Here is a 57493-nt window from a genome sequence, read left to right as displayed (position 1 = left end):
TTCTCCGCCTCCAGGCGGAGCTGCTCGGCGCGGTGCTCGATCTCCGCGAGGCGCTTCTCGGCCTTGGCCTGACGCGACGCCAGGTCGCGCTCGGACTGCTCGCGGCGCTTGGCCAGGTTCGTCTCGAAGTCGGCCGCGGCCTGGGCGGCCTTGGCGCGGGTGTCCTCGAAGAGCGCCTCGGCCTCCTCCCGCTTGGCCTGGGCGTCCTTGTCGGCCTCGGCGCGCGTCGCGGCGGCGTCTCCCTGCGCCTTCTCGACGATGCGCGAGCCGTCTTCCTCGGCCTTGGCCTTGCGCTCGGCGGCATACGCCTCGGCGTCGTTGCGCACCTGCTGCGCGGCGCCCTCGGCCAGCTCCCGGTGCTGCTCGGCGGCCCGCCGGGCCTCCTCGCGCAGGTCCTTCGCCTCTTCCTCGGCAAGGCGGAGGATCTTCTCGACCCGGGCCCCGAGGCCCGCGTACGACGGCTCGGCGTCGCTGATCTGGGCCTGGGCGTTCTGCGTTTCGAGGTGGAGCTCCTCGATCCGCTTCTCAAGGGAGGTGATACGGGCCAGGGCGCTGTCCCGGTCGGCGACGAGCTTCGCGATGCGGTCGTCAACCTGGCTGCGCTCGTAGCCGCGCCGCACGAGCTCGAAGCCGAAGGGGGAGGATTGTTCGCTGCTCATGAAGTTCCTGTCGATTCCAGACGGGTGAGTCGGTTGGTGATCTGGGGGGCCTGGGCGTTCAGCGCTTCGCGGTCGAGCTCCTAAGCCTTCGCTTCAGACGGGTCCATGCCCTCGGGAGCATCATCCTAGGGGGCGAACCAGCGTGTCTTCGAGCGGAACGCGTTTCTGTGTGGAGAATGTACGCTCCCTCCGCTCGGCGCGCTCATCCGGACCGTCAGCCGCCGGGTCGCTTCCCGCCCGACCGGGGCGCCCCGGCGCCCGCGGTGACCGTGCCGGTGCCCTTGCCACCCGGCTTGGGCGCCTCGAAGGACTCAAGTGCCTCCAACACGTCCTGCACCCGGGAGATCTCGGCGTTGATGTCCTCACGCCTGCGGGCAAGCTTGTCCAGCTCACGCTTGCCCTCCTCCACCATGCGCTGGGCCTCCCGCTCGGCTTCGGCGCGTGTCTGCTGCGCCTCGCGCAGCACCCCCGACCGCTGCTGCTCTGCGTCCTTCAGCAGCGCCTCCGCCTTCTTCACCGCGGCGATACGTACCTTACTCGCTTCGGCGTTGGCCTCCGCGACGGTCTTCTCGGCCACCGCCCTGGCCTCCGCGCGCTGCTCCTCGGCGGCCTTCATCAGCTTGTCGACGCGCTCGCCGGCCGCCCGCGCCTGCTCGGCGGACTCCCGGCGGGCCCGGTCGTGCAGCTCCTGGACCTCCGCGTCGATCCGCCCACGCAGCTCCTCGGCCCGCTCCCTTATGGCGGCGGCGTCCCGACGGGCCTCCTCCAGCAGGCGGTTGGCGTCCGCGCGGGAGGTCTCCACGAGCTCGCCGCCCGCTTCCCGCGCGTCGCTGATCACGCGGTTCGCCTCCTTGCGGGCGGCGGCCACCATGGTGTCCGCCTGCTCCTCGGAGGTGGCGGCGATCCGCAGCGCCTCCTCCTGCGCCTTCGCCAGCAACTCATCGGCCTGCGCCGCCGCTTCGCTCCGCTTGCGGGCGGCCTCCCGGCGGGCCCGGTCCGCGAGCGCGTCGGCCTCGGCCCGGGTCCGCTCGGACTCCTCGGCGGCGTCCGTGCGCAGCCGCTCGGCCTCGGCGATGGCCTCCTTGACGGTCCGCTCGGCCAGCGCGGAGGCGGCTTCCTTCTCCTCGGCGGACTCCCGGAGCACCCGGGCCGCCTCGCGCTCCGCCTCGGCGCGGTGGGTGGCGATCTCCGCCTCGGCCGTCTCGCGCAGCCCGGACACCGAGTCCCGCACCTGCTGGGCCTTGTGCTCGGCGGCGGCCACCAGGGTCTCCGCGCGGCGCTCCGCGTCGTCCATCCGGGCGCGGGCCGTCGCCAGCAGCTCGTCACTCTGCTCGCGGGCCTGCGACCGTTCGCGGTGCGCGGCCTCGCGCGCGTCCGCCATCAGCGCGTCCGCCTCGGAGCGCAGCCGGGCCGCCTCGTCGCGGGCCGCCATCAGCTCCTCGGCCGCCTCGGCCGCCGCCCGCTCGGCCGCCGCCGCCGCGTCGGCCCGCAGCCGGTCGCCCGCCTGCCGCGCCTCGTCGCGCAGCCGATCCGCCTCGGCGATGGCGTCGCCGCGCAGCCGCACGGCCAGCTCCTCGCCCTCGGCGCGGGACCGGGCGGCGTCGGTGGCCGCCTCGTCGCGCAACTGCTGGGCGGCCAGCTCCGCCTGCTCGGTCAGCGCCCGGATGCGCTCGGCGGCAGCCGCCCGCATCCGCTCGATCTCCGCGCCCGCGTCGGCCCGCAGCCGGTCGCCCTCGGCCCGGGCCAGGACCAGCGACTCCTCGGCCGCCGCGACCCGCTGCTCGGCCTCACCGCGCAGCCGCTCGATCTCCGCGGTCGCCGCGTCGCGCTCGGCCTTCGCGGCGTCCTTGGCCTCCGCGCGCATCCGCCGCGCGATCTCCTCGGCCTCCTGCGTGGTGCGCTCGGCCTGCCGTCCGGCCTCGGCGCGCTGCTGCTCCGCCTCCACGCGGGCCCTCTTCAGCGCTTGCTCGGCCTGGGTGCGCAGCGTGGTGGCGCGCTCGATCGCCTCGGTGCGCACCCGCTCGCTCTCGGCCGTCGCGGTCGAACGCAGCTCCTCCGCGTCGGCCTTGGCCTGGGCGAGCAACTCCTCGGCGCCGGCCGCGGCCTGCTCGATCTGCGACACGGCCTCGCGGCGGGCCTCCGCGCGCAGCCGCTCGCCCTCCTCGGCCGCCTCCGCGCGCAACTGCTCGGCCTCGCCGCGCAGTCGGCGCGCCTCCTCCTGGAGCTCGACCGTCTTGGCGCGGTACTCCTCGGTGTCGCTCTGCGCCGCGCCCCTGAGCTGCTCGGCCACGTCGTGCGCCTCGGCGCGCAGCCGGTCCGCTTCGGCCTCGGCCTCCGCGCGCAGCCGCTCGGCCTCCTCGGCGGCGGCCCGGGTGGTGGCCTGCGCCTCCTGGACGGCCTTGTTCAGCACCTCCTCGGCGGTGCGGGCCGCCTCGGCGAGCTGGGCCGCGTACTCCTCGGCCGACCTGGACCTGGCTTCCTCGGCCGCCTGGGCGAACACCTGGTCGGCGCGGGCCCTGGCATCGTCCAGCGCCTGCTGGGCCTCGGCCCGGCGGTTGTCCGCGTCGCGGGTGGCCTCGCTGACCATCCGCGCGACCTCGGCCTTGGCGGTCGCGGTGCGCTGCTCGTAGTCGGACTCGGCGCTGGACCGGCGCTTCTCCGCCTCGGCGGTGGCCTCGGCCAGCAGCCGCTCGGCCTCCTCGCGGGCGGCGCGCAGCGCGTTCTCCGCCTCGGTCGCCCGCTCCTCGGCCTTGCGGACCAGCGCGGTCGCCTCGCGGCGCCCGGTGTCGGCGTCCTGCGCGGTGGAGGTGCGCAGCCGCTCGGCGTGCTCGGTGGCCTCCTGGGCCTGCGCCGAGGCGGCGGCCAGCATCCGTTCGGCGTCGGCGCGGGCCCGGCGCAGCAGCTCCTCGGCCTCGGCACGGGCCGCCTCGGCCTCCGCGGCGAAGCGCGCCCTGGCCTCCTCGGTCAGCCGCAGCGCCTCGGCCCTGGCCTGCCCGACGGTCTGCTCGGCCTCCGCACGGGTCTCCTCCAGGAGCCGGCGGGCCTGCGACTCGCTGCGGGCGCGGAGCTGTTCCGCCCAGGCGACGTTCTCGTTGACGTGGGACTCGACGGTGGAACGGCGCTGGGCCAGCTCCTCGTCCAGACGCTGGCGCCGGCCGACCGCCTCGGCGTGCAGCTCGGCCTCCATCCGGGCCCGCTGCTCGGCGTGCTCCTGCAGGACGCGCTGGGTGCGCGCGCGGGCCTCGCGCAACTCGCGCTCGGCGTCCACGCGCATCTGATCGGCCTGGTGCTGGGCGGTGCGCAGGAGCTGCTCGACGTGGGCGGAGACGTCACCGTAGACAGGCCGCAGGGACAGCGCGCGGCGCACCTCGTGCAGCTTGGCGCGCAGCACCTCGACCTGGTAGCCGAGGTCGTCGGCGTGGTCGACCGCCTTGTCCCGCTCTTTCTTCAGCCGGTCCATCTCGGCTTCGAGCTGCGAGAGGTGGTCCTCAGCCTGGTAGGCGTCGTAGCCCCGCACTGCGCGGTCCCATCCGTCCCCTGGTCGTGGTGAAGCAGATCCGGTCATCCGGTCATCGGCCGAACGCGGGACGAGGGGGAGAAGCCCACAGCCCCGGCTGGGCCACTCTACCGGCCGGGGCAGCCCACGTCAGTGGCCGGAGGGGTTGGCCGAAGGTTCCTGTGCGGCGGAAGTGACGAGTTCGGTGAGCACTCCGTGACAGTCCTTCGGGTGCAGGAAGGTGATGCGCGAGTTCATCGAACCGCGGCGCGGCTCGTCGTACAGGACCCGGACTCCCTTGTCCCTGATGGAGTCCGCGTCGGCGTCCACGTCGGCGGTGCCGAACGCGATGTGGTGCACGCCCTCGCCGTTCTTCGCCAGCCACTTGCCCACGGCGGAGTCGTCGCGGGTCGGTTCGAGCAGCTGGAGGTACGAAGCACCGCCGTCGTCGGTACCGTTGATCCGGAGCATGGCCTCGCGGACTCCCTGCTCCTCGTTCACCTCGGAGTGGAAGACCTCGAACCCGTAGGTGGCCCGGTAGAACTCGACGGTGGCGTCAAGGTCGAAACAGGCGATCCCGATGTGATCGATTCGCGTCAACATCTCCCCAGTGCACCGTCTTCGTGGGCGGGTGCGCAACGTGCGCACTGTCACACGTACGCGCCGGTGACCCCCCGCGTCACGCTCTGTAGATTGACGTAAACCCTCGTTTACTCCCGATTCCTCCGAGGAGTCACCATGACAACTGCCAACGGCATCACCTCCGTGATCGTCGCGGGTGCCAGGACACCGATGGGCCGGCTGCTCGGCTCGCTCAAGACCTTCTCCGGCGCCGACCTGGGTGGCTTCGCCATCAAGGCCGCGCTGGAGCGGGCCGGGATCGCGGGCGAGCAGGTGCAGTACGTGATCATGGGGCAGGTGCTGCAGGCCGGGGCAGGGCAGATCCCGGCGCGGCAGGCGGCCGTCAAGGGCGGCATCCCGATGAACGTGCCGGCGCTGACCGTGAACAAGGTGTGTCTCTCCGGGCTCGACGCCATCGCGCTGGCGGACCAGCTCATTCGCGCCGGCGAGTTCGACGTGATCGTGGCCGGCGGTCAGGAGTCCATGACCAACGCTCCGCACCTGCTCCCCAAGTCGCGGGAGGGGTTCAAGTACGGCGCGATCGAGATGCTCGACTCCATGGCGTACGACGGTCTCACCGACGCCTTCGAGAACATCGCGATGGGCGCCTCGACGGAGAACTACAACACCCGTCTCGGCCTCACCCGTGCCGAGCAGGACGCGGTCGCGGCCCTGTCCCACCAGCGGGCCGCCGCCGCCCAGAAGAACGGTCTGTACGAGGCGGAGATCACGCCCGTCGAGATCCCGCAGCGCAAGGGCGACCCGGTGGTGTTCTCGCAGGACGAGGGCATCCGCGCGGAGACCACCGAGGAGTCGCTGGCCAAGCTGCGCCCGGCGTTCAGCAAGGACGGCACCATCACCGCCGGCTCCTCCTCGCAGATCTCCGACGGTGCCGCCGCCGTGGTCGTGATGTCCAAGGCCAAGGCCGAGGAGCTGGGCCTGGAGTGGCTCGCCGAGATCGGCCCGCACGGCAACGTGTCCGGTCCGGACAACTCACTGCACTCGCAGCCCGCCAACGCCATCCTGCGCGCCGCCGAGCGGGCCGGGCTCACCGTCGGTGACCTCGACCTGATCGAGATCAACGAGGCGTTCGCGGCCGTCGCCGTCCAGTCGATGAAGGACCTGGGCGTCGGCACCGAAAAGGTGAATGTCAACGGCGGCGCCATCGCGCTCGGCCACCCCATCGGCATGTCCGGCGCCCGACTGGTGCTGCACCTGGCGCTGGAGCTGAAGCGGCGCGGCGGCGGCGTCGGCGCGGCCGGCCTGTGCGGCGGCGGCGGCCAGGGTGACGCGCTGATCGTGCGCGTGCCCAAGGCGTAGCCGGGTAGCGAGGAGCAGTGGGCGTTCGACGAGGAAAGCGGCGGTGACGGAGACGGTGGCGGCGACGGGTGCGGTCGATGTGGCGGAGCTCGTGTCCCAGGCGAGGGAGGGACGGCCCAGAGCGGTGGCCCGGCTGATCTCCCTGGTGGAAGGGGCCTCGCCGCTGCTGCGCGAGGTGATGGCCGCGCTGGCGCCGCACACCGGCCACGCCTACGTCGTGGGGCTCACCGGGTCACCCGGGGTCGGCAAGTCGACCTCCACGTCGGCGCTGGTCAGCGCGTACCGCCGGGCGGGGAAACGGGTCGGGGTGCTCGCCGTCGACCCCTCTTCGCCGTTCTCCGGCGGCGCGCTGCTCGGCGACCGGGTGCGGATGGGCGAACACGCCTCCGACCCCGGCGTCTACATCCGCTCGATGGCGACTCGCGGCCACCTCGGCGGCCTCGCCTGGGCGGCACCGCAGGCGGTGCGGGTGCTGGACGCGGCCGGCTGCGACGTCGTCCTGGTCGAGACGGTCGGGGTCGGGCAGTCGGAGGTGGAGATCGCCTCCCAGGCGGACACCACCGTGGTGCTGCTCGCGCCCGGCATGGGCGACGGCATCCAGGCGGCCAAGGCCGGAATCCTGGAGGTCGGCGACGTCTTCGTGGTCAACAAGGCCGACCGGGACGGCGCGGACGCGACGGTCCGCGAGCTGAACCACATGCTGGGTCTGGGCGAGGCCCGTGCCCCCGGCGACTGGCGCCCGGCGATCGTGAAAACGGTCGCGGCGCGCGGCGAGGGCGTGGACGACGTGGTGGCGGCGCTGGAGAAGCACCGCGCGTGGCTGGAGGAGCACGGCGAGCTGGCCACCCGCCGCACCCGCCGGGCGGCCCACGAGGTCGAGACGATCGCCCTGACGGCCCTGCGGGAACGCATCGGTGACCTGCGCGGCGACCGCCGCCTGGACACCCTGGCCGCCCGGATCACCGCCGGCGAGCTGGACCCCTACACGGCGGCGGACGAACTGATCGCGGGCGTGCGGGAAACCGACTGACGCGCGCCGCCCGCACGACCCCTCGGGGCCGTGCGGGCAGCGCCCCGGCATCAGTCGTCGCTCTCGTTCTCGTTCTCGTTGGTGTCGTCGTCGTCAGTGTCACTGTCGTCACTGTCGTCGCTGCTGTCGCTGTCGCTGTCGTCCGTGTCGTCGGTCCCGGAGCCGTCCCGCTCCGTCTCCTGTTCGTGGGACGTGATCTCGCCCGAGGACGGGTCGATCGTCAGCTCGTGCTCCCGGCCGTCGTCGCCGCGCAGTTCGAGCTTCCAGCGGCCGTCGTCCAGGGATGCCTCGCTGAGGACCGCGGAGGTCTCGGCCTCCGCGAGGGCGACGGCCTCCGCCACGTCGATCCCGGCAGCCCCGGCCGCCGCGCGGTCGTCCGCGTCGTCGTCCCCGTCGTCATCGTCGTCGTCATCGGTGTCATCGGTGTCGACGCGGCTGCCCAGCACCTCCGTGCCGTCCTCGCCGACCCGGACCTTGTACCACTCGCCGTCGTCGCCGAGGATCTCCACCTCCCAGCCGTCGCCGCGTTCGATCTCCGTCACCACGCCCGGCGTGTCGGCCAGGGCGGTCGCCAGAGCCTCGTCCGCCGTGGAACCGGCCGATGTGTCCGCCGGCGCGGCGACCGCCTCGGTCTCGTTCCCGGTCCCGTTCCCCGTCTCGTTCTCCGTCGTGGCGCGGGCCGGTTCGTCGTCCGAGCCGAGTGCCGCGCTCGCCGCCGTTCCGCCGCCGACGACGGCGGTCACCGCGACGGCGGCGGCGATCATGACGTTGCGCTTCATGCTGTTTCTCCGGTGGTCGTCGGGTGCCAACGACACGACCTTCGCGGATCGATGCTGAAGCGGACCTGAAGCAACCTGAAGGCGTCTTCAGGAACGGTTTGCCAAGCTGGCCCCATGCGCTTGCTGATCGTGGAGGACGAGAGACGGCTCGCCCGGTCGCTGGCCCAGGGGCTGACGGCCGAGGGCTTCGCCGTGGACGTGGTGCACACCGGCACCGACGGGCTGCACCGGGCCTCCGAGGGCGCCTACGACCTCCTCATCCTCGACATCATGCTCCCCGGCCTGAACGGCTACCGGGTCTGCGCCGCCCTGCGCGCCGCCGGGGACGAGACCCCGATCCTGATGCTCACCGCCAAGGACGGCGAGTACGACGAGGCCGAGGGGCTCGACACCGGCGCCGACGACTACCTGACCAAGCCCTTCTCCTACGTCGTCCTCGTCGCCCGCGTCCGCGCGCTGCTGCGGCGGCGCGGCCGGGGAGCCGCGCCCGAGCTGCGGGTCGGGGACCTCGCCGTGGACCGGGCCGCCCGGCGGGTCAGCCGAGGAGGGTCCGAAGTGGCGCTCACGGCCAAGGAGTTCGCCGTGCTGGAGCACCTCGCGACCCGGGCCGGCGAGGTGGTCTCCAAGGCCGAGATCCTGGAGCACAGTTGGGACTTCGCCTACGAGGGCGACCCCAACATCGTGGAGGTCTACATCAGCGCGCTGCGCCGCAAGCTCGGCCCCGGCCTCATCGTGACCGTGCGCGGCGCCGGATACCGGCTGGTGGCCGCCCATGGCTAGCGTCCGCGCCCGCGCCGCGCTCGGCGCCACCGCCGTGGTCGCCGTGGCGCTGGTGGTGGCCGGGCTGGTGATGCTGGTGACGCTCCGCGCCAGCCTGGACGACCAGGTGGCACTTCAGGCTGAGGTGAAGGCCCGCGACGTGGCCGCCCAACTGGCCACCGAGACCGACTTCGCCGACCTCGACCTGGACGCCGCCCACCCGGTGCAGGTCGTGGACCGGGACGGCGTGGTGCGGGCGGTGAGCGAGGACCTGGAGGCGATCTCCGGCACCGGCACCTCCGAGGTCACCCCGCGCGGCCCCGCTCCCCGGCCGACCGACGGCGGCGGCGATGACGGTGATGACGACGGCGATGACGGCGGCGGTGACGGTGACGGTGACGGTGATGACGGTGATGACGACGGCGACGACGGGCCGACCCTGGCACCCGGCCAGATCGACGACGACATCCGCGTCCGCTCCGGCAGCGCCGTGGTGGACGGCCACGAGGCCGCATACCTCTTCGCCGAGGTGGAGGTGACCACGCGCCGCGGCGAGGAGGCCGTCGTGCACGCCGGGGCGCCCCTGGGCGTGGAGCAGGCCGCACTCGACAGCGTCCGCACCTCCATGTTCGTCGGCGTGCCGCTGCTGCTGGGCGTCGTCGCCCTCGTCACCTGGCTGGTGACCCGCCGGGCGCTCGGCCCCGTCGAGGGCATCCGCCGCGAGATGGCCGCGATCACCCGGTCGCAGGACCTCTCCCGCCGGGTGCCCGAGCCCGCCGCCCGGGACGAGGTCGGCCGACTGGCCAGGACCACCAACGAGACGCTCGCCGCCCTCGAAGCCTCCGTCGAACGGCAGCGCCGTTTCGTCGCCGACGCCTCCCACGAGCTGCGCAGCCCCATCGCCAGCCTGCGCACCCAGCTGGAGGTCGGGGCCGCCCACCCCGCGCTGCTCGACGTGCCCGGCGCCGTTCAGGACACCGTCCGGCTCCAGACCCTCGCCGCCGATCTGCTGCTGCTCGCCCGCCTCGACGCGGGGGAGCGCCCACAGGCCGGCGACGTGGACCTGGCCGCGTTCGTCGCGGAGGAACTGGCCCAGCGGACCGGTGACCGCCACCCCGTGCGGTCGGCGGTCGCCGGCGGGACGGCGGGCGGGCTGAACGTGACCGGCTCGCGTGGTCGGCTCGCCCGGGTGCTGGGCAACCTGCTGGACAACGCCCAGCGCCACGCCACCGGCGAGGTGCGCGTCTCGCTCCGGCGCGAGGGGGCGACGGCGGTGGTGGAGGTCGCGGACGACGGCGCGGGGGTGCCCGAGGGGGATCGCGAGCGGATCTTCGAGCGGTTCGTGCGGCTGGACGACGCCCGCGCCAGGGACGACGGCGGCGCCGGGCTCGGTCTGGCGATCGCCCGCGACGTGGCCGCGGGGCATGGCGGAACGCTCACCGTGCGCGAGGCCCCCGAGGGAGGCGCGCTGTTCGTGCTGCGGCTGCCGCTGGCCGTCAGGGACGGCCGCGCTTGATCCTCAGGTGATCCGCGACCGGCGCCAGCGACCGCCGCAGCCCCGCCAGGTCCTCGGCCGACAGCAGGTCGACGAAGTGGCGGCGCACCGACTCGACGTGGTGCGGCGCGACCTCGCGCATCGTGGTCCAGCCGTGCTCGGTCAGGACGGCGAACAACCCCCGCTTGTCGGAGTCGCAGTTCTCCCGCCGCACCAGGTCGGCCCGCTCCATGCGGGTGATCTGGTGCGAGAGTCTGCTCTTGGACTGGAGGGTGGCCGCCGCCAGATCGCTCATCCGCATCCGGTGGTCCTCGGATTCGGAGAGGTTGACGAGGATCTCGTAGTCGTTCATCGTCAGCCCGAATGGCTGGAGGTCCCGCTCCAACTGGTGCGTGAGCAGCCTGGTGACGTCCAGATGCGTACGCCAGGCGCGCTGCTCGTCCTGACTGAGCCAGCGGGTGCCCGCTTCCGTCTCCATGTCGGAACTCTAACGAACTGCGGGGGCCCGCCCGGAGGGCGAGCGGCGGTGGCTGCGACAATGGCGGAGCTTGTGCGTCTGTTCACAAAAGCCCCTGTCCGTACAGAGTCCAGACAATCCGTACAGAGTCCAGACAAAGAGAGTGCGTCCGATGGACCTCAAGACCGCCTCCGCCCTGCGCAGGCTCCGCCTGGTGTCCGCTCCCGAAGCGGTCTCCTTCCTCCTGCTGCTGCTCTGCTCCGTGCTCAAGCGGACCACCGACTTCGACGCCGTCCCCGTGATGGGCATGGTGCACGGTCTCCTCTTCATCGGCTACGTGCTGTTCTGGGCCGACGCCTGGAACCGGACCAAGTGGGCGCCGAAGACGGCCGGCTGGTATCTGCTGATGTGCCTGCTGCCCCTCGGCGGCTTCTTCGCCGAGCGCCGCCTGCGCCGGGCGCAGGACGCGGCGGTGATCGCGGCGCGCGCCCGCCGCGAGGGCGTCGTCAACGCCTGAGCCACACGGAGCGGGCCGCTCGTCAGTCCTGTCCGGCCCGGGAGGCGCGCGGAGGAGCCGGGACCGGGGTGGGGCTCGGGCTCGGGTTCGTGCGTCGGCTGAGGATCAATAACCGGAACGGCCCAACCACCGTGTTGACCAGCCGGTAGGGTCACAGATGTGCCGAAACCGCTCAGCCTCCCGTTCGACCCGATCGCGCGCGCCGACGACCTGTGGAAGCAGCGCTGGGGATCGGCGCCGTCCATGGCCGCGATCACCTCGATCATGCGGGCGCACCAGATCCTCCTCGCCGAGGTGGACGCGGTGGTGAAGCCGTACGGGCTGACGTTCGCCCGGTACGAGGCCCTGGTCCTGCTCACCTTCAGCAGGGCGGGCGAGCTGCCGATGTCCAAGATCGGCGAGCGGCTGATGGTCCACCCGACGTCCGTCACCAACACCGTGGACCGGCTGGTCCGCTCCGGTCTGGTCACCAAGCGTCCCAACCCGAACGACGGGCGTGGCACGCTGGCCTCGATCACCGACGAGGGCCGCGCGGTGTGCGACGCGGCGACCCGTGACCTGATGGCGGCCGACTTCGGCCTCGGCGTCTACGACGCCGACGAATGCCGGGAGATCTTCGCGCTGCTGCGCCCGCTGCGGGTGGCGGCCCGCGACTTCGAGGGGGACGGGACCGGGGGAAGATCGCCCCGAATGACCGGATAGGCTTTTCGACATGAAGCGGAGTGTGCTCACGCGGTACCGCGTCATGGCCTATGTCACCGCCGTGATGCTGCTGGTCCTTTGCACCTGCATGATCTTCAAGTACGGCCTCGACACGGGCGAGGACGTCACGCTCGTGGTCTCCCAGGTCCACGGGCTGTTCTACATCGTCTACCTCGTCTGCGCGTTCGACCTGGGCCAGAAGGCCCGCTGGCCGTTCGGGAAGCTGCTGTGGGTGCTGGTCGCGGGAACGATCCCGTTCGCGGCGTTCGTCGTGGAGCGGAGAATCGCCGCCGAGACCCTGCCGCTGGTCGAGGCGGAGGACGAGGCCGAGCCCGTCGGGGCGTAACCACATCACCCCCGGAGCTCCTCCGGGGGTTCTTCACTCGACTTTTACTAGGACGTCCAAGTAAATTGGCGTCCATGGATGCTGACCCCATCACCGCGGGCCGCCTTCGCTGGCAGGCTCGTTTCGACGCGGCCCACACCCGGGACGCCGACTTCACCACGCTCTCCGGAGATCCCGTCGAGCCCGTCTACGGCCCACGCCCGGGTGACCGGTACGAAGGCTTCGAGCGCATCGGCTGGCCCGGCGAATTCCCCTTCACCCGGGGCCTGTACCCCACCGGGTACCGGGGCAGGACCTGGACCATCCGCCAGTTCGCCGGCTTCGGCAACGCCGAGCAGACCAACGAGCGGTACCGGATGATCCTCGGCGCGGGCGGCGGGGGGCTGTCCGTCGCGTTCGACATGCCCACGCTCATGGGCCGGGACTCCGACGAGCCCCGCTCGCTGGGGGAGGTGGGCCACTGCGGTGTCGCCGTCGACTCCGCCGCCGACATGGACATCCTCTTCCGGGGGATTCCGCTCGGCGAGGTCACCACCTCGATGACCATCAGCGGCCCCGCCGTCCCCGTCTTCTGCATGTACCTGGTGGCCGCCGAGCGGCAGGGCGTCGACACCACGGTGCTCGACGGGACGCTCCAGACCGACATCTTCAAGGAGTACATCGCGCAGAAGGAGTGGCTGTTCGCCCCCGAGCCGCATCTGCGCCTCATCGGGGACCTCATGGAGTTCTGCGCCGAGCGCGTCCCCGCCTACAAGCCGCTGTCCGTCTCCGGGTATCACATCAGGGAGGCGGGGGCCACGGCCGCCCAGGAGCTGGCGTACACCCTCGCCGACGGCTTCGGGTATGTCGAGCTCGGCCTCGCGCGCGGCCTGGACGTGAACACGTTCGCCCCCGGCCTGTCCTTCTTCTTCGACGCGCACCTCGACTTCTTCGAGGAGATCGCCAAGTTCCGCGCCGCCCGCCGGATCTGGGCGCGGTGGCTGCGCGACGTCTACGGCGCCACCAGCGAGCGGGCCCAGTGGCTGCGCTTCCACACGCAGACGGCCGGCGTCTCGCTGACCGCGCAGCAGCCGTACAACAACGTGGTCCGCACCGCTGTCGAGGCCCTCGCCGCCGTGCTCGGCGGCACCAACTCGCTGCACACCAACGCCCTGGACGAGACCCTGGCCCTGCCCAGCGAGCGCGCCGCCGAGATCGCGCTGCGCACCCAACAGGTGCTGATGGAGGAGACCGGCGTCACCAACGTCGCGGACCCGCTGGGCGGCTCCTGGTATGTCGAGCAGCTCACCGACCGGATCGAGGCCGACGCCGAGAAGATCTTCGCGGAGATCATCGAGCGCGGCCGGAAGGCCGTGCCGACCGGGGAACACCCCATCGGGCCGGTCACCTCCGGGCTGCTGCGCGGTATCGAGGACGGCTGGTTCACCGGCGAGATCGCGGAGTCGGCCTTCCGGTACCAGCGGGCGCTGGAGAAGGGCGAGAAGCACGTCGTCGGGGTCAACCGGCACACCGGGTCCGTCACCGGGGACCTGGAGATCCTGCGCGTCGGCCACGAGGTGGAGCGCGACCAGGTCGCGGCGTTGGCCGCCCGCCGGGAGGCCAGGGACGGCGCGGCCGTCCGCGCGGCGCTGGCGGCGCTGCTCGACGCCGCCCGCTCCGGACGGAACATGATCGAGCCGATGCTCGACGCGGCCCGCGCCGAGGCCACCCTCGGCGAGATCTGCGGTGTCCTGCGCGACGAATGGGGTACCTACACGGAGCCGCCGACGTTCTAGCCGCGCCCCGCCGGGGGCTCGGCCGGCCTGGCTGTACCGGGCACGGGAACGGGTCCGGGCGCGCGCCTGTGAAGGCTCGCGGGCGCGCGTTCCGGAACGGCTTCCCGAGGGGGGAGACTGGACCCATGCAGCCACGCAACATGTCCATGAGCGGAGCCGTCGACCTCTCCGCGGTGAAGGCGGCCGCGGAGGCCAAGCAGAAGGCGGAGCAGGCCCGCGCTCAGCGAGCGTCCCAGGCGGCGGGCGGGCCGCCCGCCGACGCCGCCGTCTCACAGCTCGTGATCGATGTCGACGAGGCCGGTTTCGAGCAGGAGGTGCTCCAGCGCAGCACCGAGGTGCCCGTCGTCATCGACTTCTGGGCCGAGTGGTGTCAGCCGTGCAAGCAGCTCAGCCCGGTGCTGGAGCGGCTGGCCGAGGAGTACGCCGGCCGGTTCGTGCTCGCCAAGATCGACGTCGACGCCAACCAGATGCTCTTCCAGCAGTTCGGTGTGCAGGGCATTCCCGCCGTCTTCGCGGTGATCGCCGGGCAGGCGCTGCCGCTCTTCCAGGGCGCGGCGCCCGAGCCCCAGGTCCGTCAGGTCCTCGACCAGCTCATCCAGGCCGCCGAGCAGCGCTTCGGCATCGTCGGGGCGCCTGTGGACCCCGAGGGCGCCGAGGGCGCCGCGGCGGCCCATGAGGCTCCCGCCGAGCCCGTGCCCCCGGCCAACCCCACACTGGCCGCCGGGCACGCCGCGCTGGACTCGGGTGACCTCGGCGGCGCCGTGCAGGCGTACCGGAACGTGCTGGCCGACGAGCCGGGGAACCTGGAGGCCAAGCTCGGTCTGGCTCAGGCCGAGCTGCTCGGCCGGGTGCGGGACGTGGACCCGGACCGGGTCCGCAAGGACGCGGCCGACCGGCCGGACGACGTCGCGGCGCAGCTCGCCGTGGCCGACCTCGACCTGCTCGGCGGCCATGTGGAGGACGCTTTCGGGCGCCTGGTGAACACCGTGCGGCGGACGGCGGGGGAGGAACGGGACACCGCCCGGCTCCGGCTGCTGGAGCTGTTCGAGGTGGTCGGTAGTGACGATCCGCGCGTCATCGCGGCCCGGAGCGCGCTCGCGCGTGTGCTCTTCTGAGCCCCTGGATCCTCATACGCTCACTTGCGGCCGTGTTTTACCAAAACTTGGTAAACGCGGCCGCTATCACTCTCTGTGCGGAGAGGTGGAGGTTTCGGGGAGGTTACGTCCGATTAATGCTTGTGTGTGGTTCCCCGGAATGTGCACACTCCGTGCCGAAGCAAGGTCATTTCCTGGCGATCTGCCACACGACTATTACTCACAAGTAACGAACCCCTTGTGTCATGCCGTGAGATGCACCACGATCGGCCAAGCCGACGGAGCCACGTGTCGGCCTCGGACCAGGGGGGTTCCCGCCGGGCGGTGGGACCTGGTCCGCAGCGAGCCGTTTATCACCAGCGGACAGTGGCTGCCGCCGGGGTGCAGCCCGGGGGCAACACGCTTCTCGTCTCCCGAAGTCCGACACTTGTAGAACGACGATCGACGGGCGCGGGGAGATGTTCGTCCGAGAAGGAGGAAAGTCATGGAGTCACAGGCTCGTGGCGGCACTAGATGGCGGCGATTCGGGCTGGTCATGGTGCCGAGCGTGGCCGCCACCGCGGTCATAGGCGTCGCTCTCGCCCAGGGCGCGCTGGCCGCTTCGTTCAGTGTGTCCGGGCAGGAGTTCAAGGTCACGGCGGAGACGCTGGACGGCTACGGACTGGTCCAGTACGGCTCGGTCGTGAGGCCGGCCGGCAAGGACGCGCAGCCGGTCGTGGTGTCCGCGTTCGACAGCGCGACGATCACGGACCTCTGCCAGTCCGTCGTCATCCCCGGTATCCCGTTGATCGGGGATGTCACCCTCAAGATCGGTGCGGGCTCCGACCCGGACAACCCGGTGGAGGCCGAGAACCTCTTCATCGATCTCTCACAGCTCGACACCGACGCCACGTTCACCAACATCGACATCGGTGTCAGCGCCAGCCACACCTCGGACGACTACGGTCCGGAACCGGCCGAGGGGCAGTACCTGCCCGGATCTTTCGCGCAGCAGGCCGAAAGGGCCTACCTGGAGGACGTCGAGCAGACCGCGTGGGCCACCTCCGCGGGCAGCTTCAAGCTCAGCGACCTCAGCCTGAGCCTGCACAGGGGCAAGAACGAGTGCTTCTGACGGCTTGACCCGTGCCCTGGGGCAGAGCGGCGCCTCCGTCTCTGCCCCGGGTCCACGCGAGCACCGCCGTATCGCGCGTCCCGCTACTGAACCCGCTCCACAGGGGAGTACGTGCCGTGAGCACCAACACCGCAGAACCGTCCCAGATGTCGCTTTTCACCCGGGCGCGCCTCGCGTTCCGCGCTTTCAGGTGGCGGCGGCCGTTCTGGGCCGGGCTCTTCACCATGATCGCCGGATTGCCGATCGCGTGGTTCCCGTACCGGGGCGTCACCTTCGGTGATCTCACGATCCGCATGGCGACCACGGCGGGAGCCGGGTCGCTGGTCATCGGAGGACTGCTGCTGGTCCTCGGGCTGACCATGTGGTTCCAGCCGCACGTGCGGATATTCGCCGGCGCGGCGACGATCCTGCTGGCCCTGGTCTCCCTGATCGTCTCCAACTTCGGCGGCTTCTTCATGGGATTCCTCGCCGCGATGATCGGCGGGGCGCTGAGCGTGGCCTGGGTCCCGGGGGAGCGGCGAGCCGACGCGGAGCAGGAGGAGACCTGGGACCGGGAGCCGCCGGACCCCGCCCCCGGCGCCGGCGGCGCGCCGGCCGGCTTCCAGGGGGCCGCACCGGGTCTGGGGAAGGACCCGTGGAAGGGGAAGCATCGTGCCGAGTGAAGAGATGGCCACGGGATCGATGTCTTCGGACAAGGGGGCGGCACGGCACGCCGACCCGCGCAGATCGGTGCTCAGGCGCCTGCGCATGCCCGTGGGAAAGGCCATCGCCCTCGCGGCGATGCCGTCGGCCGCCGTGCTGGGGATGGGGTTCTCCTCCCCGCTGGCCAAGGCCGATTCACAGGTGGACAACCCGTTCCAGGACGCGCCGTGCGTAGAGATGCCGGACACCTCAGGAGCCCAGGAGGAGCCCGCCGCCGAGGAGGAGACCCCGGCTCCCGAGGAGGAGCCCGCCGACCGGACCGGGGCGGACGCCGAGGCCGAGGAGTCCCCCGAGCCCGCTCCTGAGGAGACCGAGCGGTCCGGGGAGGTGTCGGAGTCAGAGGAGGAGACTCCGGAGCCCGCCGCCGAGGACACGGCCAGGACGGAGCGATCCGCCGAGGAGCCCGCGGAGGAGCCGACTGACGAGCCGGGACTGGAGCCGGAGCCGGAGCCGGAGCCCGACGAGGCCGAGGCCACCGAGGAGCCGGCCACCGAGGAGCCGGCCGCCGGGGAGGAGGCCGCCGCCGAGGACGAGACCGACCCGCTCGACCCCCTGGGGATCGGGCAGGGGCTCAAGGACCTCGGGGGCGGTCTGATCGACCTGCTCGCCCCCGGCGACGACAGCGGGGACGAGGAGACGCCGACCGAGCCGGCGGAGCCCGCCGACCCCGAGGAGCCGGCCGAGGAGCCGGACCCGTCCGAGGAGCCCGCCGAGGAGCCGGACCCGTCCGAGCAGCCCGGGGAGTCCACGGACGACGAGGGTGACGCGGGTAGCGCGGACGACGCGGCGAACGCGGACCGGGCCACCGGCCAGGAGGAGGCCGCCGGGGAGGAGGCCACTGAGGAGCCCGAGCCCGAGCCCGAGCCCGAGCCCGAGCCGGAGTCCGACGAGGCCGACGAGGCCGAGGCCGCCGGGGAGGACGACCCCCTCGCCCCGAACGCGGAGGGCGAAGAGCCCTTCCCGTGTCCCGAGGAGCGGCTGGTCGCCGGGACCGACGAGCAGACGCCGTATGTGGTGCCGAACGACCCCTGGTACCTGGAGGCCACCTCGCTCACCCTGCGCGGTCTCGACTACCACGGCGTCGTCAACATCACCACGGCCGACGGCACCGTCAAGCAGGCCCTGAAGTTCACCGCCGACGAGGTGGACATCCTTGACCTGCACCAGATGGTGGAGGCCGGGGAGGGCGTCTACAACCACGTGGCCACCCAGCGGGGCTCCACTTCGACCTTCCGCGACGGCACGGTGACCATGTACACCGAGCGCCTGGAGGGGAACCTGTTCGGCGTCATCCCGATCGTCTTCGACCCCGAGCACGAGCCGCCGCTCGACATCCCGCTCGCGATCTTCACCGACGTCCACGTCACGCAGGCCGCTCAGTTCGGCGGGACCCTGACGATGCGCGGGATGGACCAGTACCACTCGGCCGAGGGCCCGTCGTCCACCGGCTGACCACCGGTGGGGACGGCCGGGCCTCCGGACCGCCGGCCGTCCGTCAGACCCCGTGGCCGCCCAGGTGGTGGACACGGACCATGTTGGTCGTGCCCGCCACACCGGGCGGGGAGCCGGCCGTGATGAGCATGGTGTCGCCGGGCGTGAAGCGGTTCAGCTTCGACAACTCGGCGTCCACCAGCTCCACCATCTCGTCGGTGTGGTTCACGTGCGGCACCACGAACGTCTCGACGCCCCAGCTCAGCGTGAGCTGGTTGCGGATGTCGGGCTCCGACGTGAACGCCAGGATCGGCTGCACCGCCCGGTAGCGCGACAGGCGCCGGGCGGTGTCGCCGGACTTGGTGAACGCCACCAGCGCCTTGCCGTCCAGGAAGTCCGCCATCTCGGCGGCGGCCCGCGCCACCGAACCACCCTGGGTGCGCGGCTTCTTGCCCGGCACCAGCGGCTGGAGACCGCGTGACAGCAGCTCCTTCTCGGCGGCCACCACGATCTTCGACATCGTCTTGACCGTCTCGATCGGATACCGGCCCACCGAGGACTCCGCCGACAGCATCACCGCGTCCGCGCCGTCCAGGATCGCGTTGGCCACGTCGGACGCCTCGGCGCGCGTCGGCCGGGAGTTGGTGATCATCGACTCCATCATCTGGGTCGCCACGATCACCGGCTTGGCGTTCCTGCGACACAGGTCGATCAGCCGCTTCTGCACCATCGGCACCCGCTCCAGCGGGTACTCCACGGCCAGGTCGCCGCGCGCCACCATCACGCCGTCGAAGGCGAGGACGACCTCCTCCATGTTGTCCACCGCCTGCGGCTTCTCGACCTTGGCGATCACCGGCACCCGGCGGCCCACCCGGTCCATCACGCGGTGCACGTCGCGCACGTCGTTGGCGTCGCGCACGAAGGACAGCGCGACCATGTCGACGCCGAGCCGCAGCGCGAACTCCAGGTCCTCCACGTCCTTGTCCGACAGCGCCGGCACGTTCACGGCGATGCCGGGCAGGTTGATGCCCTTGTGGTCGGAGATCACGCCGCCCTCGATGACGATCGTCCGCACCCGGGCACCCTCCACCTCGGTGACCTGGAGGGCGACGTTGCCGTCGTTGATCAGGATCGTCTCGCCCTTGGCCACGTCACCGGGCAGGCCCTTGTAGGTGGTGCCGCAGATCGACCGGTCGCCCGCCACGTCCTCGGTGGTGATGGTGAACTCGTCGCCGCGCTTCAGCTCCACCGGCCCGTTGGCGAACGTCTCCAGCCGGATCTTCGGCCCCTGGAGGTCGGCGAGCACGCCGATCGCGACGCCGGTGTCCTCACTCGCCTTGCGCAGGCGGTGGTAGCGCTCCTCGTGCTCTCCGTGGGTGCCGTGGCTGAAGTTGAAACGGGCGACGTTCATTCCCGCCTCGATCAGGGTCTTGAGCTGTTCGAAGGAATCGACGGCGGGACCGAGGGTGCAGACGATTTTGGAACGGCGCATGGGGCGATCCTATCGATTTGTTCCGAGGCGGAATAATTGACGGTGTCAGACTAGCGAAACTCAACGGCCGAGCAGGGCGAAAGCCTGGGACGCGATCTCCAGCTCCTCGTCCGTGGGCACCACGGCCACGGCGACCCGAGCGTACTGCGGGGAGATCAGCCGAGGCCCGTGCGCACGCGCGGAGTTCAGCCGTTCGTCGACTTCGGGACCCAGCCCGGACAGCCCCGCGACGGCCGCCGCGCGCACCGGCGCCGCGTTCTCCCCGACGCCCGCGGTGAACGCGATCGCGTCCACCCGGCCGAGCACCGCGAAGTAGGCTCCGATGTACTTCTTCAGCCGGTGGACATAGACGTCGAACGCCAACCGTGCCTCCTCGTCGCCCTCGTCCACGCGGCGGAGGACCTCCCGCATGTCGTTGTCCCCGCACAGACCGGCCAGACCCGAGCGCTGGTTCAGCAGCGCGTCGATGTCCTCGACCGGCATGCCGGCGACCCGCGACAGGTGGAAGACCACCGCCGGGTCGATGTCGCCGGACCGGGTACCCATCACCAGCCCTTCCAACGGGGTCAGTCCCATCGACGTCTCCACGCACCGCCCGCCGGCCACCGCCGAGGCGGAGGCGCCGTTGCCCAGGTGCAGCACGATGACGTTGACGTCGGCCGGGTCGCGGCCCAGCAGCTCGGCCGTGCGGCGCGAGACGTAGGCGTGCGAGGTGCCGTGGAAGCCGTAGCGCCGGATGCGGTGCTCCTCGGCGGTCTTGAGATCGATCGCGTACCGCGCGGCGTGCTCCGGCATGGTGGTGTGGAACGCCGTGTCGAACACCGCGACCTGCGGCACGTCCGGGTTCAGCCGCCGGGCCGTCCTGATCCCCGCCAGGTTCGCCGGGTTGTGCAGCGGCGCCAGCGGCACCAGCCGCTCGATCTCCGCCAGCACCGCGTCGTCCACCACGGTCGGCTCCGTGAACCACCGGCCGCCGTGCACCACCCGGTGCCCGACCGCGGCCAGCTCGGGCGAGTCGAGCCCGAGCCCGTCCGCCGCCAGCTCCCCGGCCGCCGCGGCCAGCGCCGCGCCGTGGTCGGGCACGTGCCGCTCGGACTCGCGGCGCTCGCCGCCGGCCGGGGTGTGCGTCAGACGGCTGGTGCGCTCGCCGATCCGTTCCACCAGCCCGGTGGCGAGACGGCTCGCGTCCGCCATGTCGAGAAGCTGGTACTTCACCGACGAGGAGCCGGAGTTGAGCACCAGCACCCGGGTCGCCCGCGTCACGTTCCCACTCCTCGCCGCTGTGCCTGCTGTGTCTGTTGTGTCTGCTGTGCCTGGATCGCGGTGATCGCGACCGTGTTGACGATGTCCTGCACCAGCGCGCCGCGCGACAGGTCGTTGACCGGCTTGCGCAGGCCCTGGAGCACCGGGCCCACCGCGACCGCGCCGGCCGACCGCTGCACGGCCTTGTACGTGTTGTTCCCGGTGTTCAGATCGGGGAAGACCAGGACCGTCGCCTGCCCGGCCACGGCCGAGCCCGGCAGCTTCGTCGCCGCCACCGACGGCTCCACCGCCGCGTCGTACTGGATCGGTCCCTCCACCTTGAGGTCGGGCCGCAGCCGCCGCACCAACTCGGTCGCCTCCCGCACCTTCTCGACGTCGGCACCCGAGCCCGAGGTTCCCGTCGAGTACGACAGCATCGCGATCCTGGGCTCCACCCCGAACTGGGCGGCCGTCGCCGCCGACTGGATGGCGATGTCCGCGAGCTGCGCCGCGTCCGGGTCCGGATTGACCGCGCAGTCGCCGTACACCAGCACCTTGTCGGCCAGGCACATGAAGAAGACGGACGACACGATCGACGCCTCCGGCCGGGTTCTGATCACCTCGAAGGCCGGCCTGATCGTCGCCGCCGTCGAGTGCGCGGCGCCCGAGACCATCCCGTCGGCCAGGCCCTCCTTGATCATCAGCGTCCCGAAGTACGACACGTCCGCCACGATGTCGTGGGCCAGCTCCACCGTGACCCCCTTGTGCGCCCGCAGCTTCGCGTACACCTCGGCGAACCGGTCGCGCAGCGGCGAGGTCACCGGATCCACCACCCGGGCCGAGGCCGCCGCGCCCCCGCCGGCCGGCTCGTCCACGCCCGGCAGCCCCAGGTCGATGCCCAGGTCCGCCGCGCGCTTGCGGATCACGGCCTCGTCGCCGAGCAGCGTCAGATCGCACACGTTCCGCCGCAGCAGCACCTCGGCCGCGCGCAGCACCCGCTCCTCGGTGCCCTCCGGCAGCACGACATGGCGCCGGTCGGTGCGCGAGCGCTCGATCAGCTCGTGCTCGAACATCATCGGCGTGACGCGGTCGCCGCGCGCCACCGAGACCCGCCGCAGCAGCGTGGCCGTGTCGACGTGCGCTTCGAACAGACCGAGCGCGATCTCCGCCTTGCGCGGCGTGGCGGCGGTCAGCTTCCCCTCCAGGCCGGAGAGCTCGGTCGCGGTGGGGAAGGAGCCCTCGGCGACCGACAGCACCGGGGTGCCGGGGGCCAGCCGGGCGGCCAGCGCCATCGTCTCCCGGCCCGGGTGCTCGCCCAGCGTCAGCAGCACGCCCGCGATCGGCGGCGCCCCGGCGGAGTGCGCGGCCAGCGCCCCGACCACGAGATCCGCCCGGTCGCCCGGGGTGATCACCAAGCAGCCCTCGGTCAGCGCGGTCAGGAAGGTCGGCAGCATGGCGCCGCCGAAGACGAAGTCCCGCACGTCGCGCGCCAGGCCCGTGCCGTCGCCCTGGAGCACGTCGGCGCCCAGCGCGTCCACGACCTGCGCCACGGTCGGCGCGGCGAGCGCCGGCTCCTCGGGCAGCGCGTACACCGGCACCGGCAGGTGGCCGTCCAGCTCCCGGGCGGCCCGCACCGCGTCGCCGTCCGCGACCCGGTTGGCGATCATGGCGACGACGTCGCAGCCGAGCGAGGCGAAGGCGTGGTGGGCGTTGCGCACCTCGGCGACCAGCGACTCGGCGCTGTGGCCCAGGCCAGGGACCACGGGCAGCACGCCCGCGCCGAACTCGTTGGCCAGCCGAGCGTTGAGCGTCAGCTCCGCCGGGAGCTGCGTGTCGGCGTAGTCGGTGCCGAGCACCAGGACCACTTCGTAGTCCCGCGCGACCGCGTGGAACCGGTCCACCAGGCGGGTCACCAGCTCGTCCATCCCCAGCTCCGCCTGGAGCGCCGCCGCCCGCGCGTATCCCATGCCCCGGGCGTCCGCCGGCGGCTGGGTGAGGCGGTACCGGCCGCGCAGCAGGTCCAGCACCGGATCAGGCCCCTCATGGGCCAGCGGCCGGAACAGCCCGACCCGGTCCACCTGGCGGGTCAGCAGCTCCATCACCCCGAGCTCGACCACCTGCCGACCGTCACCGCGGCCGATCCCGGCCACGTACACGCTGCGCGTCACGTCGTTTCCCGTCCCCTTCAAGCTTGGCCGCCGGAGGCGCGGGCAATATCCCACTCATCGACCAACTCATGGCCTACTCCTCGACCGTACCCGCGCCCAGGGGCAGGGCGCGCGGCGGGTGCGGCGCACGCCGTTCGAATGACACGGCACGTCGTGACACAATTCGGGCGGTCGCGAGGAAGCGGCTCACCACCCTCACCCACCCTCACCGTCCGTTCCCCAGTTTCGACAGCGAGCAGGAGAGCATCGCATGCGCATCGGAGTTCTCACCGCGGGCGGCGACTGCCCGGGTCTGAACGCAGTGATCCGGTCGGTCGTGCATCGCGCGGTGGTGGACCGCGGCGACCAGGTCATCGGTTTCGAAGACGGATTCAAAGGGCTGCTGGAGGGCAGGTACCGCGAGCTGGACATCAACGAGGTCAGCGGCATTCTCGCGCGCGGCGGGACCATCCTCGGTTCCAGCCGCCTGGAGCGGCACCGGCTCCGCGAGGCGTGCGACAACGCCGAGGCGCTCCAACGCGAGCTGAGCCTCGACGCGCTCATCCCGATCGGCGGCGAGGGCACCCTGACCGCCGCCCGCATGCTCTCCGACGCGGGGATTCCCGTGGTGGGCGTGCCCAAGACCATCGACAACGACATCTCCGCCACCGACCGCACCTTCGGCTTCGACACGGCGGTGGGCGTGGCCACGGAGGCCATCGACCGGCTGAAGACCACCGCCGAATCACATCAGCGGGTGATGGTGGTCGAGGTCATGGGTCGGCACGCGGGCTGGATCGCGCTGGAGGCCGGGATGGCCGGCGGCGCGCACGGCATCTGCGTCCCGGAGCGGCCGTTCCAGGTGGACGACCTGTGCAAGATGATCGAGGAGCGGTTCGCGCGTGGCAAGAAGTTCGCGGTGATCTGCGTCGCCGAGGGCGCCCGCCCGGCCGAGGGCTCGATGCCGTACGAGCGCGGCGAGATCGACCCGTACGGTCACGAGCGGTTCACCGGCATCGGCAACCGGCTGGCGAGCGAGCTGGAGCACCGGCTCGGCAAGGAGGCCCGGGCGATGGTGCTGGGCCACATCCAGCGCGGTGGCACCCCGACGGCCTACGACCGGGTGCTGGCGACCCGCTTCGGCTGGCACGCGGTGGAGGCCGCGCACCGGAGCGAGTTCGGCAAGATGACGGCGCTGCGCGGCACGGACATCGTGATGACGCCGCTGGCGACGGCGACGATGGAGCTCAAGCGGGTCCCGCAGAACCGGATGGACGAGACCGAAGCGGTTTTCTGAGACCGCCCGGATTATCCGGAGGATGAGACCGGGCGGACCGTGAAGCCCCGCCGTCCGCGCCCAGCCTGTGGCGGCGCGGACGGCGGGGGCTCCCGCTTCCGTCGTGCCGGGCCGGCCGGACGTCGGCTCGTCCGCCGTCCTCCGGATCGCCGTGACGACGCGGTGGCCCGCCTCGCCGAGGCCGTGCCGGGACTCGGGCTGGTGCCGCTTCGGCCGTACGCCCGCCCGCGGCGGGAGGCCGACGAGTTCTTCGGCTCCGACGCCCGCTGCGACGAGGGCGACAAGATCCCCCCACACGTCGCCGCTTCTCTCGTCACGCGATCGATCTCCGGCCCCGCGCCGCTCTACCTGGGTTGGACGCGAGCCGGCCGTCTGGGATCGACCTGGCGGGTGGCCCACAGGACGGTGGTGGGACGCATCGTCAGGGACTCGCCCGACGCGAAGTCCAGGCGCTTCCCGCCCTGCGGCAAAGCGGTCATGTCCTCGACGGTGAAGACGTGCCCGCCGACCATGATCCGATCCCCGCGCCGGACGGTCCCGGTGTCGATCTCGACGGACACCATCACCCCCACGACAGGGTCACCGCCGCCAGCACGACGAGCCCCAACAGCGCCGACCCGGCGACGACATCCGCCCACACCGGCCGGCCCTTCGCCATCGGCTCGGGTCCCGGCGGCCGGGCCGCCGGGCGCGTCCGGGGAACGGCCCGCCAGTACACGCGGGCGGTGGCGAGGAACTGATCATGCCCGGCAACGTTGCGCCGGGCGTGCTCGATGGCCCACACCCCGGCGAGGCGTGGACTCCCGGCGTCCGGGCCCGACTCCGCCGAACACAGCAGACAGATGACACCACATGCCTCCTCGTCCTCCGCCCGCACCACCCACTCGGCACCGGCCAGAACGGTGCTCACTTCCTGATCCCTTCGAGATGCGCGTCGATCTGCTTTCCCAACTCATCGGCGCGCTCCCGCAACTCAGCCAACGTCACGGACTGTTCCTGCCCACCGCCGGACTGCGCCCCGGGCTGGTCGTTTTCCGCGGGTTCCGATGGCCCGGTGCGGGCGATAAACTGCAACATGTTGACGCTCCTGATCCAGTGTTGACCGCGCCTCGGGACGGTGGCAGCCGTCGCCGGGGCTTTTGCGTCCGCCGGTCGAACGGGATTTCGCGGTATTGACCGAGAACGGACTGTGTGGGTAACACTATTGCCGTTCGGCCACGTTGAGTACACACCCGGCCCGAGCCCAAAATTCCCGAGGACACAGCGAGTTGGAGCAACCGTTCGATGGAGTTGTACGACGACGACCGGCCGACCCCGAGCGCGATGCTGAGCCGCAGGATGCGGAAGGCCCGCGAGAGCGCGGGCCTGTCGCTGCGCGGCCTCGGTGAGCAGATCCGCTTTCCCTACGGCTTTCTCGGCCGGGTCGAACGTGGCGAGCAGCCCGCGACCGATGCCTTGGTGAAAGAGCTGGACAGGTTCTTCGGCACACAGGATCTGTTCGCGGAGCTGCTGGAGATGGCGCAGGAGTTGGCTATTCCGATCTACAGCCGGGATTTTTTGCGCAGAGAACGGGAGGCTCTGCGAATTCAGGTTTTCACCAGCAGCCTCATCCCCGGGTTGCTTCAGACGCGGACCTACGCGACGGAGTTGTTCCGCGTGTCACTGCCGTGGGAATCCAGCGACGAGCGCGAATCCCGCGCCAATATCCGGATCAAGCGGCAGCATTTGCTCAACCATGAGGAATCGCCATTTTATTGGGCGATCATGGATGAAGCGGCACTGAAGCGCCCCCCGGGTAGAAAAGACCTCATGCGGGAACAAATCAAGCATATACTGAAGATCGGTGAGAAGCCGCGCGTCGTGATCCAAGTGCTGCCCTTCGAGCAGGCGTTGCATCCCATGTTGGGCGGAGGGCTGACGCTGCTGACGCTCCAGGACGGGTCCACGATCGCCTATGTCGAGAGCTTCGCGTCGGGCGAACCAGTAGAATCGCCCAAGAGGGTCGCTGAGCTCGTTCAATACTTCGAAATCGGATGTTCGATGGCGCTTCCCAAGAAAGAGTCACTCGAACTTATCCGTGGCTATCTGGGAGGATACGAGGATGTATGTGATTCCTGATGCGTCCGCGCTGAGGGCTTGGCGCAAGTCGAGCTACAGCGACAATGGACAGGGCGGGTGCGTCGAGGTGTCGGACGGTTATCCGGACGGTGTCCCGGTCCGGGACAGCAAAGCTCCGCACGGCCCGGCGCTGGTGTTTCCCGTGGCCGGCTGGGCCGCGTTCGTCTCCGCCGTCAAGGAGTAGCGGCGGGGACGCTGAGCGGCGGCAGAACCCGGCGTCCGGGGACCTGCCGCCGCGAGGGCGGGGACAATCACACCGTCTCCCCGATGTCTGCTCCGAACTACCCGCAGACACAAGCCTGCCGGGCACCCGCCCTGATCGACACCAGAATCTCAAGATCCCGAAGAGTCGCTCAGGGACTGGTCTCACCAGCGGCGGCATCCAGGTCAAAAATTCGGGAGAGATCAGTGAGAAGCCGTGTACCGTACGCGGATTGAGTTCTCCTGCGGCATGGCTCTGTTCAGTGGCCGAACTGCTGTCCGGTTGGTGAACGTCGCCAATAGCTAACATAGGGCGCCCCCGCGCTGGCCATCGCGGCCAGTGCGGGGGCGCAAACACGTCTATAGGAAGCTACTCGATTGCTTCGAAGATATCCGCGTCAGTCTCACGCTGCCATTTGGGAAGTGCATCCCAGTCGGCAACATAACTAGCTTTCGGTGAGTCGATGTGCCTGTAGATCTGCGCGATCCAGCAGATGGCTACAAAGCGCCCTTTCTGTTCGCGAGTGAGTTTCGACGTGTTCCCGCCGCTGAGTTCAATGAACTGCCGAATTTGCTCATAGACTGCTGTGGCGGCCTGCCTTTCCCACTCCGGAGTCTCTTCCCACGGCGTGATGTAGCCAGGCTTGGGCTCACCTGGGAAGTGTTTCTTAACGCCAGAAATCCACGCCTCTCGAAAGATGCGGCCCAGCTCGTCAGTCACAGAGTCTCCTTTTAGAGCTACCCGATATAATCGAGGGTCGAAATTTCTTGATCCAACTGAGCGATGCGCTTCTCGGAAAGCATTGGCCCAAGGTGCGGTGACGAGGAGCTGTGGGCCATGGACGGCGCCGACTGCTCCCCGTGCGACAACAAGGTGCCGGACAGTCACTGATCTTCCGCTAGAGTCGCTGCCCCTACCTACTGCGCTACCGGTAGGGGCAGCGCCACGCCAGGGAAAGGAGCGACGTGCCCGCGCAACACAACATCGTTACAGAGCGCGAACTTTGGGATACTTACGCGGAGAGTACCAAGGAAACTGTAATCGAGTCGGAACCGGTATTTCGCTGGACTCAGTACGAGAATCACGGACCTGGGGCCGAACTGCTGGGAGACCCGAAGTCCGTTCTTGAGATCGGTTGTGGCACTGGGCGGGCACTCGCCTATCTGGCCCAAAAGGGTATCTCCACCACTGGAGTTGACCTCTCGCCCGTCATGGTCAACAACGTGACCGAGCGGTGGGGCGATACCGGCGCTGAGTTCGTTTGCGCCGAGGTACTCCAATACCTGAGCGACAGTACGAACGAGTACGACGCTATCTATTCGATGTTCGGCGCGGCGTGGTTCACGGACCCGGAACGACTCTTCCCGCTCGTCGCCCGTCACCTGCGACCGGGAGGAGTGTTCGTCTTCTCCCAACCCCCGGCTATTCCCGGCGCCTACGGACCGCAGGGAATGTACAAGGGCGGCTTCGCCGGAAAGGCCATGTTCACCTATCGGTACAGCTACACACCTCGCAAGTGGCAGCGTCTTCTCATGAAGGCAGGGTTCCAGGAAGCAGACGTACGGGAGATCGAAGCTCCCAAGGCTGGCCACATCGGCACCCTGATCGGTCGCGGGACGCGCTGAGACCGCCCAAAAGCTGCTGTCCCTGCCCCGTCTGGCTCCCCAGGATCCGGCGGGGCTCTTCAGGCCCGCTGACCAGTCGTTACCCCAGAACCGGTCGTCAGAAGGTCGTGCCCGCCGACCATGATCCGGATGACGTCGTTCATCCCGCGCTTCCCAAGAAAGAGTCGCTCGAACTTATCCGTGGCTACCTGGGAGATACGACCACGCCGCCGTCCGGTGAAGCCGGGGCCGACGCGGCTGCTCGCCGTCGAGGAGCCGGGGCGTCATCTGATGTGTGCATGACGGTGACGTCTCTGTGACCGTGGTGCGCGAATCTGGTCTGAGACAAGGCCGTTCATCGGGGCAGCGGGGGGCTCGCCGTGACCGTCGTCAATTTCTCGCATGTGAAGTACGGCAACCGCGATTCCTGCGTCGCCGCGTTCCAGCGGGCCCTCATCGCCGAGGGGCACGCCATCGCCGCCGGGGCCACCGGGTATTTCGGGGAGCAGACCAAGGCGGCCTGCGTCGCCTTCCAGCGCGCGCAGGGGTGGCGGGGGGCCGGGGCCGATGGGCGGCCGGGGCCGAAGACCTTCGCGCTGCTGGGGCTCGTGGCGCGGGTCGCCTCCCCCGTGCCGGGGCATTCGGTCACCTACCGGTACGGCGTCGAGAGCAGCCGGTACGCCGCCGGGTTCCACACCGGGGACGACTACGCGGCGCCCGCCGGCACGGAGGTCGTCGCCGTCCGGGACGGCACCGTCGCGTGGTCCGACGACAACGGCGGTGCCTACGGCACGTGGCTCGGCCTGCGCGCCGACAACGGCCGCGACTACGTGTACTGCCACCTCTCCGCACGCCGCGTCGGCGCCGGCACGCGGGTCACCGCCGGGCAGGAGCTGGGGCGGGTGGGGGAGACGGGCAACGCCACCGGGCCGCATCTGCACTTCGAGGACCGCCCGCACGGCGGCGGCTACGGCCAGGTGCGCGAGCCGAGTTGGTGATCAGGACGCGGCCGGCGCCCGCTCCGCCCGTTCCTTCTTCGGTGACGATCCCAGCCGGCGCAGCACGGTGAAGTAGCCGCCGGGGAAGAGGCGGGCCAGGATGTCGCAGAACACCGCGCTGGGCGCGATCAGAACGCGGCCCTTGCGCTTCTCGACCGCGGTGAGGATGCGTTCGGCGGCCTTGTCCGCCGGGTACGTCAGGAACTTCGCGCCGGCCTCCTGCGCCTGCCGCGCCTCGGCCTCGGTCACGGCGGCGCTCACCCGGGCGTTCTCGGCTATCCGGGTGCGGATGCCGCCGGGGTGGACGGTGGTGACGCCGACCCCCCGGTCGGCCAGCTCGTGCCGGAGCACCTCGCTGAAGCCGCGCAGCGCGAACTTGCTGGCGGAGTAGGCGCATTGGCCAGGCGGCCCGATCAGCCCGAACAGGCTGGAGAGGTTCACGATGTGGCTTCCGGCCTCCTGCGTCAGCCGGGGCAGCAGCAGCCGGGTCAGCACCACGGGCGCGCGGAAGTTGATGTCCATCACCCAGTCGAAGTCCTCGGCCGAGACCTGGTCGAACTGGCCGCCCAGCGCGACCCCCGCGTTGTTGATGAGCAGCGTGATCCGGGGGTGGGCCTCGGCTATCCCCGCCGCCGTGGCCTTGAGCGCCTCGATGTCGGCGAGGTCCGCCACCACGGTGTCGACCGTGCGGTCGGGGCGGGTCGCGCGTATCCCGGCGGCGACGGCGGCGAGGCGTTCGGCGTCGCGGTCCACGAGGACCAGATCGCTGCCCCGGGCGGCGAGGCCGTGCGCCATGTGTTCACCGATGCCGCTCGCGGCGCCGGTCAGAACGGCGGTGCCGCCGGTGAATTCGTATCGATCGAGCGTGGCCATGGTGCTCCTTCGGACCGTGGTGTGGCCAGCCAATCTAAGGCCCCGGAGGCCGGGATGATGTGTCCCGTCGCACCCGATTTTCGCCCTTGTACGACACCTTTACCGCTCACGCACCGCCTCGGCGCACCGTGCTCGGCGTCGTGCCCCACCAGCGGCGGCAGCAGCGGGTCAGCGCCGACTGCTCCGACAGGCCCAGCAGCCCGGCCACTTGGCTCAGCGGCAGGTCCGTGCCGACGAGGTAGCGGCGGGCGGCCCGGCGGCGTTCGTCGTCCAGGATCGCGGCGAACGTCGTGCCCTCCGCGCGCAGCCGGCGCTGCAGCGTGCGCGGGTGAACGGTGAGCATCCGGGCCACCGCGCCGATCTCCGGTGGCGCGGTGCCCAGCGACTGCCGGACCGCCGCGCGGACCTGGGGGAGGAGGTCGGACCGCGACCGTTCGGCGAGGAACGCGAGCGCCAGGTGCCGCAGATGCTCGTCGCCCCGGCTGAGCGACCGTTCGGCGAGGCTCCGGGGCACGCGGAGCATGGCCGCCGGGCGGCCGATCCTGACCTGGGTGCCGAAGAACTGCTCGTACACCGGCAGCGGCGCGGGCGGCCGGTAGGGCAGCTCGACGCCGCGCAGACCGTACGGGCCGACGAGGTAGAGGATGGCGCGGTGCAGGAAGCCGAGGCCGAGGTCGGTGCCCTGGACGGGCGCGGGCAGCCCCGGCCGCAGGCCGTAGCGCAGGGCGGCGATCCCGGGCGCGCCGTAGGGGTCGGGTTCGACGCTGAGACTGAGCGACCGCGCGTGGACGAACAGGTAGCGGGAGGTGCACTCCAGGGCGTCGGCGACCGTCGCCGAACTCTGGATCGCCAGGGCCAGCGCGCCCAGCAGGCCCAGGTCCTGGCGGGCCGCGATCCGTAGGCCCAGGTCGGGGTGGCCGAGGTCCCGGGCCGCGATCTCCAGCACCCTCGCGAGGGCCTCCTCGGGCACCATCAGGTCGTCCGCGTCGAGCGCGGCCACTGGCAGGCCGGCCCGCGCGGCATAGTCCTCGGCGTCACCGCCGAGCTCCGTCACGGTCACGCGGAAGCCCCGCAGCCCCGCCGATCTGATCACCGACATGTCGTCCAGGGTCAAGCGGTTGTCGTGCGACGTCAAGAGCCGGGCCGTGAACTTCCCCATGCTGGGACCCATGGCACATTCCCCCGGCACTGCCCCGCCGCTCCCTGAACACATCGACGTCGTGATCGTCGGCGCCGGACTGTCCGGCATCGGCGCGGCCCACCGCATGCGGACCGAGTGTCCCGACCGGTCCTACGCGGTCCTGGAGGCCAGGGCGGCGATGGGCGGGACATGGGACCTCTTCCGCTACCCCGGCATCCGCTCGGACTCCGACATGTTCACCCTCGGCTACCCGTTCAAGCCGTGGCAGGGGGAGAAGTCGATCGCCGACGGCGCGTCGATCCTGCGGTACATCGAGGAGACGGCCCGGGAGTCCGGCATCGACCGGCACATCCACTACCGCACCAAGGTCGTCGCGGCCGACTGGTCGTCGCACAACGCCCGATGGACGTTGACGGTCGAACGGACCGACGGCACCGGGCAGGTCGAACAGCGCACCCTCACCTGTGACTTCGTCTACTCCTGCGCGGGCTACTACGACTACGACCAGGGCCACTCGCCGGACTTCCCCGGTGCCGAGCTGTTCACCGGCACCATCGTGCATCCCCAGTTCTGGCCGGAGGACCTGTCGTACGCGGGCAAGCGCGTCGTCGTCATCGGCAGCGGGGCCACCGCCGTGACCCTCGTGCCGTCGATGGCGCGGGACGCCGCGCACGTCACGATGCTCCAGCGCTCGCCGACCTGGATCACCCCCCTGCCCAGCCGGGACAAGGTGGCCGACCGGCTCCGCGCCGCCCTGCCGCCGAACGCCGCGCACCGGGTCATCCGGACCAAGAACATCCTGATCTCCACCGGCATCTACCAGCTGTGCCGCCGGCGCCCCGACACCGCCCGCAAATTCCTGGGCAAGCTGGCCGTCCGTTTCCTCAAGGACCCGGAGATCGTCCGCGAGCACTTCACGCCCTCCTACGACCCGTGGGACCAGCGGCTGTGCGCCATCCCGGACGCGGACCTGTACCGGACGATCCGGAAGGGGAAGGCGGACGTCGTCACCGACCACATCGACACGTTCGTGCCCGAGGGCATCCGGCTGAAGTCGGGCCGGGTGCTGGCGGCCGACATCATCGTGACCGCCACCGGCCTGCGGCTGCTCGCCTTCGGCGGCATCACCCCGCGTGTCGACGGCCAGGCCGTCGATCTGTCCAAGCAGTTCGTGTGGCGCGGCGCGATGCTGACCGGCCTGCCCAACTTCGCCGTCTGCATCGGCTACACCAACGCCTCCTGGACACTGCGCGCCGACCTCACCTCGCGGCTGGTCTGCAAGGTGCTCAACCACATGAAGCGCCACGGCTACGCCGCCGTGGTGCCGAGCCCCGACCGTGAGATGGCCGAGCGCCCGCTGCTCGACCTCGCCGCCGGCTACGTCCAGCGCTCCATCGACGCCTTCCCGCGCCAGGGCGACCGCGGCCCGTGGAAGGTGCGGCAGAACTACCTGCTGGACGCCGCCACCACGATGCGCACCAGCCTGCGCCGCTCGCTCCGGGCCACGCCGCGCTCCGCTCTGCGCGACACCGGTGAGCCGGTGGAGGCGGGGCGATGAGCGCGGCCGACGCCACGTACCTCGATGTCGACGGGGCACCCGTGCGAGTGCGGGTGTCCGGCCCCGCGAGCGGGCCGCCGGTGCTGCTTCTGCACGGCATCGGGCGCAGTCTGGAGGACTGGCAGCCCGCACACGACCTGCTCGCGCGCGACCACCGCGTCATCAGCATGGACCTGCCCGGCTTCGGGCTGACCCGGCGCGTGAAGGCCCGCCCGGCGCGCCCCGGGCATCCGCGCCTGGCCGCCTTCGCGCGGGCGGCGATCGGCGTGCTCGACGCGCTGGACGAGCGGCGCCCGGCGTATCTCCTGGGCAACTCGCTCGGCGGCGCGGTCGCGATGACCGTCGCCGTGGCGCATCCCGAGCGGGTGGCGGGTCTGGTGCTGCTGAGCAGCGCGGGCTTCGGCCGCGAGGCCAACGTCTCCGTGCTGCCCATGACCTACGCCGTGCTGGCCGCCGCGCCCGTCGTCGGCAAGCGGTTCCGGCCGCGCGCCCGCCGGGCCGGCGTCCAGGTCAACCGTGACCTGTTCTTCGACCCCTCCCACGCCACGGAGGAGATGATCCGGCACGCGGGCACGGTGGGCCGCCAGCCGGACTTCCGCGCCACGTTCATCGGCACCGCCCTGAGCCTGGGCGTCCCCCTCCTTGGTACCTACCCGGGCTGGCGCCGCCGACTGCTGACGGCGCTCGCCGAGGCCCGCGTCCCGACGCTGGTGGTGTGGGGCGACACGGACACCGTGCTCCCGGCCCGTCACTTCCACGCGGCCATGGCCGCCCTGCCCCACGCCCGCGGCCACCTCTTCCCCGAGACCGGCCACCTGCCGCAGATCGAACGCGCCGGAGAACTCACGGCCCTGGCGGCGGAGTTCATCCGCACGACCAGCGACAGGCGCCCGGTCGCCTGACCGCGCCGACCGCGCTCCTCCGTCACGGGTTGCCCACCAATCCCTCACCTGCGCCGACGCAGCCTCCGGGGCCGTTCCGGCGTCTCACCATACGCGGTATGTATACCGCGTATGGTGAGACGCCCGAGGGGCTGGAGGAGTTGACGAGTGGCACGGAAACGACGAAGGGGAGCACGGCTGGGGGCCGCGGTCGTCTGTAGGGCGGGTGGGGGCCGGATGCGCGGCTCCCGTCGCCGCGGGGCAGGGGCCGTCACCAGGGAGCGCGAGCCGGATGGGCGACGCGCGTGGCCGTGCTCCGCCGATGTCGGCGACGGCCCCGTCGGCGGGGCGGACCCGCGCGGGCCACGGTCTCCCACCACCCGGCGAGCGTGAGCGCGGGCGCCGGTGCGCGGCGCCGTCGGCGCCACTGGCGCCACCGGCCGTCGATCCGCCCGACGACGGCCGCGGCGTCGTAGGTGATCCCGCCTCTCCAGGGTCGAAATCCCGTTCGCCTTGGCACAATTGAGATGCCAGTAGGTTGGCGGGGGCGACTTTTCCGGGGGGCAGGTGGGGGGCGATGCCGTCGGCACTCGCGCGCTATACGTGGATGTACGCCGCGATCGCGGCCGGCAGCATCACCGCGACGGTGTGGCTCGCCCATCGGAGCGATCTCGGCGTCTCGGCCGCGCTGATCGCGCTGCTGCCCAACCTGGGCTCCGTCTTCCACGGCTGGGTCACCCTGAAGACCGGCGAGCGGGTCCCGACGCTCGACGAGGTGACCGAGCGCCTGGCCACGGAGGTGCGGCGGCAGTGGGAGAAGGAGTACGGCCTGCGGGGCGACAACGACCCCTATCCGTTGTCGGTCGCCTGGCGCGCCGCCTCCGAGGCGCTGGCCGATCCGGTCGGCGCGCTGCGGACCCAGGTGGCGGGCTGGCCGGTCCGCCCGGCGTCCGACCCGGACGGCTGGGCCGACGAGCCCGGCCATCTCACCGGTGAGGGCGCCCAGATCGCGGACCTCCTCATCCGCCGGATCGCCACGCGCCGGCTGGTCGTGCTCGGCGCCCCGGGCGCGGGCAAGACCACGCTGCTGATCAGCCTGGTGCTGGCGCTGCTCGACGAGCGCGAGCGGGCCGGGAAAGAGGAGGGCCCGCCCCCGGTGCCCGTGCTGGTCCCGCTCGCCTCCTGGAACCCGCTCCAGGAGGATCAGGACCTCTTCACCTGGCTGGCGGGCCGGCTGGCGACCGACTACCGCGGCCTGGAGAACCGCGTGCCGGACGGGACCGAACGGACCAGGGCCCGCGTCCTGCTGGACACCCACCGCGTGCTGCCCGTTCTCGACGGCTTCGACGAGCTGCCCGACGCCGTCCGGGCCACCGCCCTGGACCGCGTCAGCAGACAGCTGCTGCCCGGCCAGGGCTTGGTGCTGTCCAGCCGCACCGCCGAGTACCGGGCGGTGACCGACCCGCCGGCCGGACTGCCGGTCCGCCTCGCCGGCGCCGCCGGGATCGAGCTGCTGCCGCTCACGCCCGGCACCGTCGCCGCCTATCTGCGCCGGGCGGCCGGCGGCGTGGGAACGGACTCGGCCGCCCGCTGGGAGCCGGTGATCGGCGCGCTGGGCACCGGCCTGCCGGTGGCCCGGGCGCTCAGTACCCCGCTGACCGTCTCGCTGGCCGGCCGCGTCTACAACCCCCGCCCCGGCGAGGGGATCACGGCGCTGCCGGATCCGGCCACGCTGTGCGACACCGGCCTGCTGCCCGATGCCGACGCCGTCCGCGTCCACCTCTACGACGCCTTCATCCCCTCCGCCTACCGCCCGCACCCCGACCGGCCCGCGCGCTGGTCGCCGGGCCGGGCCGGGGAGGCGCTCGGGCTGCTGGCCCGCAACCTCCAGGACAACCTGCGCGGCACCACCGACCTCGCCTGGTGGGAGCTGCGCCGGGCCGCGCCCGGCCCCCTGCCCCGGCTGGCCGTCGAGGCGGTCGGCGGGCTGCTGCTGGGGCTCGGCGCGCTCTGTCTGGTGCAGGGGGTGCTACAGACGCTCCTCGGGGACGCCGGGCTGCCGCCGTGGGCCGCCGTCACGGGCGTCACGCTGTTCGTGCTCGGCAACGCCCTGGTCGGCAGGCTGTACGGACCCCTGCGGACCGCCCTCGGCGGCAGGGCGCCCGGCTGGATCTGGGACGTCCACTGGCTGGCCGCCGGGGTGCTGGGCTGGGTGCTGGCCTGGCCGGCGCTGGGCCGGGAGCGGGGCTTGCTGGTCGGGGTGGTCTGCGGGCTGCTGACCGGCCTCACCTTCGGCCCGCCGGGTAGCGGCCCGGCCGTGCGGATCCGCTGGGCGTGGAGCTGGGGCGGCGTCGCGATCGGGCTGACCGGCGGGCTGGGGGCGACGGTCGCGTTCGGACCGGCCATCGGGCTGCCCATCGGCGGCCTGTGCGGGCTGACGTTCGGCGTCACCAACGGCTGGCGGGCCGGTTCGGCGGACATCGCCACCGCCGTCGGACCGCGCACACTGCTCGCGCAGGACCGGCGGATCTTCTTCCGCCTGATCGGGGTGGTGGGCGGCGCGGGCACGGTCACCGGCGGCGTGCTCGGCGGCCTGGTGCACGAGGCGGCGGACGACCCGGCGCGTGGCGTCGTCTTCGCGGTGGTGGTCAGCGCGCTGGCCGGTGCCGGGATCGGGACCGCGGTGGGGCTGGTGCCCGCCTGGGGACAGGGCGCGTGGGGCGCGTTCACCGTGGCGCGGTGCTATCTGACGCTGCGCCACCGGCTGCCGTTCCGGCTGATGGACTTCCTCGCCGACGCGCACGAGCGGCGCGGTGTGCTGCGCCAGGCCGGGGCCTTCTATCAGTTCCGCCACATCGGCGTGCAGCGCCGGGTGGCATCCCGTGGCAGGCCCGGCGGGCCGGTGGGATAGGTTCCCTGGCCATGGATATCGCGATCAGATCCGGCCGCGTGGTGCCCGTCGACGGCGAACCCGTCGAGAAGGGCACCGTGCTGGTCCTCGGCGGCAGGATCGCCGCCGTCGGCCCGGACGAGCGGGTCGGTGTGCCGGCGGGCGTGCCCGTCGTGGACGCCGCCGGGGCGTGGGTGCTGCCCGGGTTCGTCGAGGCGCACGGCCACCTCGGCGTCCACGAGGAGGCCGAGGGCTGGGCCGGGCAGGACACCAACGAGATGACCGACCCCAACGGCGCCCGGCTGCGCGCGCTGGACGCCATCAACCCCGCCGACACCGGCTTCGCCGACGCCCTCGCCGGCGGCGTCACCAGCGCGGTCATCAAGCCCGGCTCGGGGAACCCGATAGGCGGCCAGACCGTCGCCGTGAAGTGCTGGGGGCGCAGCGTCGACGAGATGCTGATCCGGCAGCCGGTGAGCGTGAAGAGCGCCCTGGGCGAGAACCCCAAGCGGGTCTACGGCGAGAAGCAGCAGCTGCCCTCCACCCGGCAGGGCGTGGCGGCCGTGATCCGGGACGCGTTCACCAGGGCGCAGGACTACCGGGCGAAACGGGAGCACGCCGCCGCCGAGGGCACGCCCTTCGACCGCGACCCGGGTCTGGAGGTGCTGGTCCGGGTGCTCGGCGGGGAGCTGCCGTGGTGCCAGCACACCCACCGCGCCGACGACATCGCCACCGCGCTGCGGCTGGCCGACGAGTTCGGCTACCGGCTCGTCATCAACCACGCCACCGAGGCCCATCTGCTGGCCGACGAGATCGCCCGCCGCGACGTCCCGGTGATCACCGGCCCGCTGTTCACCACCCGGAGCAAGGTCGAGCTGCGCGGCCGGACCCTGGCCAACCCGGGCATCCTCGCCCGGGCCGGCGTCAAGGTCGCGATCACCACCGACCACCCGGTGGTGCCGGTCAACTTCCTCGTCCACCAGGTCACCCTGAGCGTCAAGGAGGGCCTGGACCGGGCGGACGCGCTGCGCACGATCACCCTCAACCCGGCCGAGATCATGGGCCTGGACGACCGGATCGGCGCCCTGCGGCCCGGCCTGGACGGCGACGTCGTCATCTGGTCCGGCGACCCGCTGGACGTGATGAGCCGCGCGCTGCGCGTCTTCATCGAGGGCCGCGAGGTGTACACGTACGACACCGACGCCCGGGTCGGCCGGGTCCGCGACCCGTACTACCGGGAGAACCACCGGGAAACCGCGCTCAGCTGACCGTCCCGAACGGCGGGCGGCGGCGCGCGGCGGCGGGCGCGGCGGCCCAGAGCGCCGTCAGGGCCGTCAGGAGCGGGGGCGCGAGCAGCGCGGGATGGTGCGGCAGCACGGTCGGGCGCGGGACCGGTCAGGCGGGCCGGAGCCAGATGGTGGCCAGCGGTGGCAGCGTCGGCGAAACGCTGGTCTCGCGGCCGTGGCTGGGGGTGGGATCGGACTTCAGCGGATCGGGGTTGGTCACCCCGGAGCCGCCGTAGGCCAGGTCGTCGGTGTTCAGGACCTCCGTCCAGGCCGCGACCTCGCCGGGCACGCCGAGGCGGTAGTCGGGGCGGACGACGGGGGAGAAGTTGCACACCGCGAGCAGCGGGGAGCCGTCGGCGGCGAAGCGGAGGAACGCCAGCACGTTGTCGGCGGCGGCGCCCGCGTCGACCCAGGCGAAGCCGGCCGGGTCGGTGTCCCGCTCCCACAGCGCGGGAGCGGCGCGGTAGACGGCGTTCATGTCGCGCACCAGGCTCGCCACGCCCCGGTGGTCGTCGGCCGCCGGCCACGGGGGATCGAGGACCCACCACTGCGGGCCCTCCTCCTCGGACCACTCGGCGCCCTGGGCGAACTCCTGGCCCATGAACAGCAGCTGCTTGCCGGGGTGGGACCACATGAAGCCGAGATAGGCCCGCAGGTCCGCGCGCTGCCGCCACCAGTCGCCGGGCATCTTCGACACCAGTGCCCCCTTGCCGTGCACCACCTCGTCGTGCGAGATGGGCAGCAGGTAGTTCTCCGAGTAGGCGTAGACCATGGAGAACGTCATCTCGCCGTGGTGGAAGGCGCGGTGCACCGGGTCCTTGGAGATGTAGACCAGCGAGTCGTGCATCCACCCCATGTTCCACTTGAGGCCGAAGCCCAGGCCGCCCCGGTCCGTCGCCCGGGTCACGCCGTCCCACGCGGTGGACTCCTCGGCGACGGTCACCACGCCGGGACAGCGGCGGTAGACCGTGGCGTTCATCTCCTGGAGGAACCGCACCGCGTCCCAGTTCTCCCGGCCGCCCTCGGCGTTGGGGGTCCACTGGCCCTCGGGGCGCGAGTAGTCCAGATAGAGCATCGAGGCGACGGCGTCCACCCGCAGCCCGTCGATGTGGTACTCCTCGCACCAGAACACGGCGTTGGCCACCAGGAAGTTCCGCACCTCGCGGCGGCCGTAGTCGAACGTCAGGGTGCCCCAGTCGGGATGCTCGGCGCGCAGCGGGTCGCCGGGCTCATAGCAGGGCGTGCCGTCGAAGCGCGCCAGCGCCCATTCGTCCTTGGGGAAGTGCGCCGGGACCCAGTCCATCAGCACCGCGATCCCGGCCCGGTGCAGCGCGTCCACCAGGTACTTGAAGTCGTCGGGGGTGCCCAGCCGGGACGTGGGGGCGTAATAGCCCGTCACCTGGTATCCCCAGGAGCCGCCGAACGGGTGCTCGGCCGGCGGCATCAGCTCGACGTGGGTGAAACCGAGATCCGTCACATAGCGCGGCAGCTCCTCGGCGAGCTCCCGGTAGCCGAGGCCCGGCCGCCAGGACGGCAGGTGCAGCTCGTAGACGGACATGGGCGCGGCGTGCGGCGGGCGGTCGGCCCGGTGCGCCATCCACTCCGCGTCCTCCCACTGGTACGCGCTCTCGTGCACCACCGAGGCGGTGGCCGGCGGGCGCTCGGCGCGCTGGGCCATCGGGTCGGCGCGCAGGATGTGCGCGCCGTCGGCGCCGCACACGTCGAACTTGTACAGCGTGCCGGGGCCGACCCCGGGCACGAACAGCTCCCACACGCCGCTCGAGCCGAGCGAGCGCATCGGGAAGCCGGTGCCGTCCCAGGAGCTGAAGTCGCCGGCCACCCGCACCCCGCGCGCGTTCGGTGCCCAGACGGTGAAGCGGGTGCCCGGCACGCCCTCGTGCGTCATCGGCCGCGCGCCCAGCGCGTCCCACAGCCGCTCGTGCCGGCCCTCGCCGATCAGGTGCAGGTCGAGCTCGCCCAGGGCGGGCAGGAAACGGTACGGGTCCTCGGCCTCGACCACCGTGCCGCCGTCGTAGCCCACCTCCAGGCGGTAGGCCCCGAGGTCGGCGCGCGACAACGGCAGCACGGCGGCGAACAGCCCGTCGCCCTCCGGCGCCAGCTCCGTGCCGCGCACGCGCACGCTCCGCGCCAGTGGGCGCAGCGCGCGCACCAGCGTGCCCGCGGGGACGGCGTGGGCGCCGAGGAGCGCGTGCGGATCGTGATGCGCCCCGGCCAGCAGCCGGTCGCGGTCCTCGCTGGGCAGGGTCGGGCGCTCGGCGGAAAGCACGGTGGGGGAGTCCTTTCGGTCCGGGGGTCGGCCCGGGGGTCGGCCCGGGGTCAGTGATCCGGGGGCGCGGCGAGGCGGCGGATCGCCGCCATCGGGACGTGCAGCCACGCGGGACGGTGCCGGGCCTCGTACAGCACTTCGTACACGGCCTTGTCCGTCTCGTGCGCCCGCAGCAGCTCCGGCTGCTCCAGCGGGTCGTGGCCCGACGCCTCCGCGTACCCCCGGCAGTACGCCGTCCGGTTCGCGCGGTACCAGGCGTCGACCCACGGCCCGCTGGCCGGGTGCTGGCTCGCGGCGTAGTCGAACGAACGCAGCATCCCGGCGATGTCGCGCACGGGCGGCCCGAGGCGGCGGCGGTCGCTGAGTGGCCGGGCCGGCTCGCCCTCGAAGTCGATCACCGACCAGTGGCAGCCCCGGCCCTCCGGATCGGGACTGCGCAGCACCTGGCCGAGGTGGAGGTCGCCGTGCAGTCGCTGCACGGCGCAGGTGCCGCCGCGCCGCGCGTAGTCGCCCAGCGCCTCGAACGCGGTCCGCAGCCCCGCGCGGTACGGGCGCAGCGCGGGCACGGCGGAGGCGGCCTCGGCGAGCCGCTCGGTCATGGCGGTGGCGGCCTGCTCCAGCTGCGGGCGGCGCAGCACGGAGGTGGGCAGGGCGGCGGCGAGCGCGGTGTGCACCTCGGCGGTGGCCCGGCCCAGCGCGTGCGCGGAGGAGGTGAAGTCGGCGCGGCGGCTGAGGGAGCTCAGCGCGAGCACCCAGCCGTCCGTGGAGCCCGTGAGATAGGGGGCGAGCACCCCGAGGGTCAGCGGCTCGGTCATGCCGCCCGGCCAGACCGCCTCGAACCAGGCGGCCGGCGCCGGGACCCGGGTGGACCCGGCCTTGGCGAGGGCGAGCGGCAGCTCCAGGTCCGGGTTGACGCCGGGGCTGACGCGGCGGAAGAGCTTGAGGATGTACATGTCGCCGTAGACCACCGACGAGTTGCTCTGCTCGCTGGAGAGCAACCGGGCGGGCAGTCCGGACGGGATGCTCACGCCGGGGGCGCGGCCGAAGTGCAGCGAGCCCAGGGTGCCGGGGGCGCGCAGCCGCTCCAGCAGCAGGCCCGCGAGCCGCGGATCGTGCAGCGCCTCGTAGACCACGCTGCCGCGCAGCGGGCCCTCCGCCGGGCGGCCGACGAGCGCGGAGGCGAGCGAGGGCGGCAGGGCCGGGCGGACCCCGAGCAGCAGCTGATAGCAGTCGCCGGACGCCGGGCCCTGGCGGGCGCGGAGGAGGAGGTGCAGCAGGCCCGGGGTCGGGCCGCCGGAGCCGCAGGGGAGCAGCTCGGTGGCGGAGACCACGGTGAGTCCGCTGAGCGGGCGACCCTTGCCGGCGAACCACCGCTGCCTGGGCAGCCAGCGGGTGAGCAGGCCCGTGAGGGAGCGGAGCATGGCGCTGCCCTGCGGGGCGGTGGTGAGTGAGGGCCGGACCGGAGCCGTCTGGGGCGAGGAGCTGTCCGTCATGGCGTCCTTTCCCCGGGCACGAATAATGTGACGAAGTGTCCCGGATTGCGGCGTGGGTTGCCCGGCGGCGCGGGACGTGTCGCGAGAGAACGACGACCGAGCGGGTGAGGCTCGTTACGCATATGGATGGCTTTGGGCAACGCTTAGAGGTATGGGTAGGCTTCCCCCAGCAGGCTGGGGGTAAGCCTGTTTCGCGCCCTCTACGGCTTATGACTCCGAGGCTTTACGCAGCCGGAACCAGTAGAAGCCGTGGCCCGCCAGGGTCAGCAGATACGGAAGTTCCCCGATCGGTGGGAAACGAACACCCCCGATGAGCTCGACGGGCACGCGCCCCGCCCAGGGCCGCAGATCGAGCTCGGTGGGCTGCGAGAAGCGGGAGAAGTTGTTGACGCACATCACCAGGTCGTCCCCGTGCTCGCGCAGGAAAGCCAGGACGGCCGGGTTGGAGGAGGGCAGCTCCGAGTAGGAGCCGAGCCCGAACGCGAGGTTCTGCTTGCGGATCTCGACCATCCGCCGCGTCCAGTGCAGCAGCGAGGCGGGCGAGGTCATCGCCGCCTCGACGTTGGTCACCTGGTACCCGTGGACCGGGTCCATGATGGTCGGCAGGAAGAGCCGGCCCGGGTCGCAGGACGAGAAGCCCGCGTTCCGGTCCGGGGTCCACTGCATCGGCGTGCGCACGGCGTCCCGGTCGCCGAGCCAGATGTTGTCGCCCATCCCGATCTCGTCGCCGTAGTACAGGATGGGGGAGCCGGGCAGCGACAGCAGCAGCGCGGTGAACAGCTCGATCTGGTTGCGGTCGTTGTCCAGCAGCGGCGCCAGCCGGCGTCTGATGCCGATATTGGCGCGCATCCGCGGATCCTTGGCGTACTCCGCGTACATGTAGTCGCGCTCCTCGTCGGTGACCATCTCCAGGGTCAGCTCGTCGTGGTTGCGCAGGAAGATGCCCCACTGGCAGCCCGCCGGGATCGCCGGGGTCTTGGCCAGGATTTCCGAGACCGGGTAGCGCGACTCGCGGCGCACCGCCATGAAGATGCGCGGCATCACGGGGAAGTGGAACGCCATGTGGCACTCGTCGCCGCCCTCGTCGAACTCCCCGAAGTAGTCCACGACGTCCTCGGGCCACTGGTTCGCCTCAGCCAGCAGCACGGTGTCCGGGTAGTGCGCGTCGATCTCCGTGCGGACCCGCTTCAGGAAGGCATGGGTCGCGGGAAGGTTTTCGCAGTTGGTTCCCTCCTCGGCGTACAGATACGGCACGGCGTCGAGCCGGAACCCGTCGATCCCGAGGTCGAGCCAGAACTTCAGCGCGGAGATGATCTCCTTCTGCACGGCCGGGCTCTCGTAGTTCAGATCCGGCTGGTGCGAGAAGAACCGGTGGAAGTAGTACTGCTTGCGGACCGGGTCGAAGGCCCAGTTGGACGACTCGGTGTCGATGAAGATGATCCGCGCGTCCGCGTACTGCTTGTCGTCATCGGCCCACACGTAGTAGTCGCCGTACGGGCCGTCGGGATCCCTTCGCGACTCCTGGAACCAGTGGTGCTGGTCGCTGGTGTGGTTCATGACGAAGTCGATGATGACCCGCATGCCGCGCTGGTGCGCGGCGTCGACGAACTCCACGAAATCCGCGAGATCGCCGAAGTGGGGATGCACGTCGGCGTAGTCGGACACGTCGTATCCGCCGTCGCGCATCGGGGACTTGAAGAACGGCGGAAGCCACAGGCAGTCGACCCCGAGCCACTGCAGATAGTCCAGCCGGGCGGTGATGCCCTTCAGATCGCCGATTCCGTCTCCGTTGCTGTCCTGGAAGGATCGGACGAGAACTTCGTAGAAGACCGCGCGCTTGAACCACTCGGGGTCGCGATCGCGGGCTGGCGTGTCCTCGAATTTATCGGGGACCGGCTCATTGACGCTCATGGTTTGGGTGACCCTCCGGTCTGTGAGGACGGTCGCAGGGCCAAGATGTGGGCGGAAGAGGCGTACGCATCCGCACGGCCCGGCTCAAGCCGCACATAGTTGTCCCTGCCCCAGTAGTAGGTCGCTCCGGTGAGCTCGTCGCACACCGGAAAGGGCTCGGCGCCACTTTCCTGCGCGGTGGTGAGGCCGCACCCCTGGAGTTGCTCCATGTCCAACGACACCGTCGCTTCGTGGGTGTGGTGTGGATCGAGGTTGACCACGATGAGAACGAGGTCGGCGTCGGGTGTCCGCCTGCGCTTCGAGTAGGCAAGGATGTGGTCGTTGTTCGTGCGGTGAAAGTGCAGATCGCGAAGCTGTTGAAGGGCGGGATGGCTGCGCCGGAGGGCATTGAGGGTCCTGATGAGCGGGGTGATGCTACGCCCTTCGGCGTCGGCCCCCGTCCAGTCCCGCGGCCGGAGCTCGAACTTCTCGGAGTGCAGGTACTCTTCGCTCCCGGGCGCGGCGGGAGTGCCTTCGCACAGCTCGTACCCCGCATACATGCCCCAGGTCGGTGAAAGAGTCGCGGCGAGAACCGCGCGGATCTCGAACGCCGCCCGGCCACCGTTCTGAAGATAGGCATGCAGGATGTCGGGCGTGTTGACGAAGAGATTCGGCCGCATGTAGGCGGCGGCCGGACCGCTCAGCTCCGTGAGGTACTCGGTCAGCTCGTGCCGGGAGTTGCGCCAGGTGAAATAGGTGTAGGACTGCTGGAAGCCGACCTGCGCCAGCGTGTGCATCATCGCGGGCCGGGTGAACGCCTCGGCCAGGAAGATCACATCGGGATCGGTGCGGTTGATCTCGGCGATGACCTTCTCCCAGAAGACCACCGGCTTGGTGTGCGGGTTGTCCACCCGGAAGATCCGCACCCCGTGCGCCATCCAGAAGCGCAGCACGCGCAGCGTCTCGGTCACCAGGCCGCGGAAGTCCTGTTCGAAGGAGATCGGGTAGATGTCCTGGTACTTCTTCGGCGGGTTCTCCGCGTACGCGATCGTCCCGTCCGCGCGCTGGGTGAACCACTCGGGGTGCTCCGTCACCCACGGATGGTCCGGGCTGCACTGGAGGGCGAAGTCCAGGGCGATCTCCATCCCCAGCTCCCTGGCCGCCGCCACGAACCGGTCGAAGTCCTCCAGGGTGCCCAGCTCCGGATGGATCGCGTCGTGGCCGCCCTCGGGCGAGCCGATGGCCCACGGCGAGCCGACGTCGTGCGGGTCGCTGGAGACGACGCCGTCCGGCCCCTTGCGGAAGGAGGTGCCGATGGGGTGGACGGGCGGCAGGTACACGACGTCGAAGCCCATCGCGGCGATCGCGGGCAGCCGCTCGGCGGCCGTGCGGAACGTGCCGGAGACCGGCGCCGCGCCCGCTCGTGGCTCGGCGCCCTCCGAGCGCGGGAACATCTCGTACCAGGAGCCGAACAGCGCCCGCTCGCGCTCCACCAGCAGCGGCATCGGCCGCGAGGCGGTGAGCAGTTCGCGCAGCGGGTGGCGGCGCAGGACCTCGGTCACCTCGGACGTGAGGGCGGCGGCCAGCCGGGCGGTGCCGGGCACCGCTTCGTCCAGCAGCGCGTCGGCGGCGGTCAGCACGGCGTCCTTGCCGTCGCTCTTGGGCACGCCCGCGGCGGCCTGGCGCAACAGCGCCGCGCCCTCGATGAGCGTCAACTCCACGTCCGCGCCCGCCGGCACCTTGATCTGGGCCCGCCGCCGCCAGGTGCTGACCGGGTCGGCCCACGCCTCCACGGCGAATGTCCAGCGGCCCTCGCTGTCCGGTGTCACCTCGGCGCCCCAGCGGTCGGTGCCGGGCGCCAGCTCCCGCATCGGAGTCCACGATCCGCCGCGCCCGTTGGGGTCCCGCAACACCACATTGGCGCCCACCGCGTCCGCGCCCTCGCGGAAGACGGTGGCCGTGACCAGGAACGTCTCTCCCGGCACCGCCTTGGCCGGGCGGCGTCCGCAGTCAACGCTCGGCTGGACGTCGAGGACGGGGATACGACCGATCATGAGGGGATCACCTGACTGCGTCGATGGTGGGTCATTTCCGTCAATGAGGGAGTGTTCCCCCATTGTGCGGGAATCCGTCCTTTGTAGCCGCTTGGTCACTGAGTGGCTGGTGCCGGGCATGGCCCCTCCGATGCGCGTTCACTCGGGTGGGGGTGCCCTCGGCCAAGTCTGCCCACGGAAGGCGGCCCGGACAATCCGGTTGCGAGTGTCCTCCTCGTATCTAGTCAGGAAATCGTCGGTTGCGCGGTTGATGTCACGGACACACGTCCGAATAGCGGCTGGAACGCGATGTCCCATGCCCGCTTGCCCCCTCCGGCGCGGGTCATGCCCCCGGCGGGCCGTCCCGATGTGCCATCGCCAACAGTGAGCGCCCCGGACGGGCGCCGTCCGAATGTCACGCGCGTGTTGCCGCGTGATGCGCGTGAGGTTGCGGTGATCCGCGCGCCCGCTGACAGATCGTCAATTCACCCTGGATCGCGGCTATTTATCCGTGTAAATTGGGCGAGTCTCAGCTCGGTATCGCCGTCCGGTATGCGGTTCACAGCTATGTACCTGCGCAGTAATGTGCCGTCCACCGAACCGCCTTTACCACCGCCAACCCCCTGAGGTGGACGATGCGCATAGCTAGACCCAGGGCCGCGAAGATGTTCGCGGCTGTTCTCACGATCGGGCTCATCGTGACCGGTTGCGCCAGCGACCGGGACGACGACGGCTCCGGGGGCGACTCCGAGACGTTCGTCTTCGGCGCCGCCGGCGACCCGGCATCCCTGGACCCCGGACTGGCCAGCGACGGAGAGACCTTCCGGGTCACCCGGCAGGCGTTCGAGACGCTGCTCGACCACGAACCGGGCGGCACCGAGCTGGTCGGCGGACTCGCGGAGACCTGGGAGAGCAACCCCGAGGGCACCGAGTGGACGTTCAACCTCCGCGACGGCGTGACGTTCCACGACGGCGAGGAGCTGACCGGCGAGGTGATCTGCGCGAACTTCGACCGCTGGTACAACTGGAGCGGGACGTACCAGAACACCACGCTCTCCTACTACTGGCAGACCGTCTTCGGCGGCTTCGCGGAGAACGAGAGCGAAGAGACGCCCGACCCCAACTACGTGGGCTGCGAGGCCCCCGACGACCTGACCGCCGTGATCGAGGTCGCCGAGCCGTCGGCCAACTACCCGGGCGGCTTCTCGCTCCAGGCGTTCGGCATCCACTCCCCGAAGTCCCTGGAGGCGTACGCGGCGGACGAGGCCAGCGGCGAGGGCGAGAACATCACCTTCCCCGACTACAGCCAGGAGGCCGGCACGGCCTTCGGCACCGGCCCGTTCGAGATCACCGACTGGAACAAGGGCAACGGCGAGATCACCCTGACCCGGTTCGGCGACTACTGGGGTGAGGCCGCCGGCGTCGACGAGCTCGTCTTCCGGACCATCCCGGAGGAGGATGCCCGCCGCCAGGCCCTTCAGGCCGGCGACATCCACGGCTACGACCTGGTCGCGCCCGCCGACGTCGCGGCGCTGGAGGAGGACGGCTTCCAGGTCCCGACCCGTGACGTGTTCAACCTCCTGTACCTCGGCATCACGCAGGACAGCAACGAGGCGCTCGGCGAGCTGGAGGTGCGCCAGGCCATCGCGCACGCCATCGACCGGGAGAACATCGTCAACACCCAGCTCCCCGACGGCGGCGTCGTCGCCACCCAGTTCGTGCCGGACACCGTCGACGGGTTCTCCGAGGACGTCACCACCTACGAGCACGACCCGGAGCTGGCCCGTGAGCTGCTGGCCGACGCCGGGCAGGAGGACCTCGCGGTCGACTTCTGCTACCCGACCGAGGTGACCCGCCCGTACATGCCGGCCCCGGCCGACATCTACGAGCTGCTCCGCTCCGACCTGGAAGAGGCCGGCGTCGCCGTCAACCCGGTGCCCCTCAAGTGGAACCCGGACTACACGGAGACCACCCGCGACGGCGGCTGCGACATCTACCTCCTCGGCTGGACCGGCGACTTCAACGACGCCTACAACTTCCTGGGCACCTGGTTCGCCGGCTATCAGAAGGAGTGGGGCTTCGAGAACGAGGAGCTCTTCGACATGATGGCGGCGGCCTCGGCCGAGCCGGACGTGGAGACGCGCGTCGGCCTCTACCAGGAGATCAACGAGTACGTCATGGACTTCCTGCCGGGCGTGCCGATCTCCAGCTCGCCGCCGTCCATCGCGTTCGCGCCGGACGTCAACCCCCCGACGGTCTCGCCGCTGACCCAGGAGAACTTCGCCGAGGTCTCCTTCACGTAGTCGGCACAAGCGGGCCCCTGGATCGATCCGCCCGGCCACGGCACCCCGTGGCCGGGCGGACCCCTGATCCCGGCAGACAGAAAGGGGAGCCCCTCGGTGCTCCGTCTCATCGTTCGCAGGCTGCTCCAGCTCATACCCACACTGCTGGGCCTGACGGTGCTTCTGTTCCTCTGGATCCACCGGCTGCCCGGCGGACCGGCCTCCGCGCTGCTGGGCGAGCGCGCCACCGAGGCCGACCGGCGGCAGATCGAGGCCGCGCTCGGCCTCGACGAGCCGCTGTGGGTCCAGTACGGCCGCTGGATCGAGCGGCTGGCCCGGCTCGACCTGGGCACCTCGACCCAGACCAGCCGCCCGGTGTGGGAGGAGTTCACCCAGCGCTTCCCCGCCACCGTCGAACTCGCCCTGACCGCCATGCTCATCGCCGTCGTCGTGGGCATCCCGCTCGGCTACTTCGCGGCCCGCAGGCGCGGCAGCTGGCTCGACGCCGGCGCCGTCTCCGGATCGCTGATCGGTGTGTGCATCCCGGTCTTCTTCTTCGCCCTGATCCTCAAGGCGGTCTTCGCCGTCAACCTCGGCTGGCTGCCGAGCACCGGACGGCAGAGCACCGGCATCGACGCCACCGAGATCACCGGCTTCTACGTCCTGGACGGCCTGCTCACCGGCGAGTGGGACGCGTCCTGGGACGCCGTGCGACACCTGGTCCTGCCCGGCGTCGCCCTCGCCTCCATCCCGCTGGCCGTCATCGTCCGCATCACCCGCGCCAGCGTCCTGGAGGTGCTCACCGAGGACTACGTCCGCACCGCCGAGTCCAAGGGCCTCAAACAGCGCACGGTGCGCGGCAGACACGTGCTGCGCAACGCCCTGCTGCCCGTCGTCACCACGATCGGCCTGCTCACCGGCAGCCTGCTGTCGGGCGCGGTGCTCACCGAGTCGGTCTTCGCGTTCGGCGGCATCGGCCGGTTCATCGCGGAGGGCATCGACGCCCGCGACTACCCGACGCTGATGGGCTTCATCCTGCTCATCGCCCTCCTGTACGTCCTCATCAACCTGATGGTCGACGTGGCCTACAGCCTCATCGACCCGAGAGTGCGGGTGAACTGATGACCGCCAGGACGGAGAAGCTGGACCGCCTCGCCGAGCTGACCGCGCGGCGCGACACCACCGCCGGCGCCAGCCTGTGGGTCGAGGCGCTGCGCCGGCTGCGCACCAGCAAGATGGCCCTCATCGGCGCGAGCGTCATCGCGCTGTTCGTCGTGATCGCCGTCATCGGCCCCTGGATCGCCCCGCATGACCCCACCGCGCAGAGCTGGCGCGACGAGGTCTTCGTCAACCGGGCGATCTTCGTCGGCCCCCGCTCGGAGAACTGGCTCGGCCTGGACCACCTCGGCCGTGACCAGCTCTCCCGGCTGCTCGTGGGCGCCCGGCAGACCCTGCTCGTCGGCGTGGTCTCCACCGTCATCGGCCTCGCCGTCGGGGCGCTCATCGGCGGCGTCTCCGGAGCCGCCCTCGCCTTCGGCGGCCGGTCCGGACGCGGCGTCGACACCGTGCTGATGCGCGGTGTCGACATGCTGCTGGCGCTGCCCTCACTGCTCCTCGCGGTCAGCATCGCCGCCGTCATGGGACAGAGCCTGTCCACCGTCATGATCGCGGTCGGCGTCGTGCAGATCCCGGTCTTCGCCCGGCTGCTGCGCGGCTCGATGCTCGCCCAGGCCAACGCCGACTACGTGCTGGCCGCCCGCGCCCTGGGCGTGCGGCGCCGCCGCATCGTGCTCGCCCACGTGCTGCCCAACTCCCTCGGCCCGGTCATCGTGCAGACCACGCTCGCGCTGGCCACCGCCATCATCGAGGCGGCGGCGCTGTCGTACCTGGGCCTGGGCAACCCCGACGCCTCGCAGCCGGAGTGGGGCGTCATGCTCGCCCAGGCCGAGCGGTTCTTCGTGCCGGAGGACCTCCTCGACCAGGCGTCGCTGATGGCCGTCTGCCCGGCCCTGGGCATCATCGTCACCGCCCTCGGCTTCACCCTGCTCGGCGAGGCCATGCGGGAAGCACTCGACCCGAAGTTGCGAGGCTGATGCGCCATGACCCTGCTTTCCGTGGAAGAACTGACGGTCACCTTCGCCGGGCACAGCGGCCGGGGCGCCTCGGACGCCGTCTCCGGCGTCTCCTTCACCGTCGATGAGGGCGAGGTCGTCGGCCTGGTCGGCGAATCGGGCTGCGGCAAGAGCGTCACCTCGCTCGCGCTGATGGGTCTGCTGCCCCAGCGGGGCGTGCGGGTCGGCGGCCGGGCGATGTTCCGGCGCTCGGGCTCCGGCTCGGACCCGGAGGCCACCGAGCCCGTCGACCTGCTGGCCCTGGGCCGGTCCGCCCTCCGCGACCTGCGCGGCACGCGACTCGCGATGATCTTCCAGGACCCGCTCTCCTCCCTCAACCCGGTCGTCCCCATCGGCGTCCAGGTCACGGAGATCCTCACCCGCCACCGGGGCCTGCGCGGCTCGGCCGCCCGTGTCGAGGCGGCGCACCTGCTGGACCGGGTCGGCATCCCCGATCCCACCCGCCGCCTCAAGGAGTACCCGCACCAGCTCTCCGGCGGCATGCGGCAGCGCGCCCTCATCGCGATGGCCGTCGCCTGCGCCCCGCGCCTGCTGATCGCCGACGAGCCGACCACGGCTCTCGACGTGACCATCCAGGCGCAGATCCTGGAGCTGCTCAAGGAGCTGGTCGACGACCAGGGCACCGCGCTGCTGATGATCACCCACGACCTCGGGGTCGTCGCGGGGATCTGCGACTCCGTCAACGTGCTCTACGCGGGCAAAGTGGTCGAGGCCGCCGGCCGGCGCCCGCTGTTCGCCGCCCCCGCGCACCCGTACACCTACGGGCTGCTCGGCTCCATCCCGCGCCTGGACGCGCCGCGCGGCGAGCGGCTCAGCCCGATCCGGGGCTCCATCAACGACCGCCTGGCCTGGGCCGACGGCTGCGCGTTCGCCCCCCGCTGCGACCACTACACCCTGGAGTGCCTGGGCGGGACACCGGAGCTGACCGCCCTGCCCCGCGCCACCGGGGGCCACCAGGTCCGCTGTGTGAACCCCGTGCTCAACGAGGTCCCCCACACGGACACCGCGGCGAACACGGCGGCGAACACGGCGGCGCCCGAGACGGTGCTCAAGAAGGGGGAGGAGTCCGCATGAGCCTGCTCGAACTGGACGATGTGAAGGTCCACTTCCCGGTCAAGCGCGGGGTGTTCTTCGACCGCACCGTCGGGTACGTCTACGCGGTCGACGGCGTCTCGCTGTCCGTCGAGGCCGGGCAGACCTACGGCTTGGTCGGCGAGTCCGGCTGCGGCAAGACCACCCTCGGCCGGGCGATCCTGCGGCTGAACGACATCACCTCGGGCCGCGTCGTCTTCGACGGCACCGATCTGGCCGGGCTGCCGGACGAGGAGATGCGCCGCTCCCGGCGCCGCCTCCAGATGATCTTCCAGGACCCGCTGGGCAGCCTCAATCCCCGGCAGAACATCGAATCCATCCTCACCGAGGGCATGGCCGCCCATGGGCTCGGCGCCGACCGGGCGGCCCGCCGCGCCAAGATCGCCGAGATCATGGACCGGGTCGGCCTGCCCACCGGAGCGCTGTCCCGTTACCCCCACGAGTTCTCCGGCGGTCAGCGGCAGCGCATCGGTATCGCCCGCGCGCTCGTCCTGGAGCCGGACCTCATCATCTGCGACGAGCCGGTCTCCGCCCTGGACGTCTCCATCCAGGCCCAGGTGATCAACCTGCTGGAGGAGCTCCAGGACTCCCTCGGCCTGACCTATGTCGTCATCGCCCACGACCTGGCCGTAGTCCGGCACATCTCCGACCGCATCGGGGTGATGTACCTGGGCGCGCTGGTGGAGGAGGCCGACAGCGACACGCTGTACGCCGAGCCCCGCCACCCGTACACCCGGGCGCTGATGTCGGCCGTCCCCGTGCCCGACCCGGAGCTGGAGGACAGCCGCGAGCGCATCCTGCTCCGCGGCGACCTGCCGTCCCCGGCCAGTCCGCCGCCCGGCTGCCGCTTCCACACCCGCTGCCCGTGGCGGCAGGCGGAGCGCTGCGACACCGAGCGTCCCGAGCTGACCGACATCGGCGGCGGACACCGGGTGGCCTGCCACTTCGCCGCCGAGATCGCCGACGGCACCATCCGGCCCAGCACCGAGCTGGCCCCGCGCGTCCTGCACGACGCGCCAGGGCCGGCCGGCGGCGAGGAGGCGGTGACCATGTGACGGGTGGTCCCCGGGGGTGGTTTACCGGTGGGAATCCAGCTGAATCGGCTGGAATCCGCCGCCTCCGGCCCCGGGGCCCGGCTACGGTCGTCAGCGTGAAGGCCATCCGTCGCTTCTCCGTTCGCCCCGTTCTCCCCGACCCCCTCCGACCCCTCCAGGAGCTGGCGTTCAACCTGCGCTGGTCCTGGCATCCCGAGACCCGCGAGCTGCTGAGGTCCGTCGACCCCGACAGCTGGCAGGCGTGCGGCGAGGACCCGGTCCGTCTGCTGGGCTCCGTCTCCGCCGACCGGCTGGCCGGCCTGGCCGCCGACCGCGGCTTCCTGCGCCGCCTGGGCGTGGCCATCGGCGACCTGCGCGACTATCTGACCGAGCCCCGCTGGTACCAGCGGGCCGATGCCGCCGCCGGCGGCGAACTCCCCCGCGCCGTGGCGTATTTCTCGCCCGAGTTCGGCATCACCGCCGCCCTCCCGCAGTACTCCGGCGGCCTGGGCATCCTCGCCGGCGACCACCTCAAGGCCGCCAGCGACCTCGGCGCCCCGCTGATCGGCGTCGGCCTGCTCTACCGGCACGGGTACTTCCGCCAGAGCCTGTCGCCCGACGGCTGGCAGCAGGAGCACTATCCGGTCATCGACCCGCACGAGCTGCCGCTGACCCCACTCACCGAGCCGGACGGCGCCCTCGCCACCATCACCCTCGCGCTGCCCGGCGGGCGCACCCTCGCCGCCCAGATCTGGCAGGTCCGGGTCGGCCGGGTGCCGCTGCTCCTGCTCGACTCGGCCGTCGCGGAGAACGGGCCCGCCGAGCGGGACGTCACCGACCGGCTCTACGGCGGCGGCAGCGAGCACCGGCTGCTCCAGGAAATGCTGCTCGGCATCGGCGGCATGCGGGCGGTCCGCTCGTTCTGCCGGATCACCGGGCACGCCCCGCCCGAGGTCTGCCACATGAACGAGGGCCACGCCGGCTTCCTCGGTCCCGAGCGCATCCGTGAGCTGGGCGAGACGGGCACCGGCTTCGACGCCGCCCTGTGGGCCGTGCGGGCCGGCACCGTGTTCACCACCCACACGCCCGTCCCGGCCGGCATCGACCGCTTCCCCGAGGACCTGGTCGCCCGCCACTTCGGCGAGGGCGGCGAGCTGAGCCGCCTCGACCTCCAGGCGCTGCTGGGCCTGGGCCGGGAGGCGGCGGCCGAGGGACAGCCGCCGCAGTTCAACATGGCGGTCCTCGGTCTGCGCACCGCCCAGCGGGCCAACGGCGTCTCCCACCTGCACGGCAACGTCAGCCGTGGCATGTTCGCCGGCCTGTGGCCCGGCTTCGACCCGTCCGAGGCGCCGATCGGCTCCGTCACCAACGGCGTCCACGCGCCCACCTGGACCGCCGACGCGATGCGGCGGGCCCGCGAGGGCACGCTGAGCGACGCCGAGCTGTGGGAGCTGCGCCGCACCCTGCGCGAACAGCTCGTGCACGAGGTCCGCGCCCGGCTGCGCGCCTCGTGGCGGCAGCGCGGCGCGGGCCAGGCAGAGCTGGGCTGGGTGGACGACGTGCTCGACCCGGACGTCCTCACCGTCGGCTTCGCCCGCCGCGTCCCCTCCTACAAGCGGCTCACCCTCATGCTCCGCGACCGCAAGCGGCTGAAGTCCCTGCTGCTCCACCCCGAGCGGCCGGTGCAGATCGTGGTGGCCGGCAAGGCGCACCCGGCGGACGACGGCGGCAAGCGGCTCATCCAGGAGCTGGTGCGGTTCGCCGACGACCCGGCGATCCGGCACCGCCTCGTCTTCCTGCCCGACTACGGCATGGCGATGGCCCGCTCGCTGTACGCGGGCTGCGACGTGTGGCTGAACAACCCGCTGCGCCCGCTGGAGGCGTGCGGCACCTCGGGGATGAAGGCCGCGCTCAACGGCTGCCTCAACCTCTCGGTGCGGGACGGCTGGTGGGACGAGTGGTTCGACCCGGACTTCGGCTGGGAGATCCCCACCGCCGACGGGCTCGCCGCCGCCGAGCCCGACCGCCGCGACGCCATCGAGGCCGCCGCGCTGTACACGCTGCTCGACGAGCAGGTCGCCCCTCGCTTCTACGACCGGGGCCTGACCGGGAGCGGGCTGCCGACACGGTGGCTGGAGATGGTCCGCGCCACCCTTGACCGGCTCGGCCCCCGGGTGCTGGCCGACCGGATGCTCCGGGAGTACATCACCGAGCTGTACGCCCCGGCCGCGCTCGCGCACCGCGCCATGACGCCGGAGGCGGCCCAGGAGCTGGCCGACTTCGCGGCACGGGTGCGGCACGCCTGGCCCCGGCTCGCGGTGGAGCACGTGGAGACCGGCAACGAGCCGCCGACGCTGGGCGGCTCGGTCTCCCTGCGGGTGCGGGTCGCGCTCGGCGACCTCGACCCGTCGTCGGTGGAGGTGCAGGCCGTGATCGGCCGCGTCGACGGCGACGACACGCTGGCCGACCCGTCGTACGTGCCGCTGAAGCCGCAGAACGGCCCCGACCTGGCGGGTCGCTGGACGTTCGAGGGGGAGCTCACCCTCGACCGCCCCGGCCCCTTCGGCTACACGGTCCGCGCCCTGCCCTCCCACCCGCTCCTGGCCCACCGCGCGGAGCTGGGCCTGGTCACCCTCCCGGGAGAAGAGGCCGCGCTGGAGTCGTCGGGCGTCCTCTTCCGCTAGCCACGACCGCGCCCCGCCCCCGCCCCGCCCCGCCCCCGGCCGGACCGGAGGGCGGGGCGGCGCCGTGTCTAGGCCAGGCTTTCGCGCCAGGCCCGGTGGAGGTCCGCGAAGCGGCCGGTGCCCGCGATCAGGTCGGCGGGCGGGCCGTCCTCCACGATCCGGCCGGACTCCATCACCAGCACCCGGTCGGCGATCTCCACCGTGGACAGCCGGTGCGCGATCACCACGGCGGTGCGTCCGCGCAGCACCGTCTCCATGGCGTCCTGCACCGCCTTCTCGCCCGGGATGTCCAGCGACGAGGTGGCCTCGTCCAGGATCACCACCGCCGGGTCGGCCAGCAGCACCCGCGCGAACGCCACCAGCTGCCGCTGCCCGGCCGAGATCCGGCCGCCGCGCTTGCGCACGTCCGTGTCGTACCCCTCGGGCAGCGAGGCGATGAAGTCGTGGGCTCCGATCGCCTTCGCCGCCCGTTCGATCTCGTCCCGCGTGGCGTCCGGCTTGCCGATCGCTATGTTGTCCGCGACGGTGCCCGAGAACAGGAACGCCTCCTGCGTCACCATCACCACCCCGCGCCGCAGCTCGGCCCAGCTCAGGGCGCGCAGATCGGTGCCGTCGAGCAGCACCCGCCCCTCGGTCGGGTCGTAGAAGCGGGCCAGCAGCTTCGCCAGCGTGGACTTGCCCGCGCCGGTCGCGCCCACCAGCGCCGTGGTCCGGCCCGCCGGCAACGTCAGCCGGAAACGCGGCAGCACCTCGCCGCCCGTCCGATAGGTGAACCGCACGTCGTCGAAGACGACCTCCCGGCCCGGCCGCCCGCCCACCCGGGGCGGCAGCTCCGTCGGCCGCTCCGGCTCGGGCACGTCGGGCCGCTGGGCGAGCAGCCCGGCGATCTTCTCCAGGGAGGCGACGGCGGACTGATAGTTGTTCAGGATCATGGCGAACCGGTCCAGCGGGTCGTACAGCCGCCGGATGTACAGCGCCCCGGCGGCCAGCGCGCCCAGCTCCATGTCGCCCGACGTCACCCGCTGGGCGCCCCACAGCACGATCCCCGCCACCGCGACGCTCGCGACCAGCCGCGACAGCACGACGAAGCGGCCCATCTCCAGGATCGTGTCGCCGTTGATCCGCTCGTGGCGCCGGTTCAGCTCCTCGAACGCCGCGTCGTTGGCCCGCTCGCGGCGGAACGCCTTCACCGGGCGGATGCCGTTGAGCGTCTCGGAGAACTTCACGATCACCGCGGCGATCGCCGTGGACCGCTCGCCGAACCGGGCGGCCGAGCGCCGCCGGTATCCGCGCACCAGCACGTACAGCGGGATGGACGAGACCAGCGCCGCGCCGCCGAGGCCGAGGTCCAGATAGAGCAGCAGCGCCCCGATGTAGACCACGGAGACGAGGATGATCAGCATCTCCTGGAGGCCCTCGTTGAGCAGCTCGCGCAGCGACTGCACATCGCTGGTGGACCGCGAGATGAGGCGGCCCGAGGTGTACCGGTCGTGGAAGTCGAGGCTCAGCGCCTGGGCGTGCCGGTAGATCCGGCCGCGCAGCTCCAGCAGGATGCCCTGGTTGATCCGGGCGGCCACCTGGATGAACGTGTACTGGAGGAGGCCGGCGCCCAGCGCGCAGACCACATAGGCCACGGCCACCGCGATCAGCGGCCCGTTGTCGTCGTCGCGCACGGCCGGGACGCCGCTGTCGATCGCGTACGCCACCAGCAGCGGCACCGCCTGCACCGCCGCCTGCTGGGTGAGCAGCAGGACCGCGCCGAGGGCGACCCGGCCCCGGTGCGGGCGCAGCAGCGAGCCGAGCAGTCGGCGGGAGGCGCCCCGGGGCGCGGGCAGCGTGTCCCGGGCGATCGGGTCGACGGCGGCCGGCGCACCGGCGGGCGTCTCCTCGGGGCTGTCCCGGCCGTCCTGGCTGTCCTGGCCGTCCTGGCTGTCCCGGTCCGGAAGGGTGGTGGTCATCGGGCGGAGACCTCGCTCTGCTCGCCGGTCATCAGATGCCGGTACTCGGCGTTGGTGTGCAGCAGATCCGCGTGCGTCCCGACCGCCGTGATCCGGCCGCCGGACATCAGCGCGACCCGGTCGGCGAGCTGGACGGTGGACGGGCGGTGGGCGACGACCAGCGCGGTGGTGCCGGCCAGCACGTCGCGCAGCGCCGCCTCGACCCGCGCCTCGGTGTGCACGTCCAGCGCGGACAGCGGGTCGTCCAGGACCAGGAAGCGGGGACGGCCGATCACGGCGCGGGCCAGCGCGAGGCGCTGGCGCTGGCCGCCGGACAAGCTCAGCCCCTGCTCACCGACCTGGGTCTCGGGGCCGGCGGGCAGCGCGTGCACGAAGTCGGCGGCCTGGCTGACCCGCAGCGCCCGCTCCAGCTCCCCCGGGTCCGCGTCCTCGGCGCCCATCAGCACGTTCTCCCGCACGGAGGCGGAGAACAGTGTCGGCTCCTCGAAGGCGACGGCGACCATGGCCCGCACCTCCCGCCGGGTCAGGGTCGCGATGTCGACGCCGTCGAGCAGGACGCGGCCCGAGGTCGCCTCGTGCAGCCGG

At 71.7% G+C, this 57493-nt stretch carries 47 protein-coding genes (2 of these 47 only partly in view); 27 read left to right on the top strand and 20 right to left on the bottom strand.

The features are described 5' to 3' along the window. The 3 genes from OIE51_RS07915 to mce all read right to left on the bottom strand — a co-directional run. Positions 1-659, bottom strand: the 5' portion of a protein-coding gene (locus OIE51_RS07915) for a cellulose-binding protein (protein ID WP_326596487.1). 289 nt of this gene lie to the left of the window's left edge; 659 of the gene's 948 nt are visible here — the first part of the coding sequence; its start codon is at positions 657-659; the stop codon falls past the left edge of the window. A 214-nt stretch (positions 660-873) separates the two neighbouring features. Beyond that, positions 874-4176 carry a hypothetical protein gene (locus tag OIE51_RS07910; protein WP_326596486.1) on the bottom strand — a complete coding sequence of 1101 codons (3303 nt, stop codon included), beginning with the start codon at positions 4174-4176 and terminating at the stop codon, positions 874-876. A gap of 129 nt (positions 4177-4305) precedes the next feature. Continuing rightward, positions 4306-4758 carry a methylmalonyl-CoA epimerase gene (gene mce, locus OIE51_RS07905; protein WP_326596485.1) on the bottom strand — a complete coding sequence of 151 codons (453 nt, stop codon included), beginning with the start codon at positions 4756-4758 and terminating at the stop codon, positions 4306-4308. Positions 4759-4893: 135 nt separating this feature from the next. Between mce and OIE51_RS07900 the strand changes: the two genes are divergently transcribed. Then, on the top strand, positions 4894-6096 hold the full coding sequence (locus OIE51_RS07900) for an acetyl-CoA C-acetyltransferase (protein ID WP_326596484.1): 1203 nt from the start codon (positions 4894-4896) through the stop codon (positions 6094-6096). A 43-nt stretch (positions 6097-6139) separates the two neighbouring features. After that, positions 6140-7126 carry a methylmalonyl Co-A mutase-associated GTPase MeaB gene (gene meaB, locus OIE51_RS07895; protein WP_326596483.1) on the top strand — a complete coding sequence of 329 codons (987 nt, stop codon included), beginning with the start codon at positions 6140-6142 and terminating at the stop codon, positions 7124-7126. Between the two features lie 50 nt (positions 7127-7176). Here the strand turns inward: meaB and OIE51_RS07890 are convergent, their stop codons facing one another. Then, positions 7177-7905 (bottom strand): PepSY domain-containing protein, encoded by a 729-nt coding sequence (locus OIE51_RS07890; protein WP_326596482.1) that lies wholly within the window; start codon positions 7903-7905, stop codon positions 7177-7179. 114 nt (positions 7906-8019) lie between these two features. Here OIE51_RS07890 and OIE51_RS07885 point away from each other — a divergent pair, with 114 nt between their 5' ends. Both OIE51_RS07885 and OIE51_RS07880 read left to right on the top strand, forming a co-directional pair. After that, positions 8020-8685, top strand: coding sequence for a response regulator transcription factor (locus tag OIE51_RS07885; protein WP_326596481.1), 666 nt, complete (start codon positions 8020-8022; stop codon positions 8683-8685). Then, a complete protein-coding gene (locus OIE51_RS07880) occupies positions 8678-10180 on the top strand; it encodes a sensor histidine kinase (protein WP_326596480.1) in 1503 nt (500 codons plus the stop codon). Before OIE51_RS07885 ends, OIE51_RS07880 begins: the two co-directional genes overlap by 8 nt. Here OIE51_RS07880 and OIE51_RS07875 read toward each other — a convergent pair. Next, on the bottom strand, positions 10161-10637 hold the full coding sequence (locus OIE51_RS07875) for a MarR family winged helix-turn-helix transcriptional regulator (protein WP_326596479.1): 477 nt from the start codon (positions 10635-10637) through the stop codon (positions 10161-10163). The genes OIE51_RS07880 and OIE51_RS07875 overlap by 20 nt on opposite strands. 151 nt (positions 10638-10788) lie before the next feature. Here OIE51_RS07875 and OIE51_RS07870 point away from each other — a divergent pair, with 151 nt between their 5' ends. From OIE51_RS07870 to OIE51_RS07835, 8 genes are all read left to right on the top strand, one after another. Continuing rightward, positions 10789-11133, top strand: coding sequence for a DUF3817 domain-containing protein (locus tag OIE51_RS07870; protein WP_326596478.1), 345 nt, complete (start codon positions 10789-10791; stop codon positions 11131-11133). Positions 11134-11292: 159 nt separating this feature from the next. Continuing rightward, the gene (locus OIE51_RS07865; protein ID WP_326596477.1) at positions 11293-11835 is read left to right on the top strand and encodes a MarR family winged helix-turn-helix transcriptional regulator; all 543 of its coding nucleotides are present in this window, start codon (positions 11293-11295) and stop codon (positions 11833-11835) included. Positions 11836-11845: 10 nt separating this feature from the next. Beyond that, complete coding sequence (locus tag OIE51_RS07860) at positions 11846-12181, top strand: DUF3817 domain-containing protein (RefSeq protein ID WP_326596476.1); 336 nt, start codon at positions 11846-11848, stop codon at positions 12179-12181. Positions 12182-12255: 74 nt separating this feature from the next. Then, positions 12256-13956 carry an acyl-CoA mutase large subunit family protein gene (locus OIE51_RS07855; RefSeq protein WP_326596475.1) on the top strand — a complete coding sequence of 567 codons (1701 nt, stop codon included), beginning with the start codon at positions 12256-12258 and terminating at the stop codon, positions 13954-13956. A 125-nt stretch (positions 13957-14081) separates the two neighbouring features. Beyond that, entirely contained in the window at positions 14082-15071 is a 990-nt protein-coding gene (locus OIE51_RS07850) for a tetratricopeptide repeat protein (protein ID WP_326596474.1), read from the top strand. A gap of 463 nt (positions 15072-15534) precedes the next feature. Further along, positions 15535-16161, top strand: coding sequence for a DUF6230 family protein (locus tag OIE51_RS07845; RefSeq protein WP_326596473.1), 627 nt, complete (start codon positions 15535-15537; stop codon positions 16159-16161). A gap of 146 nt (positions 16162-16307) precedes the next feature. Next, entirely contained in the window at positions 16308-16823 is a 516-nt protein-coding gene (locus OIE51_RS07840; protein ID WP_326600538.1) for a DUF6114 domain-containing protein, read from the top strand. A gap of 85 nt (positions 16824-16908) precedes the next feature. Continuing rightward, entirely contained in the window at positions 16909-18315 is a 1407-nt protein-coding gene (locus tag OIE51_RS07835) for a hypothetical protein (RefSeq protein ID WP_326596471.1), read from the top strand. 43 nt (positions 18316-18358) lie between these two features. Here the strand turns inward: OIE51_RS07835 and pyk are convergent, their stop codons facing one another. The 3 genes from pyk to pta are packed head-to-tail and all read right to left on the bottom strand — an operon-like array spanning position 18359 to position 23196. Then, a complete protein-coding gene (gene pyk / locus OIE51_RS07830; protein ID WP_326596470.1) occupies positions 18359-19786 on the bottom strand; it encodes a pyruvate kinase in 1428 nt (475 codons plus the stop codon). A 60-nt stretch (positions 19787-19846) separates the two neighbouring features. After that, positions 19847-21049, bottom strand: coding sequence for an acetate kinase (locus OIE51_RS07825; protein WP_326596469.1), 1203 nt, complete (start codon positions 21047-21049; stop codon positions 19847-19849). Further along, on the bottom strand, positions 21046-23196 hold the full coding sequence (pta, locus tag OIE51_RS07820; protein ID WP_326596468.1) for a phosphate acetyltransferase: 2151 nt from the start codon (positions 23194-23196) through the stop codon (positions 21046-21048). The genes OIE51_RS07825 and pta overlap by 4 nt, the downstream gene beginning before the upstream one ends. A 250-nt stretch (positions 23197-23446) precedes the next feature. Between pta and OIE51_RS07815 the strand changes: the two genes are divergently transcribed. Further along, positions 23447-24472 (top strand): ATP-dependent 6-phosphofructokinase, encoded by a 1026-nt coding sequence (locus tag OIE51_RS07815; protein ID WP_326596467.1) that lies wholly within the window; start codon positions 23447-23449, stop codon positions 24470-24472. Positions 24473-24816: 344 nt separating this feature from the next. On the opposite strand, the gene OIE51_RS07810 is transcribed toward OIE51_RS07815, so the two are convergent. Genes OIE51_RS07810 through OIE51_RS07800 form a run of 3 tightly spaced genes read right to left on the bottom strand, consistent with a single transcriptional unit; the run spans position 24817 to position 25549 of the window. Next, the gene (locus OIE51_RS07810) at positions 24817-25035 is read right to left on the bottom strand and encodes a hypothetical protein (protein ID WP_326596466.1); all 219 of its coding nucleotides are present in this window, start codon (positions 25033-25035) and stop codon (positions 24817-24819) included. Next, positions 25035-25382 carry a DUF7848 domain-containing protein gene (locus OIE51_RS07805; protein WP_326596465.1) on the bottom strand — a complete coding sequence of 116 codons (348 nt, stop codon included), beginning with the start codon at positions 25380-25382 and terminating at the stop codon, positions 25035-25037. Before OIE51_RS07805 ends, OIE51_RS07810 begins: the two co-directional genes overlap by 1 nt. Then, positions 25379-25549 carry a hypothetical protein gene (locus tag OIE51_RS07800; RefSeq protein WP_326596464.1) on the bottom strand — a complete coding sequence of 57 codons (171 nt, stop codon included), beginning with the start codon at positions 25547-25549 and terminating at the stop codon, positions 25379-25381. Before OIE51_RS07800 ends, OIE51_RS07805 begins: the two co-directional genes overlap by 4 nt. Positions 25550-25756: 207 nt before the next feature. Between OIE51_RS07800 and OIE51_RS07795 the strand changes: the two genes are divergently transcribed. Both OIE51_RS07795 and OIE51_RS07790 read left to right on the top strand, forming a co-directional pair. Further along, entirely contained in the window at positions 25757-26590 is an 834-nt protein-coding gene (locus tag OIE51_RS07795; RefSeq protein ID WP_326596463.1) for a helix-turn-helix domain-containing protein, read from the top strand. Continuing rightward, the gene (locus tag OIE51_RS07790; RefSeq protein WP_326596462.1) at positions 26574-26774 is read left to right on the top strand and encodes a DUF397 domain-containing protein; all 201 of its coding nucleotides are present in this window, start codon (positions 26574-26576) and stop codon (positions 26772-26774) included. Before OIE51_RS07795 ends, OIE51_RS07790 begins: the two co-directional genes overlap by 17 nt. Before the next feature lie 387 nt (positions 26775-27161). Here OIE51_RS07790 and OIE51_RS07785 read toward each other — a convergent pair whose 3' ends face one another. Further along, positions 27162-27512 (bottom strand): hypothetical protein, encoded by a 351-nt coding sequence (locus OIE51_RS07785; protein WP_326596461.1) that lies wholly within the window; start codon positions 27510-27512, stop codon positions 27162-27164. A 245-nt stretch (positions 27513-27757) separates the two neighbouring features. Between OIE51_RS07785 and OIE51_RS07780 the strand changes: the two genes are divergently transcribed. Both OIE51_RS07780 and OIE51_RS07775 read left to right on the top strand, forming a co-directional pair. Beyond that, complete coding sequence (locus OIE51_RS07780) at positions 27758-28417, top strand: class I SAM-dependent DNA methyltransferase (protein ID WP_326596460.1); 660 nt, start codon at positions 27758-27760, stop codon at positions 28415-28417. 359 nt (positions 28418-28776) lie between these two features. After that, a complete protein-coding gene (locus OIE51_RS07775) occupies positions 28777-29394 on the top strand; it encodes a M23 family metallopeptidase (RefSeq protein WP_326596459.1) in 618 nt (205 codons plus the stop codon). Here OIE51_RS07775 and OIE51_RS07770 read toward each other — a convergent pair whose 3' ends face one another. Continuing rightward, entirely contained in the window at positions 29395-30267 is an 873-nt protein-coding gene (locus tag OIE51_RS07770) for an SDR family NAD(P)-dependent oxidoreductase (RefSeq protein WP_326596458.1), read from the bottom strand. Between the two features lie 106 nt (positions 30268-30373). After that, complete coding sequence (locus tag OIE51_RS07765) at positions 30374-31438, bottom strand: AraC family transcriptional regulator (RefSeq protein WP_326596457.1); 1065 nt, start codon at positions 31436-31438, stop codon at positions 30374-30376. On the opposite strand from OIE51_RS07765, the gene OIE51_RS07760 reads away from it, so the two are divergent. The 4 genes from OIE51_RS07760 (at position 31437) to OIE51_RS07745 (ending at position 38005) form a co-directional block, all read left to right on the top strand. Next, positions 31437-32966 (top strand): flavin-containing monooxygenase, encoded by a 1530-nt coding sequence (locus OIE51_RS07760; protein ID WP_326596456.1) that lies wholly within the window; start codon positions 31437-31439, stop codon positions 32964-32966. The two genes, OIE51_RS07765 and OIE51_RS07760, sit on opposite strands and share 2 nt — an antisense overlap. Beyond that, positions 32963-33868: an alpha/beta fold hydrolase gene (locus OIE51_RS07755; protein ID WP_326596455.1), complete on the top strand. Its 906-nt coding sequence runs from the start codon at positions 32963-32965 to the stop codon at positions 33866-33868. Before OIE51_RS07760 ends, OIE51_RS07755 begins: the two co-directional genes overlap by 4 nt. Before the next feature lie 556 nt (positions 33869-34424). Beyond that, positions 34425-36758, top strand: a complete 2334-nt coding sequence (locus OIE51_RS07750) for an NACHT domain-containing protein (protein WP_326596454.1) — start codon at positions 34425-34427, stop codon at positions 36756-36758. Between the two features lie 11 nt (positions 36759-36769). Further along, positions 36770-38005: an amidohydrolase gene (locus OIE51_RS07745; protein ID WP_326596453.1), complete on the top strand. Its 1236-nt coding sequence runs from the start codon at positions 36770-36772 to the stop codon at positions 38003-38005. A 127-nt stretch (positions 38006-38132) separates the two neighbouring features. Here OIE51_RS07745 and glgB read toward each other — a convergent pair whose 3' ends face one another. From glgB to OIE51_RS07725, 4 genes are all read right to left on the bottom strand, one after another. After that, positions 38133-40310, bottom strand: coding sequence for a 1,4-alpha-glucan branching enzyme (gene glgB / locus OIE51_RS07740; protein WP_326596452.1), 2178 nt, complete (start codon positions 40308-40310; stop codon positions 38133-38135). Between the two features lie 50 nt (positions 40311-40360). Further along, positions 40361-41803: a maltokinase N-terminal cap-like domain-containing protein gene (locus tag OIE51_RS07735; RefSeq protein WP_326596451.1), complete on the bottom strand. Its 1443-nt coding sequence runs from the start codon at positions 41801-41803 to the stop codon at positions 40361-40363. A gap of 207 nt (positions 41804-42010) precedes the next feature. Continuing rightward, positions 42011-43714, bottom strand: a complete 1704-nt coding sequence (treS, locus tag OIE51_RS07730; protein WP_326596450.1) for a maltose alpha-D-glucosyltransferase — start codon at positions 43712-43714, stop codon at positions 42011-42013. Beyond that, a complete protein-coding gene (locus OIE51_RS07725; RefSeq protein ID WP_326596449.1) occupies positions 43711-45747 on the bottom strand; it encodes an alpha-1,4-glucan--maltose-1-phosphate maltosyltransferase in 2037 nt (678 codons plus the stop codon). The genes treS and OIE51_RS07725 overlap by 4 nt, the downstream gene beginning before the upstream one ends. A gap of 614 nt (positions 45748-46361) precedes the next feature. On the opposite strand from OIE51_RS07725, the gene OIE51_RS07720 reads away from it, so the two are divergent. The 6 genes from OIE51_RS07720 to glgP all read left to right on the top strand — a co-directional run bounded on the left by OIE51_RS07720 (position 46362) and on the right by glgP (position 54950). After that, positions 46362-48029 (top strand): ABC transporter substrate-binding protein, encoded by a 1668-nt coding sequence (locus OIE51_RS07720; protein WP_326596448.1) that lies wholly within the window; start codon positions 46362-46364, stop codon positions 48027-48029. A 96-nt stretch (positions 48030-48125) separates the two neighbouring features. Beyond that, the gene (locus OIE51_RS07715) at positions 48126-49130 is read left to right on the top strand and encodes an ABC transporter permease (protein WP_326596447.1); all 1005 of its coding nucleotides are present in this window, start codon (positions 48126-48128) and stop codon (positions 49128-49130) included. Next, positions 49130-50101 carry an ABC transporter permease gene (locus tag OIE51_RS07710; RefSeq protein ID WP_326596446.1) on the top strand — a complete coding sequence of 324 codons (972 nt, stop codon included), beginning with the start codon at positions 49130-49132 and terminating at the stop codon, positions 50099-50101. The genes OIE51_RS07715 and OIE51_RS07710 overlap by 1 nt, the downstream gene beginning before the upstream one ends. 6 nt (positions 50102-50107) lie before the next feature. After that, the gene (locus OIE51_RS07705; protein ID WP_326596445.1) at positions 50108-51214 is read left to right on the top strand and encodes an ABC transporter ATP-binding protein; all 1107 of its coding nucleotides are present in this window, start codon (positions 50108-50110) and stop codon (positions 51212-51214) included. Continuing rightward, positions 51211-52287, top strand: coding sequence for an ABC transporter ATP-binding protein (locus OIE51_RS07700; protein WP_326596444.1), 1077 nt, complete (start codon positions 51211-51213; stop codon positions 52285-52287). Before OIE51_RS07705 ends, OIE51_RS07700 begins: the two co-directional genes overlap by 4 nt. A gap of 95 nt (positions 52288-52382) precedes the next feature. After that, positions 52383-54950: an alpha-glucan family phosphorylase gene (gene glgP / locus OIE51_RS07695; protein ID WP_326596443.1), complete on the top strand. Its 2568-nt coding sequence runs from the start codon at positions 52383-52385 to the stop codon at positions 54948-54950. 68 nt (positions 54951-55018) lie between these two features. On the opposite strand, the gene OIE51_RS07690 is transcribed toward glgP, so the two are convergent. Continuing rightward, entirely contained in the window at positions 55019-56908 is a 1890-nt protein-coding gene (locus tag OIE51_RS07690; RefSeq protein ID WP_326596442.1) for an ABC transporter ATP-binding protein, read from the bottom strand. Further along, on the bottom strand, positions 56905-57493 hold the 3' portion of the coding sequence (locus OIE51_RS07685) for an ABC transporter ATP-binding protein (protein WP_442811880.1). Its footprint extends 1322 nt past the window's final position; only the last 589 of its 1911 coding nucleotides appear in the window; its start codon lies beyond the right edge, outside the window; it ends in the stop codon at positions 56905-56907. Before OIE51_RS07685 ends, OIE51_RS07690 begins: the two co-directional genes overlap by 4 nt.

It is taken from the genome of Streptomyces sp. NBC_01803 (assembly GCF_035917415.1).
Lineage (GTDB): Bacteria > Actinomycetota > Actinomycetes > Streptomycetales > Streptomycetaceae > Streptomyces.
The sequence above is the reverse complement of the archived record's forward strand: the minus strand, read 5'-3'. Positions and strand labels throughout refer to the sequence as shown.

Excerpts from the sequence above, each read along its gene's own strand:
- mce (WP_326596485.1), bottom strand. The coding sequence starts at position 4,758 with ATGTTGACGCGAATCGATCACATCGGGATCGCCTGTTTCGACCTTGAC.
- OIE51_RS07900 (WP_326596484.1), top strand. The coding sequence starts at position 4,894 with ATGACAACTGCCAACGGCATCACCTCCGTGATCGTCGCGGGTGCCAGG.
- OIE51_RS07890 (WP_326596482.1), bottom strand. The coding sequence starts at position 7,905 with ATGAAGCGCAACGTCATGATCGCCGCCGCCGTCGCGGTGACCGCCGTC.
- OIE51_RS07885 (WP_326596481.1), top strand. The coding sequence starts at position 8,020 with ATGCGCTTGCTGATCGTGGAGGACGAGAGACGGCTCGCCCGGTCGCTG.
- OIE51_RS07880 (WP_326596480.1), top strand. The coding sequence starts at position 8,678 with ATGGCTAGCGTCCGCGCCCGCGCCGCGCTCGGCGCCACCGCCGTGGTC.
- OIE51_RS07875 (WP_326596479.1), bottom strand. The coding sequence starts at position 10,637 with ATGGAGACGGAAGCGGGCACCCGCTGGCTCAGTCAGGACGAGCAGCGC.
- OIE51_RS07870 (WP_326596478.1), top strand. The coding sequence starts at position 10,789 with ATGGACCTCAAGACCGCCTCCGCCCTGCGCAGGCTCCGCCTGGTGTCC.
- OIE51_RS07860 (WP_326596476.1), top strand. The coding sequence starts at position 11,846 with ATGAAGCGGAGTGTGCTCACGCGGTACCGCGTCATGGCCTATGTCACC.
- OIE51_RS07855 (WP_326596475.1), top strand. The coding sequence starts at position 12,256 with ATGGATGCTGACCCCATCACCGCGGGCCGCCTTCGCTGGCAGGCTCGT.
- OIE51_RS07850 (WP_326596474.1), top strand. The coding sequence starts at position 14,082 with ATGCAGCCACGCAACATGTCCATGAGCGGAGCCGTCGACCTCTCCGCG.
- OIE51_RS07845 (WP_326596473.1), top strand. The coding sequence starts at position 15,535 with ATGGAGTCACAGGCTCGTGGCGGCACTAGATGGCGGCGATTCGGGCTG.
- OIE51_RS07840 (WP_326600538.1), top strand. The coding sequence starts at position 16,308 with ATGTCGCTTTTCACCCGGGCGCGCCTCGCGTTCCGCGCTTTCAGGTGG.
- OIE51_RS07835 (WP_326596471.1), top strand. The coding sequence starts at position 16,909 with ATGCCCGTGGGAAAGGCCATCGCCCTCGCGGCGATGCCGTCGGCCGCC.
- pyk (WP_326596470.1), bottom strand. The coding sequence starts at position 19,786 with ATGCGCCGTTCCAAAATCGTCTGCACCCTCGGTCCCGCCGTCGATTCC.
- OIE51_RS07815 (WP_326596467.1), top strand. The coding sequence starts at position 23,447 with ATGCGCATCGGAGTTCTCACCGCGGGCGGCGACTGCCCGGGTCTGAAC.
- OIE51_RS07810 (WP_326596466.1), bottom strand. The coding sequence starts at position 25,035 with ATGGTGTCCGTCGAGATCGACACCGGGACCGTCCGGCGCGGGGATCGG.
- OIE51_RS07800 (WP_326596464.1), bottom strand. The coding sequence starts at position 25,549 with ATGTTGCAGTTTATCGCCCGCACCGGGCCATCGGAACCCGCGGAAAAC.
- OIE51_RS07795 (WP_326596463.1), top strand. The coding sequence starts at position 25,757 with ATGGAGTTGTACGACGACGACCGGCCGACCCCGAGCGCGATGCTGAGC.
- OIE51_RS07790 (WP_326596462.1), top strand. The coding sequence starts at position 26,574 with ATGTATGTGATTCCTGATGCGTCCGCGCTGAGGGCTTGGCGCAAGTCG.
- OIE51_RS07770 (WP_326596458.1), bottom strand. The coding sequence starts at position 30,267 with ATGGCCACGCTCGATCGATACGAATTCACCGGCGGCACCGCCGTTCTG.
- OIE51_RS07760 (WP_326596456.1), top strand. The coding sequence starts at position 31,437 with ATGGCACATTCCCCCGGCACTGCCCCGCCGCTCCCTGAACACATCGAC.
- OIE51_RS07765 (WP_326596457.1), bottom strand. The coding sequence starts at position 31,438 with ATGGGTCCCAGCATGGGGAAGTTCACGGCCCGGCTCTTGACGTCGCAC.
- OIE51_RS07755 (WP_326596455.1), top strand. The coding sequence starts at position 32,963 with ATGAGCGCGGCCGACGCCACGTACCTCGATGTCGACGGGGCACCCGTG.
- OIE51_RS07750 (WP_326596454.1), top strand. The coding sequence starts at position 34,425 with ATGCCGTCGGCACTCGCGCGCTATACGTGGATGTACGCCGCGATCGCG.
- OIE51_RS07745 (WP_326596453.1), top strand. The coding sequence starts at position 36,770 with ATGGATATCGCGATCAGATCCGGCCGCGTGGTGCCCGTCGACGGCGAA.
- OIE51_RS07735 (WP_326596451.1), bottom strand. The coding sequence starts at position 41,803 with ATGACGGACAGCTCCTCGCCCCAGACGGCTCCGGTCCGGCCCTCACTC.
- treS (WP_326596450.1), bottom strand. The coding sequence starts at position 43,714 with ATGAGCGTCAATGAGCCGGTCCCCGATAAATTCGAGGACACGCCAGCC.
- OIE51_RS07725 (WP_326596449.1), bottom strand. The coding sequence starts at position 45,747 with ATGATCGGTCGTATCCCCGTCCTCGACGTCCAGCCGAGCGTTGACTGC.
- OIE51_RS07720 (WP_326596448.1), top strand. The coding sequence starts at position 46,362 with ATGCGCATAGCTAGACCCAGGGCCGCGAAGATGTTCGCGGCTGTTCTC.
- OIE51_RS07710 (WP_326596446.1), top strand. The coding sequence starts at position 49,130 with ATGACCGCCAGGACGGAGAAGCTGGACCGCCTCGCCGAGCTGACCGCG.
- OIE51_RS07705 (WP_326596445.1), top strand. The coding sequence starts at position 50,108 with ATGACCCTGCTTTCCGTGGAAGAACTGACGGTCACCTTCGCCGGGCAC.
- OIE51_RS07700 (WP_326596444.1), top strand. The coding sequence starts at position 51,211 with ATGAGCCTGCTCGAACTGGACGATGTGAAGGTCCACTTCCCGGTCAAG.
- OIE51_RS07690 (WP_326596442.1), bottom strand. The coding sequence starts at position 56,908 with ATGACCACCACCCTTCCGGACCGGGACAGCCAGGACGGCCAGGACAGC.